This is a genomic window from Lysobacter enzymogenes (assembly GCF_017168095.1).
GTDB lineage: Bacteria > Pseudomonadota > Gammaproteobacteria > Xanthomonadales > Xanthomonadaceae > Lysobacter > Lysobacter enzymogenes_D.
Map to the genome: position 1 here is coordinate 1 of NZ_LXSD01000595.1, position 57,671 is coordinate 57,671.

The 57,671-nt window shown below is 69.4% G+C and carries 30 protein-coding genes (1 of these 30 running past the window's edge); 11 read left to right on the forward strand and 19 right to left on the reverse strand.

Annotation, left to right across the window (positions count from 1 at the left end; translation table 11 throughout):
• The first annotated feature begins 115 nt into the window (after window positions 1-115).
• From A7A76_RS25990 to A7A76_RS23150, 3 genes are all read left to right on the forward strand, one after another.
• Window positions 116-5,404 (forward strand): calcium-binding protein, encoded by a 5,289-nt coding sequence (locus A7A76_RS25990; protein WP_277425878.1) that lies wholly within the window; start codon window positions 116-118, stop codon window positions 5,402-5,404.
• Between the two features lie 189 nt (window positions 5,405-5,593).
• Window positions 5,594-19,681: a putative Ig domain-containing protein gene (locus tag A7A76_RS23145; RefSeq protein WP_206413517.1), complete on the forward strand. Its 14,088-nt coding sequence runs from the start codon at window positions 5,594-5,596 to the stop codon at window positions 19,679-19,681.
• 54 nt (window positions 19,682-19,735) lie between these two features.
• Window positions 19,736-20,200, forward strand: a complete 465-nt coding sequence (locus tag A7A76_RS23150; protein ID WP_206413518.1) for a hypothetical protein — start codon at window positions 19,736-19,738, stop codon at window positions 20,198-20,200.
• A gap of 24 nt (window positions 20,201-20,224) precedes the next feature.
• On the opposite strand, the gene A7A76_RS23155 is transcribed toward A7A76_RS23150, so the two are convergent.
• Window positions 20,225-20,779 carry a glycosyltransferase family A protein gene (locus A7A76_RS23155; RefSeq protein WP_206413519.1) on the reverse strand — a complete coding sequence of 185 codons (555 nt, stop codon included), beginning with the start codon at window positions 20,777-20,779 and terminating at the stop codon, window positions 20,225-20,227.
• Between the two features lie 77 nt (window positions 20,780-20,856).
• On the reverse strand, window positions 20,857-21,435 hold the full coding sequence (locus tag A7A76_RS23160; protein WP_206413520.1) for a glycosyltransferase family A protein: 579 nt from the start codon (window positions 21,433-21,435) through the stop codon (window positions 20,857-20,859).
• A 237-nt stretch (window positions 21,436-21,672) separates the two neighbouring features.
• On the opposite strand from A7A76_RS23160, the gene A7A76_RS23165 reads away from it, so the two are divergent.
• The 6 genes from A7A76_RS23165 (at window position 21,673) to glk (ending at window position 31,108) form a co-directional block, all read left to right on the forward strand.
• Complete coding sequence (locus tag A7A76_RS23165; RefSeq protein ID WP_206413521.1) at window positions 21,673-22,905, forward strand: S1 family peptidase; 1,233 nt, start codon at window positions 21,673-21,675, stop codon at window positions 22,903-22,905.
• Window positions 22,906-23,324: 419 nt separating this feature from the next.
• Entirely contained in the window at window positions 23,325-26,426 is a 3,102-nt protein-coding gene (locus A7A76_RS23170; protein ID WP_206413522.1) for a TonB-dependent receptor, read from the forward strand.
• A gap of 156 nt (window positions 26,427-26,582) precedes the next feature.
• Entirely contained in the window at window positions 26,583-27,335 is a 753-nt protein-coding gene (locus A7A76_RS23175; RefSeq protein ID WP_206413523.1) for a SapC family protein, read from the forward strand.
• Complete coding sequence (locus A7A76_RS23180; RefSeq protein ID WP_428995225.1) at window positions 27,319-28,332, forward strand: cupin-like domain-containing protein; 1,014 nt, start codon at window positions 27,319-27,321, stop codon at window positions 28,330-28,332. The genes A7A76_RS23175 and A7A76_RS23180 overlap by 17 nt, the downstream gene beginning before the upstream one ends.
• Window positions 28,333-28,340: 8 nt before the next feature.
• Window positions 28,341-30,125 (forward strand): cellulase family glycosylhydrolase, encoded by a 1,785-nt coding sequence (locus A7A76_RS23185; RefSeq protein WP_206413524.1) that lies wholly within the window; start codon window positions 28,341-28,343, stop codon window positions 30,123-30,125.
• Window positions 30,125-31,108 (forward strand): glucokinase, encoded by a 984-nt coding sequence (gene glk, locus A7A76_RS23190; RefSeq protein WP_206413525.1) that lies wholly within the window; start codon window positions 30,125-30,127, stop codon window positions 31,106-31,108. Before A7A76_RS23185 ends, glk begins: the two co-directional genes overlap by 1 nt.
• A 151-nt stretch (window positions 31,109-31,259) precedes the next feature.
• On the opposite strand, the gene A7A76_RS23195 is transcribed toward glk, so the two are convergent.
• The 6 genes from A7A76_RS23195 to A7A76_RS23220 form a co-directional block, all read right to left on the reverse strand.
• Window positions 31,260-31,580 (reverse strand): hypothetical protein, encoded by a 321-nt coding sequence (locus A7A76_RS23195; protein WP_206413526.1) that lies wholly within the window; start codon window positions 31,578-31,580, stop codon window positions 31,260-31,262.
• 282 nt (window positions 31,581-31,862) lie between these two features.
• On the reverse strand, window positions 31,863-32,972 hold the full coding sequence (nagA, locus tag A7A76_RS23200) for an N-acetylglucosamine-6-phosphate deacetylase (RefSeq protein WP_206413527.1): 1,110 nt from the start codon (window positions 32,970-32,972) through the stop codon (window positions 31,863-31,865).
• The gene (locus A7A76_RS23205; protein ID WP_206413528.1) at window positions 32,969-33,745 is read right to left on the reverse strand and encodes a DeoR family transcriptional regulator; all 777 of its coding nucleotides are present in this window, start codon (window positions 33,743-33,745) and stop codon (window positions 32,969-32,971) included. Before A7A76_RS23205 ends, nagA begins: the two co-directional genes overlap by 4 nt.
• Before the next feature lie 42 nt (window positions 33,746-33,787).
• The gene (locus A7A76_RS23210) at window positions 33,788-35,101 is read right to left on the reverse strand and encodes a D-tagatose-bisphosphate aldolase, class II, non-catalytic subunit (RefSeq protein WP_206413529.1); all 1,314 of its coding nucleotides are present in this window, start codon (window positions 35,099-35,101) and stop codon (window positions 33,788-33,790) included.
• A gap of 41 nt (window positions 35,102-35,142) precedes the next feature.
• On the reverse strand, window positions 35,143-36,075 hold the full coding sequence (locus A7A76_RS23215) for an ROK family protein (RefSeq protein WP_206413530.1): 933 nt from the start codon (window positions 36,073-36,075) through the stop codon (window positions 35,143-35,145).
• Between the two features lie 5 nt (window positions 36,076-36,080).
• A complete protein-coding gene (locus tag A7A76_RS23220; RefSeq protein ID WP_206413531.1) occupies window positions 36,081-37,235 on the reverse strand; it encodes an SIS domain-containing protein in 1,155 nt (384 codons plus the stop codon).
• 336 nt (window positions 37,236-37,571) lie between these two features.
• Here A7A76_RS23220 and A7A76_RS23225 point away from each other — a divergent pair, with 336 nt between their 5' ends.
• Together A7A76_RS23225 and A7A76_RS23230 are read left to right on the forward strand one after the other, a co-directional pair.
• On the forward strand, window positions 37,572-40,940 hold the full coding sequence (locus tag A7A76_RS23225) for a TIM-barrel domain-containing protein (protein ID WP_206413532.1): 3,369 nt from the start codon (window positions 37,572-37,574) through the stop codon (window positions 40,938-40,940).
• A 212-nt stretch (window positions 40,941-41,152) separates the two neighbouring features.
• Window positions 41,153-44,098 (forward strand): TonB-dependent receptor domain-containing protein, encoded by a 2,946-nt coding sequence (locus tag A7A76_RS23230; RefSeq protein WP_241201151.1) that lies wholly within the window; start codon window positions 41,153-41,155, stop codon window positions 44,096-44,098.
• Window positions 44,099-44,158: 60 nt separating this feature from the next.
• On the opposite strand, the gene A7A76_RS23235 is transcribed toward A7A76_RS23230, so the two are convergent.
• The 11 genes from A7A76_RS23235 to A7A76_RS23285 form a co-directional block, all read right to left on the reverse strand.
• A complete protein-coding gene (locus A7A76_RS23235) occupies window positions 44,159-45,772 on the reverse strand; it encodes a DUF6519 domain-containing protein (protein ID WP_206413534.1) in 1,614 nt (537 codons plus the stop codon).
• 17 nt (window positions 45,773-45,789) lie between these two features.
• Window positions 45,790-48,054, reverse strand: a complete 2,265-nt coding sequence (locus A7A76_RS23240) for a hypothetical protein (RefSeq protein WP_206413535.1) — start codon at window positions 48,052-48,054, stop codon at window positions 45,790-45,792.
• 8 nt (window positions 48,055-48,062) lie between these two features.
• On the reverse strand, window positions 48,063-51,518 hold the full coding sequence (locus A7A76_RS23245; protein WP_206413536.1) for a putative baseplate assembly protein: 3,456 nt from the start codon (window positions 51,516-51,518) through the stop codon (window positions 48,063-48,065).
• A complete protein-coding gene (locus A7A76_RS23250; protein ID WP_206413537.1) occupies window positions 51,515-54,043 on the reverse strand; it encodes a putative baseplate assembly protein in 2,529 nt (842 codons plus the stop codon). The genes A7A76_RS23245 and A7A76_RS23250 overlap by 4 nt, the downstream gene beginning before the upstream one ends.
• Before the next feature lie 15 nt (window positions 54,044-54,058).
• Entirely contained in the window at window positions 54,059-54,415 is a 357-nt protein-coding gene (locus A7A76_RS23255; RefSeq protein ID WP_206413538.1) for a GPW/gp25 family protein, read from the reverse strand.
• Between the two features lie 20 nt (window positions 54,416-54,435).
• Complete coding sequence (locus tag A7A76_RS23260) at window positions 54,436-54,801, reverse strand: hypothetical protein (RefSeq protein WP_206413539.1); 366 nt, start codon at window positions 54,799-54,801, stop codon at window positions 54,436-54,438.
• A gap of 10 nt (window positions 54,802-54,811) precedes the next feature.
• Window positions 54,812-55,354 (reverse strand): phage baseplate assembly protein V, encoded by a 543-nt coding sequence (locus A7A76_RS23265; RefSeq protein ID WP_206413540.1) that lies wholly within the window; start codon window positions 55,352-55,354, stop codon window positions 54,812-54,814.
• Between the two features lie 61 nt (window positions 55,355-55,415).
• A complete protein-coding gene (locus tag A7A76_RS23270) occupies window positions 55,416-56,546 on the reverse strand; it encodes a hypothetical protein (protein ID WP_206413541.1) in 1,131 nt (376 codons plus the stop codon).
• A gap of 3 nt (window positions 56,547-56,549) precedes the next feature.
• Window positions 56,550-56,873: a LysM domain-containing protein gene (locus tag A7A76_RS23275; protein WP_206413542.1), complete on the reverse strand. Its 324-nt coding sequence runs from the start codon at window positions 56,871-56,873 to the stop codon at window positions 56,550-56,552.
• Between the two features lie 36 nt (window positions 56,874-56,909).
• Window positions 56,910-57,572, reverse strand: coding sequence for a hypothetical protein (locus tag A7A76_RS23280; RefSeq protein WP_206413543.1), 663 nt, complete (start codon window positions 57,570-57,572; stop codon window positions 56,910-56,912).
• A gap of 7 nt (window positions 57,573-57,579) precedes the next feature.
• Window positions 57,580-57,671, reverse strand: part of the annotated coding region (locus A7A76_RS23285) for a hypothetical protein (RefSeq protein ID WP_206413544.1) (this coding region is incomplete at its 5' end). The annotated region continues 397 nt past the right edge of the window; 92 of its 489 annotated nt are in view.

Consider the following 57,671-nt stretch of genomic DNA (forward strand, 5'->3'; position numbering starts at 1 on the left):
CCCGGCCGCCGCGGCCAGCGCCCGCGTCCGCCACTTCGCGCTCCACCCGCCGACGCCGAGACCGCCGCGACCCCGCGCCGGCCGCCGCGGCCGACCACTACCCCAGGGGACGCACATGACGGCAGACACGAATCCCGCCCGCCCGGAGCTTCTGATCGGCGACGCCGACGCGAACGATCTGGCCGGCAGCGGACGCAACGAGATCATCGACGCCGGCGCCGGCGACGACGTCCTGAACGGCGGCGGCGGCGCCGATTTCGCCTACGGCGGCGACGGCAACGACGCGTTCGTGTTCGGCCGCGGCAGCGGCCACGACCGCGTGATCAGCCGCGACGCCGACGGCATCTACTACGACATCGTCCAGTTCGGTCCGGGCATCGCCCCCGACCAGGTCAGTTTCGCCCGGGTCGGCAACGACCTGGTCGTCACCCTGGCCGGCAGCCCGGACGACAGCCTTACCGTCGCCGCGTTCTTCCCGGACGACCCGGACGGCTGGCCGCAGGCGATCGACGAATTCTGGTTCGCCGACGGCTACTTCATCGACGTGGCGACCCTGCTGTCGATGCCCATCGCCGTGCGCGACGCCGACCGCACCGTACGCGGCGGCGCCGGCGACGATGCGCTGGCCGGCGGCAGCGGCGACGACACCCTCTACGGCAACGCCGGCGACGATACGCTCCTCGGCGGCGACGGCCACGACACCCTGGTCGGCGGTCGCGGCAACGACGTGCTGTCCGGCGGCGCCGGCAACGACAGCCTGATCGGCGGCGATGGCGACGACGTGTTCCGCTTCGGTCGCGGCTCGGGTTTCGACGCGGTCCAGAACATCCAGGACGGCAAGGCCGGCAACGACACCGTGGAGCTCGAGGCCGGCGTGACGCCGGGCGATATCGAACTGCTGCGCACCAACAACGGCGACCTGCTGATCCGCATCGCCGGCAGCGACGACATCCTGCTGGTCACCGACTTCTTCTGGTTCGAGCGCGGCGAAGGCGTCAAGCAGATCCGCTTCGCCGACGGCACGGTCTGGAACACCGCCGATATCTGGTCGCGCGCGCAGACCACCATCGACCGGCCGTCGCCCGAGCAGAACCCGTTGATGGACTGGACCTGGTACACGGGCCCACTGGGTCCGGGGTATGCCGGCAACGACAACCTCTCGGACGCGGCGTTCGACGATGTCGCGCCCAAGGGCGCGTTCGGCGGCTCCGGCGACGACACCCTGTTCGGTCGCGACAGCCTGCAGGACGGCGGTTCGGGCGACGACACCTACCAGATCGGCGGCGGCGTCAACTGGTATCGGTTCGGCCGCGAGTCGGGCCGCGACGAGCTGATCTGGAACGACCTGGTCGACGCGATGCGCGACCAGCACTCGGCGATCTTCATCGAGGAAAACCTGACGCCGCAGGACCTCATCGTCGAGCGCATGGGGCTCGGCGTGCAGTTGCGCGTGCTCGGCGCCGACGCGACCTTCCGCCTGATCGATGTGCTCAACGAAGACGGCACGCTGGCGATGGATTCGCGCAATTTCCCCATTCGCGAAATCCGCTTCGCCGACGGCACGGTCTGGGACCTGGCGCAATTGGCCGCGGGCTTGCACAGCGACGTCGCGGTCGCGCGCCAGGCCGACCCGCTGCGCGCCGACCTGTCCGGCGGCGGCGGCGCCGACGCGTTGACGGGCGACGCCAACGACAACCGGCTCTACGGCCTGGGCGGCGACGACATCCTGGCGGGCGGCGACGGCTACGATCGGCTCGACGGCGGCAGCGGCGACGACACGCTGCTGGGCGGCGCCGGCAACGACGAACTCCACGGCGGCGACGGCGCCGACCTGCTCGACGGCGGCAGCGGCGACGACCGCCTGAACGGCGGCGCCGGCGTCGACACCTACCGCTTCGGCGCCGGCAGCGGCCGCGATCTGATCGAAGAAGACACGCCGCGCCTGGGCTACGACGCCAACGTTTCGGAATTGACCGTGATCGATCTCGACGCCGGAATCGGCACCGGCGATCTGTCCTACCGCGGTGACGGCCTGTCGCTCGGCGCCGACCGGATCGATTTCTCCACCGGGCTGGACCTGCTCGAAATCCGCTTCGGCGACGGCACGATCTATAGCCGCCAGGAGTTGCGCGCGTTCGCCGCCGCAGCCCAGGCCGGCGCCACCGCAATGCTCGGAACCGCCGCGGGCGACGTCTTGCAGGGCACGGCGGGCGCGGACCTGATCGTCGGCGGCGCCGGCGACGACATCATCGAAGGCGGCGCCGGCGACGATCTGCTCGCCGGCTCCAACGGCAGCGACACCTACCGCTTCGGCCGCGGCGACGGCCACGACACAATCTACAACTTCGATCGCGTCGACGGCGTCGACGAGATCGATACGCTCGAGTTCGCCGCCGGTGTGGCCGCCGGCGATATCGAGATTTCCAGCGTCGGCCAGGATCTCGTGCTGCGGATCAAGGACACCGGCGATTCGATCCGCATCGCCGGTTTCCTCAATGCCGATGCGTCCGCGCGCGGCTACGACCAGACCATCGACCGGGTCCGTTTCGCCGACGGCACCGTGTGGACGCCCGAGCAACTGCGCTCGATGCTTTACGCGCCCAGCGACGCCGGCCAGCAGATGACCGGTTCCGACGGCGCCGACCTGCTCGACGGCGGCGGCGGCAACGACTACCTGTTCGGCGGCGGCGGCGACGACATCCTCATCGGCGGCGCGGGCGACGATTATCTGGACGGCGGCTCGGGCGCCAACACTTATCGCTTCGAAGCCGGCTTCGGCGTCGATGTCGTGCAAAGCTGGGGCATGGGCGCGGAGACCTTCGAGTTCGGCCCCGGCATCGGCCCGGACGATCTGCGCTTCAACTCCGGCGCTTACTCGTTCACGGTGAGCGTGGCCGGCACCGGCGACCGCGTCACCCTGTCCGGGCCGTACAACTTCGCCGATGCCCCGGCGCGCGCGTTCAAGTTCGCCGACGGCACCGTGTGGGACTCGCAGGAGATCCGTCGCCGCGCCATGCAAGGCACCGAAGCGTCGCAGACGATTTTCGGAACTCGTTTCGCCGACGTCATCGACGGCGCCGGCGGCGACGACGACATCTACGGGGGCGAGGGCGACGATCGCCTCGCGGGCGGCGCCGGCAACGACATCCTGCGCGCCGGCTCGGGTTCGGATTTCCTCGAAGGCGGCGCCGGCGACGACCGTTATCTGTTCGAATCCAACAACGGCGACGACGTGATCTGGAACCGCCGGCTCAGCGCCGACGGCGCCCAGTTCGACGTCGTCGAGCTGCCCGCCGACGTGTACTCGGTGTCGCGCAGCGGCTTGCGCGACCTGGTCCTGACCCATTCGCAGGGCACGCTCACCCTGCGCGATTACTTCGTCGAACACGCCGACGGCAGCGTCGATTACCGCATCGACGAACTGCGTTTCGGCGACGGCAGCGTGTGGAGCCGGGCCGACCTGGAAGCCCGCATCGACGCCGCGCAACGCGTCGCACGCTACGTGATCGGCGGCGACGGCGCCGACAGCATCGTCGGCAGCGCCGCCGCCGATCAACTGTTCGGCGGCGCGGGCGCGGACAGCGTGGACGGCGGCGCGGGCGACGACCTCCTCGTCGGCGGCGCGGGCGACGACACGCTGAGCGGCGGCGCGGGCGACGACGTCTACCGTTTCGACACCAGCCTCGGCGCGCAGGGCGTCGATACCATCGCCGAAGCCGAAGGCGGCGGCTACGATGCGATCGCGTTCGACGCCGGCACGGCGGTGGGAACGGTGAGCTACCGGCGCGAGGGCGATGCGCTCAAGCTGGTCGCCGCCAGCGGCGACAGCATCGTGGTGAGCGACCATTTCCTGGCCGACGACGGCGAGGGTGCGCGGATAGAGGAAATCCGCTACGCCGACGGCACCGTGCACGGCCGCCAGGACCTGCGCGCCGGCGTCCGCGCCAGCGCGCTCGGGTTGAGCGTCGGTTACGGCGGCACCGGCGCCGACGTATTGATCGGCGGCGCTTCCGCGGACGCGTTGAACGGCGGCAACGGCGACGACACGCTCACCGGCGGCGCGGGCAACGATATCCTCGTCGGCGGCGCCGGCAGCGACGTGTACCGCTACGCGCTCGGCGACGGGCGCGACACGATCTACAACTACCGCCGCGCCGAATCGGGCGACGTCGACGCGATCGAATTCGGCGCCGGCATCGGCGTCGCCGACGTCTCCGTCGGCGGCGACGCGCGCGACCTGGTCCTGAGCATCGGCGCCGGCACCGACGCGATCGTGCTGGCGGGCTTCCTCGACGCGGATCTCGACGCCGACGGCTACGACCACCGCGTCCAGCATGTGCGCTTCGCCGACGGGACGGTGTGGAGCGCGGCCGACCTGCTGGCGCGCTTGCACACCGGTGGCATCGGCGACGATACGCTGCACGGCTCGGCCGGCGCCGACACCCTCGACGGCGGCGCCGGCAACGACGTGTTGCTCGGCCAGCGCGGCGCCGACCTGCTGCGCGGCGGCGACGGCGACGACACGCTCGACGGCGGCGCCGGCAACGATCGCCTGGAAGGCGGCGCCGGCAACGACCTCTACCGTTTCGGCCCCGGCGGCGGCCACGACACGATCGCGCAGCAGCGCCGCAGCGGCGACGGCGGCGAGCTGGACGCGATCGCGCTCGCGGCCGGCATCGCGCCGGCGGACGTGAGCGTGTCGCGGCCGAATCCGGCCGATCTGGTGCTGACCGTGGCCGCGACCGGCGAAACCCTCACCATCGCCGGCTATTTCGCCCGCTACACCGACGACTACGACGCCAATCGCCGGGTCGACGAAGTGCGCTTCGCCGACGGCACCGTGTGGGGGCGTTCCGAGCTCGAGAGCCGGTTGCCGCCGGCCGCACTGGAGGGCGTCTACCTGATCGGCGGTGACCATGGCGGCTACCTCTACGGCAGCAGCGCCGACGATCGCCTCGAAGGCGGCGCCGGCAACGACAGGCTGAGCAGCGGCAGCGGCAGCGACACCTATGTCTTCGGCATCGGCTGGGGGCGCGACAACCTGGTCGATTGGGACGACGACGCCGCGTGGCTGGACCGGATCGAATTCGGCGCCGGCATCGACGCCGCGTCCGTGCAGGCGGCCCGCTTCAACGACGACCTGGTCCTGACCCGCGGCAGCGACAGCATCCGCGTCGAGGGCCACTTCAGCGCCGAGGACGGCGCCGTCATCGAGGAAGTGCGTTTCGCCGACGGCACGCTGTGGGATGCGGCCAAGCTGGCGCAGCTGACCGCGCCGCCGGAAAACCCCTGGGGCGAGCGCTCGGCGCAGGGTCTGGTCCAGGCGATGGCCGCCGAATCCGGCGGCGGCGCGGCGCTGGCCGGCGGCTTCCACGAGCCGTGGCGGATGCAGCAGCTGCTCTGAGCTCGGTCCCGGGCGGCGGCGGGGCCGCCGCCGGCGGCGGATCCCGCACGGAAAAAGGCGCGCCTTCACGGCGCGCTTTTTTTGTTTCGACGCGGCCTAAACCCGCGCACGCCGACGCGGATAGAACAGGAAAGGACCGGTTCGGGATGGGCCGGTCGCGTATCTGACAAGGGGCATGCGATGGCGGCGGTGATTTCCGGTAACGGTCTGGGCCTGTTCAACGGTTCGTTCTCGCAACTCGGCCAGGGCCTGGGCAGCGGACGCCTGGGGCAGGGACGGGACAGCCAGTACGTCAACATCGCCAACGGCAACCTGGTGCTGCGCAGCCAGGACGAGTCGCTGGTGTTCCGCGGCCTGTCGGTCGGCCAGGTGCGCACCTACAACAGCCAGGGCCAGCTCGCCCAGGTCGGTGCCGACGGCTGGCTCACCGGTTACGAGCGCCGGGTCGAGCTGCTGTCCGGGGGGCTGAACCAGGCCGGCAGCGTGATGCGCCTGCACACCGGCGACGGCGCCTGGCAGGACTTCGAGTACGTCGCGCCCAACAGCTATCGCTCGACCGCCGGCGACGGCGCCCACGACACCCTGACCTGGACCAGCGGCCCCAAGACCTGGACCTACGTCGAGGGCAGCACCCGCCGCGAAGAGCTCTACGCCGACCACGCCAACGCCGCCCTCAAGGGCCGCCTGACCCGCATCCGCGACCTGCGCAGCGACGCGGTCAACACCGCCGGCTGGGACGTGGTCTACGACGGCAGCGGCCGCATTTCCCAGATCCGCTCGCGCGACACCGCCGCCGGCGGCAACGCCGACGCGATCGTGTTCGGCTACGACGCCAACGGCCGCCTGAGCTCGCTGTCCACGCGCGAAAACGGCGTGCTGCGCGGCCAGGTCGGCTACGAATACGACGCGGCCGGGCGGCTGTCGGCGGTGCTGGTCGACCTGACCCCGCAAGACGGCGCCGGCGACCGCGACGCCTGGGACGCCGCCCAGGCCGCCAACAACGACGGCTACCTGTTCCGCACCGTCTACACCTACGCCGACGCCACCAGCCTGCGCATCGTCCGGGTCGAGCAGAGCGACGGCAGCGTGGTCAGCTACAGCTACGACGCCAGCGGGCGCGTGCGCACCGTGACCCAGGGCGACACCAACGCCGACGACAGCGACGGCATCGGCCAGACCCTGACCTTCAGCTACGACCCGGTCGCGCGCAGCACCGACGTCAGCGACTCCACCGGCCGCACCTGGACCTACCTCTACGACGCCGCCGGCCAGCTGATCGAAGCGCGCAACCCGGCCGTAGACGGCCTGCGCGACAGCACCGCCTACAGCTACGACGCCGCCGGCAATCTCACCGCCAGCGTGACCCGCCGCGGCGGCGATGTCCTGAGCCGCGCCGATTTCGCCTATGACGCCAACGGCAACCTGATCTCGCAATGGCAGAGCGTCGGCGCCGGCAGCGGCGCGGCGGCCACCCTGGTGCGCCGCACCTACACCGCCAGCAACCAGCTCGAATCCGAGACCGTCTACACCGATCTCGACCCGGACGGCGCGGCCGGTTCGGCGCTGCCGGGCCAGGGGCTGACCACGCGCTACGTCTACGACGCGCAGAACCGCGTGCGCTTCGTGATCGGCCCGAACGGCGAAGTCGGCGAAATCGAGTACGCGACCAGCGGCAACGGCGTCGGCCAGCCGGTGCGTTCGCGCCAGTACCTCGGCGACGCCTACGCCGGCGGCGCCTACACCCTGACCGCGCTGAGCGACTGGGCCGCGACCCGCAAGGGCGCCAGCCAGCTCAGCGAAACCAGCTACGACCTCAAGGGCCGGCTGGCGCAGAGCAAGCGCTACGCCGCGGTCGACGCCAGCGGCAACGGCCTCGACGACGACAGCGCCGCCATCGTCAACTACGTCTACGACGCCCAGGGCCTGCTGCGCCAGCAGACCACGCTGCGCAGCTCGACCGAGCAGGCCAACGACGGCCGCAACCTCGAACAGAGCGTCGCCTACGTCTACGACGGCCTCGGCCGCCTGCTGTCGGAAACGCTGAGCGAACGCCGCACCGACATCGCCGCCGAACGCACCCTGCGCACCACGACCTGGCGTTACGAGGATTCCGGCCACGCGATCAAGACCGTGCTGCAGGGCGGCCGCGCCGACAGCGCCGACACCAGCGACGACCTGCTGCGGATCGAAGTGCGCGACGGCGCCGGCCAGCTGATCTCGCTGACCGAAACCGCCGCGTCCGGCGCCAACGCGCCCAGCCGTACCAGCCGCAACTACTACGACAGCGCCGGCCGCCTGCGCGCCAGCGAGGACGCGAACGGCGCGCGCAGCTATTTCTTCTACGACAGCGAAGGCCAGCTCGCGGCCCAGGTCGACGCCACCGGCACGGTCAGCGAGTACACCCGAGACGCGCTCGGCCGGGTGGTGCTGACCCGGGTCTACGCGACCGGCGTCGACACCGCCGCCTGGCTGGTCGACGGCAAGGTGGTCAAGACCCTCGACCAGGTCCGCCCGGCCGCCAGCGCCGACGACCGCGAAGCCGCGGTCGGCTACGACGACCTCGGCCGCGTGCTCAGCGAAACCGATGCGCTCGGCGTGGTCACCCGCCACGTCTACGATGCGCTCGGCCGGCTGTTGCAGAGCAAGACCACCGCCAGCATCGACGGCGCCGAGCGCGTGCTGGCCACGCGCTATTTCTACGACGACAGCGGCCGCCAGATCGGCCGCCTCGACGCCGAAGGCTATCTCACCGAATACCTCTACGACCGCGCCGGCCGCCGCACCGGCGCCATCGGCTACGCCAACCCGACCGACCCCGCCCGGCGCGACGCCGGCAGCCTGGACCAGTTGCGTCCGCAGGCGCACGCCGGCGACCAGCGCAGCCGCGCGTTCTACGACGGCCTCGGCAACCTGATCGCCGAGCTCGACGCCGAAGGCGGACTGACCGAATACGTCTACGATGAGGCCCGCAACCAGCGCGCGGTGCGCGCCTACGCGCTCAAGCTCGCCGGCCTCGGCGGCGGCGAAACCCTGGCCGCGCTGCTGGCGCAGGCCAAGACCGGTACTGTGCGCGAACTGCGCCGCAGCTTCGACGCGGCCGGCCGGGTCGAAGTGGAACGCAACGCCGATGGCCTGGTCACGCGCTACACCTACGACGCGCAGGGCCGGGTGCTGACCACCGCGCTGCAGCCCGACACCGTGGAAGTGCGCGAACAGCACCGCCGCTACGACGTGTTCGGCAACCTGGTGGCCGAACTCAACGAACGCCTCAGCGGCTGGTTCAGCGACGAGTACGGCGACGATCCGCATCAGCTGACGCCGGCGCAGATCGAGGAGAAGTTCGCCCAGCTCGCCCTGCACCACGAGTACGACGCGCTCGGCCGGCGCATCCAGACCACCGACCAGGCCGGCAACAAGACCTGGTTCTTCTACGACGCGTCCGGCCAGCTCAGCCACACCGTGCGCGGCATCGAGGACGCCAACGGCGTGCGCAACGCGCTCGGCGAAGTCGTGCAGACCCGCTACACCGCGTTCGGCCAGGTGCGCGACAGCACCGCCTACACCCAGCGCATCGTGCTCGACCCGGCGGCCGGCCGCGAGGGCGTGGCCGACGCGCTGAGCACCTTGCTCTACACCGCCTCCAGCGACAGCCGGGTGGCCTACCTTTACGACAAGCGCGGCCAGCAGCTGCGCACGACCGATGCCGAAGGCTACACGCTGGATTCGGTCTACGACGCCTTCGGCCGGCTGCGCCGGCAGACCCGCCAGATCGACGCCAGCCGCAGCCACCAGGTCGATTTCCAGTACGACCTGCGCGGATTGCAGCTCTCGGCGCAAGAGCGCTCGGTCGGCGCCGCCGCCGACGACGCGACCCGCCAGGTCGCACGCAGCTACGACGCATTCGGCCGGGTGACCCAGTCGGTCGACGCGCGCGGGCAGGTAACGAACTTCGCCTACGACCGCATGGGCCGGCAGATCCTGCTGACCCAGGCCGTCGGCGCCGGCCAGCGTCAGGAGTCGATGAGCTACGACGCGCTCGGCCGGGTGCTGACCAAGACCGATGCCTTCGGCAACGTCACCACCTACAGCTACGACGACGCCAGCCGCAGCATGAAGGTGGTCAGCGCGGAGGGCGTGGAGAGCACGACTACGCGCAATGTGTTTGGCGAGACCTTCTCGGTTGCCGACTGGCGCCGCGGCAACTGGAACGAAGGCGGGTGGCACGAAGGCGACTGGCGCGGCGACCAGGTGCGCTACGTCTACGATGACGAAGGGCGAGTGATTGAAGTGTGGAAGCCAGTGACGTTCCGTCGCGGCCAGTACTTCCCCTCGCTGATGGCCATGAGCGATGCCAGTAGCGACAACCATTGGGAATGGGAGAATGAAGGCTACGAGCGCGTCGAAGAATTCTCCTACGACGAACGCGGTCTGCTGATCTCGTCCTACGGCGAAAAGGCCGAGTTCTTCACTTACGACGCGGCCGGACGGCTGCAGTCGTCCGAATACGGTACCGGCCCCGGGGAGACCGGCCGCGCCACGCTGACCCACGAATACGACGGCCAGGGCCGCCGCATTGCTACCACAAACGCGCACGGTTCGCGCGACACGATGCGCTACGACCGCAACGGGCGCCTGCTCGAAACGGTCAAGGACGCCGATGGCCTCGCTATCCGCACCCAATACGCCTGGGACGCCGCCGGCCAGCAGCTTTCGGTCACCGAGGCGGCCGGCAGCGCCAGCGCCCGCACCACGGTCTACGCCTACGACGGCCTTGGCCGCCGCATCGCCGAGACGGTCGCGGCCGGCAGCCTGAACCTGACCACGCACTACGTCTACGACGCCGGCGACAACGTGATCGCCCGGATCGATCCCGAGCAGCGCACGACCCGCTTCGTCTACGACGCCGCCGGGCGCCAGATCTTCGCCATCGACAGCGCCGGTGGCGTAGTCGAAACCGTCTACGACATCGCCGGCCGACCGCTGGCGACACGGCGCTACGCCAACGCGATCGCGTTGAACGGCTTGCCGCAGGCGGCGAACGAAGCGCAGGTGCGCGCGCGCCTCACCGCTGACGACGCGCGCGACCAGCAGCGTTTCGATGTCTACGATCGCGACGGCCGGATCAAGTACAGCGTCGACGGCGCCGGCGCGGTGACGTACTCGCATTACAACCGCGCGGGTCAGGTCGATCAGGTTCGCCGCTATTCAGTGGCGATCGCACTGACCGCCAATCTGCGCTCCCAGCTGGCGGCCGGCGATCCCGTCGCCGAGCAGCAGCTTGCGGCCTGGGCGACCCAGGCCGCGTTGCAGCGTTACGACGTGCAATCGTTCTTCTACAACCAGCGCGGCGCTCTGGAACTGAGCATCGATGGGGAGATGGCGGTCACCGAGACCACCTACGATGGGGCCGGAAGGTTGATCGACAAGCGCGTGTTCGGGTCACGCGCCGACTACTGGCGCGGCGGCGGCCTGAATGGAAACATCCACGAACTGATCTACAGCGGCGAGTTCGAACTCAGCGCCAGCGAGCTCCTGGGCCAACTCTACTACGCGATCGAGTCGGCCCCGGCCAAGGCCGAATCCTACGCGTACGACGGCGCCGGACGGGTCGACCGCATCTATCGATACGACACCACCGAGGGCGGCAATTACTGGCAATTCGTCCTGACCACCAGCATCGTCTATGACGACGCGGGACGTATGGTCAGCCAGACGGTGCACGCCCTGCCGCAGGGCGGCACGGATTCAGGCGGCCGCTATTCCATGGGCGGCCAGCACGACTACATCTGGACCAGCGAAGACGACCGCACCACGCGTTACGTCTACGATGCCGCCGGCCGTCAACGCTTCGTCGCCGACGGCACCGGCGCGGTGACCGAATATCGCTACAACGCCGCCTCCGAGGTCGTGCAGACCCTGGTCTATGGGCAGCGTCCCAGCGATGACTTCTGGACTCAGTTCGAGGGCGAGATACAGCGCGCGCCGAGCGAACAGCAGATGATCGACGCGCTCGCCGGAATCTCCGACGTGCGCGTCAGCGCGCAGAGCTACGACGACGCCGGTCGGGTCAAGACCCGCACCGACGCCAACCAGAAGGTCGAAACCTACGAATACGACGGCACCGGGCTGGTGTTGAGCTATACCAATCGCGACGGCTATACCTGGAGCTACGGCTACGACGCCGCCGGCCGCCGCAACCGCGAGACCAGTCCGCCGGTGACGGTGGCGAGCGCCGACGCCGCCGGCAACGTCGCCGTGGCCACCCGCAGTGTCGTCGCCCGCACCGTCTACGACGCGCTCGGCAACGTGCTCAGCCGCAGTGAGGACGCCGATTCGGCGCGACCGCGCACCACCGAATACGTCTACGACAACCGCGGCAACCAGATCAAGACGATCTTCCCTGATGCCGGGCGTCTGGACGCGAACGGCAATTTCGTCGCCACCGGCATTCGCCCGACCGTGGAGATCGGCTACGACTTGCTCGGCCGCGCGGTCGTGCAGAAGGACGTACGCGGCAACTACAGCCACAAGATCTACGATCTGGCCGGCCGCGTGGTCTACGAGATCGACCAGGAACGCAACGTCACCGGCTACAAGTACAACGCCCACGGCGAGCAGATCGAAATGCGCCGCTACGCGGCCGTTGTCGACATCGTGCCCGGCCAGCCGCTAGAGCGCGAGACCTTCGAGCAACTGCTGTTGCCGTCGGAGTACGACCGCATTCTGACGACCCAGTACGACAATCGCGGCAACAAGACGCAGGTGTCGGAGAACGGCGACTTGCGCCGCACCGATTTCGGCTACAACGCCTTCGGTGAACTAGTGTCTGAGCGTGTGTTTCTGTCGCAGGACCGGCCTGGAGAGGGCGACAGAGATCCTCGCGACTACGCCTGGGGCATAGGTACGAACGGATTCACCAACCACTTCTACGACAAGGCCGGTCGCCGCGTCGCCACGATCGACGCGATGCGCCATGTGACCACCTGGTCCTATAGCGCCGCCGGTGAAGTGCTGACCCAGACCGAATACGCGCGCCAGGCCGAGATCGAGTACGACTGGAACGGCCTGCGCTGGACCCTGCCGCCCGCCGGCGACATCGAATCGGGCTTCGACCGCACCGTCCGCTACGGTTACGACGCGCTCGGCCGCAAGACCAGCGAGACCGTGCAGCGGCATTACCAGTACCTCGACATCGTCGAGGGCCAGCGGGTGTTCGTCGACGCCGTGCGCGACGTGGTCACCACCACCGCCTACGACAACGAAGGCCACGCCCTCGTCGTCACCGCCGACGGCCAGGCGACCGCGACCGCGTACGACGCGCTCGGCCGCGTGCGCGAGGTGACCGAGGCCGGCCGCGACGTGCTGCGCGCCGACGCGCGCGAGCGCCTGCGCAACAACGCCGCCGTCGACCTGGCGTCGGCCGAGCTGTACGAACGCGTCTCGCCGTACAGCACCATGGCCTACGACGCCTTCGGCAACCTGGTGCAACTGCGGCGCTACGCCGGCGGCCTGCGCGAAGGCCAGCCGCCGCAGGCCTCGGCCGACGACGTGGTCCACACCACGCGCTACGACTGGCAGGGCCGCGATGTCTGGGAGCGCGACAGCACCGGCGTGGTCTACACCAAGCTGTACGACGCCGCCGACAACCTGCTGAGCACGCGCTTCACCCTCAACGGCAACGGCGGCCAGTCCTCGGTCGTCGTGACCCAGGCCAGCTACGACCGGGTCGGCCGCCAGGTCACCACGCGCACCCAGCGCGAGCTCTACCTCAATGGCGCCCCGCTGTCGCAGAGCGTCACAGACACCTCTTCGCAGGTGCGCTACAACGCGTTCGGCGAAATCGTCGGCAAGGACACCGACCTCGATCCGCGTCTGGCCGACAGCGAGTTCAAGGCGCGCTACGAGTACGACAACACCGGCAACCTGCTGCGCAGCAACGAGGGCGGCGTCTGGCGCCAGTACAGCTACGACAACGGCGGCCGCCAGACCGCGTCGTGGTATTCGTTGCGCACCGGCTCGGGCCCCAACGGCGCGGTCGTCGACGTCAAGACCGAGAACAAGTACGACCGCCTCGGCCGCGTGACCGAGCAAACCCTACCCGGCGAGGAAGCCGGCGCCACTGGCCCGAAGATCCACCAGCGCTACGACCGCTGGGGCAACGTGATCCAGGCCACCGACGCCAACGGCAACGTCACCGATTACCGTTTCAACGAGTTCAACCAGGTCGTGCTGGAGACCAAGGCCGAGGTCAAGGTCGTCAACGCCGACGGCACCGAAGCCATGGAGCGCCCGGTCAACGCCTGGTACTACGACGCGCTCGGCCGCCTGGTCGGCCAGCGCGACGCCAACGGCAACGTCCGCAACAACACCTACGACGCCATCGGCCAGGTCGCGCTCAGCCAGGACGGCACCGGCGCCGCCAGCCGCAGCGCCTACGACGTGTTCGGCCAGCTCGTGCTGAGCCAGAACGCGATCGGCTACATCACCTTCCGCGACTACGACCGCGCCGGGCGCGTCACCGCCCACGGCGACTTCGGCTACGGCGGCAACGGCCGCCTCAGCCATTACCGCGAGCAATACGCGCTCAACGAACGCGGCGACCGCCTGAGCGTGACCAACGCGGCCGGCAAGGTCACGACTTACGACTACGACAGCCGCGGCAAGGTGCTGCGCAGCCGCACCGCCGCCGGTGTGGTCATGAGCTATGGCTACGACCTGCAGGGCAACAAGATCCGCGAAACCAACGCGCTGTCGGATCCGTCCCTGGTCGGCAAGAGCGATCCGCGCCGCACCCGCGTCGACAAGGAGAACGAGACCGTCTACCTCGACGAGCAGACCTGGGACTACGACTTCTTCGGCCGCCTGATCGACCACAACGACCTCGGCGGCGTCGATTACGACTACATCTACGATCCCGAAACCGGCCAGCTGGTTGCGCAGCGCGTGTCCGCCGCGGCGCCGAGCGAGCCCAATCCGGGCGCCGGCCAGGCGCCGGAAGCGCCGCAGCCGATCGTCCCGGACACGGTCGAGGCCTACAAGGTCTGGGACCAGACCTTACCGCCGGGCACCTTCGTCGATCCGCAGAACGAAGCCGTGCGCTTCGTCGGCGCCTACCGCATCGGTCCGTTCGGCCGCGAGCCGCTGCCGACGTGGCTGGCGTTCGACGCCAGCACCGGCCGCTTCCTCGGCGTGCCGCCGGGCACCGAGAACTTCGACATCGAAGTCGTCGCGGTTGACGCCAGCGGCCACGAGGGCTCGACCTGGTTCCACACCTCGTTCACCGCGCCGCAAACCAATGTCGCGCCGCCGGTGCAGAACAACCTGATTTCCAATCAGGTGGTCGAGAACGGCAGCTGGAGCTTCGACACCTCGTCGGTGTTCGCCCCGGCGCCGACGGTCGAAGGCGCGCTCACCTACACCGCGATGCTGCCGGGCAATCTCGCCAGCGGCGCGACGCTGAGCTTCGATCCCGCCACCCAGACCTTCAGCGGCAGCTTCCCGACCCTGGCCACGGCCCAGGTCTACACCGTCGTGCTGGTCGCGACCGACAGCGAAGGCGCGAGCATCAGCCAGTCCTTCACCGTGACCGTGCCGGGCAGCGCCGCGCAAGGCGCTGCCGCCGGCGCGAACGCGATGCTGGCCGACACCGGGCTCGAGAACCCGTGGATTCCCGGCGTGCCGATGCCGGTCTACGCGACCGGCAACCGGCAGATGACCTACTACGCCAACGGCCGCCTCAAGGAACTGCGCGAAGACACCAACACCGGCCAGAACTGGACCAAGTACGGCTACGACGCCAACGGCAACCGCACCTCGGAGGAAACCTACACCTACGACGCCGACGGCAAGCCGCTGCACATCCGCACCACCACCACCTACGACGCGCACAACCGCATCGTCCGCGTCACCCAGGACGACATCGGCGAAACCTGGCGCAACGGCGATCCGCCGCCGAACGCCGGCTTCGAGGACGGCGACGTGGGCTGGAACCGCGAGCCGGGCTGGGAGATCAAGTCCGAATCGCAGGGCGGCGACGCCTACGGCGGCAGCTGGTCGGCGGAATACAACGGCAGCGGCGCGCCGCGCAGCATCATCAGCAACGTCAAGGCGCGGGTGCAGCCGGGGCAGGTGGTCAGCGCCAGCGTGATGGTCCAGCAGGGCGCATCCGACGCCGGCGACGCCGCCGCGCGCGTGTTCATCCTCTGGCTCGACGCCAACGGCAATCCGCTGCCGGGCGGCGAGGGCCGCACCTTCGTCGGCGGCAACATCGTCAGCTCCGGTTCGGGCGGGCAATGGCATCCGTCCAGCGTGACCGCGACGGTGCCGCCGGGCGCGGTCTACATGTCCATCGCGGCCAGCGCCAGGAAGAGCACCAACAAGCCGCTGTGGGTCGACAACTTCTCCTGGAGCTACCAGCCGGTCGACAGCAGCGGCGAGGAGAACCCGGTCAAGCGCCGCCTGATGGACGTGCGCTATTCCTACGACGCGGTCGGCAACCGCCGCCTGGTCGAGGCCGGCACCGCCTACAACCCGGCCGGCAACCCGCCGGTCAACGCCGGCTTCGAAAGCGGCGACGACACCGGCTGGGACCTGGAACCGGGCTGGAGCGTGGCTGAGGAAGGCAACGGCGGCGACGCCAACACCGGCTCCTGGTCGGGCCGCTTCGACCTCACCGGCGGCGGCACCATCATCAGCAAGACCCGCGCGCCGGTGTCGGCCGGACAGATCGTCAACGCCAGCGTGATGGTGCAGCAGGGCGCCTCGAGCGCGGGCCAGGCCGGCGCCAAGGTGATGATCATCTGGTTCGACCAGGCCGGCAATCGCATCGGCGATGTCTCCGGCAACATGGTCGATTCCGGTTCCGGCGGCCGTTGGCACCCGTCCAAGCTGCTGGCGACCGTGCCGCACGGCGCGGCGACCATGGCCATCGCCGCGTATGCCTACCGCAGCGGCGGCGGCGATCCGCTCTGGGTCGATGACTTCGCCTGGAGCTACAAGAGCGCCGACGACGACAACCTGGTCATGAGCGAGCGCTACTGGTTCGACTACGACGCGGAAAACCGCGTCACCGTCGCCAACGGCGCGATGAAGGACGGCCACATCGTCGTCGCCGACGACGATGTCAGCTACGCCCTGAGCTACGACGCCGCCGGCCGCGCCACCCAGCGCCGCTTCATGAAGGACGGCACGCTGATGGAGCAGGTCACCGACTACGACCTGCGCGACCAGCGCACCACAGTGTGGGAAGCCGGCGCCTTCGGCGGCGCCGCGCCGACCGTGCAGGCTGAGAGCTTCAGCTACGACGAGGTCGGCCGCCAGACCAAGCACCGCAGCTACGACGGCAGCGGCATGAAGACGCTGCAGTCGACCCGCTACGACGACGACGGCCGGGTGGTGTGGCAGGCCAACTTCGGCCGCTCCGCCGACGGCACCGGCTACGGCGAATTCGAGGAAGGCGAGGGCCTGTCGCTGCTGAGCAAGGTCGACTACACCCAGACCGGCGGCTACGACGACGCCGGCCGCCTGCAGGGCTACGTCTACGGCAACTTCCGCCACGAAGCCGGCGGCCCGACCTCCGGCCCGGGCAGCTTCACCCACACCTACAGCTACAGCTACGAAGGCCGCGACAGCTACCTCGAACGCGGCGTCTACGGTTACAGCAACAACAGCAACTTCAAGGCCAGCAGCACCTCCAGCAGCTACGACGCCTGGGGCCGCCGCATCGCGATCGCCGAACAGACCCCGAACCAGGACGTCGACGACCGCGTGCGCTACTTCGCCTACGACGGCGAAGGCAACATCCTGCGCCGGCGCGAAGGCCGCCTGGTCAACGGCGTGTTCCACCAGGGCACCGAAGAGATCGGCCAGACCCAGATCTACGCCTACGTCAGCGGCCAGCAGGTCGCCTCGGGCAAGTACAACGGCGAACTCGACATCATCGGCCGCCTGACCGCCTACGACGCCAGCGAAACCGGCAGCTTCCGCGTCACCGTACTGGCCGGCGACACCCTGCGCAGCATCGCCCAGCGCGTCTACGGCAACGCCAACCTGTGGTACCTGCTGGCCGAAGCCAACGCCGTCAGCGACGACGGCCTGGTCGAAGGCACGACCATCGTCGTGCCGAACGCGACGGTCTCGGCGAACGACTCGTCGACGTTCAAGCCGTTCAATCCGAACGATGCGATCGGCAACACCGCGCCGACGCTGCCGTATATCCAGCCGCCGCCGAAGAAGCATTGCGGCGGGTTGGCGATGGTGTTGATGATCGTGGTGGCGGTGGTGGTGACGGTGTATACCGCCGGCGCGGCCGCAGGCCTGCTCGGCGTCACCGGCACGACCGCGGCGGGTACGGCGGCGAGTGCGGGCGCGTTGGGCGCCAGCGCGCTGGCCGGCTCGGCCGTCGGTACCGTGGCCAGCTTGGGCACGGTGGCGGGTTCGTTCGCCGCGGCGGCGGGTGTCGGAACTACGTTGGCGGTATCGGCCGCGGCGGGTGCGTTCGTCGGCAGCGTGGCGTCGCAAGTGGTCGGCAAGGCGCTGGGCGTGGTCGACAGCTTCAGTCTGCGCGGGGCGGTCGCGAGCGGTCTGACCGCAGGTATCACCGCTGGCATCGGCTCGACCGGTTGGGTACAAGGTATCGCCGAAGGAGCCAAGTACGGGCATGTCGCGCGTGGCGCGGTCAGCTCAGCGCTCGGAACGGCGACAGGCGTCGTAGCCAACAAGATCGCGGACGTGGACACCAGCTTCAGTTGGCGCGCGATCGCGGCCAGCGCGGTATCCGGCGCGGCGACTGCGGGGTTGAGCGGCGCGTTGGGCTTTACTCCCAAGGACACGACAGCTGTCGGTCAAAGTGGTGGTTTTGGCAGCGATCTGGCCAATGGATTGATCGGCGGTGTGGTCAGCCTGCATACGCGCCGCACTTTCGGCTTCAACGATCCGGTGAACTACGGATCAATCGCGGCGGATGCTTTTGGCAACGCGCTAGGTAATCAATTTGTCGTGAAACTCGATCAGATCGCGGTGGCCCGGAAGATCAAGCAGGAGCAATCGTATCGAGAACTGTCTCAAATCAACCCTTTCAGTCTCGGCAAAATTCTGGAGAGATATCGCGACCTTGAGCCGAGCGAGCCGGTCGAGGCGGACGGAGAAATCACCGGCGCCGCCGCGAAGGATGAGCGTAGGCCGGCCGTGGATCAAGATGGGTCCGTCCTCAATGTACTAGCGAGAGCTAATCTGCCGGGCGATATCGAACGCTGGCGCACCAACGAACTGCATGCCAATCCGGGACGCTATGCGGGGCCCCTTTCGATCAAGGAGCAGGCGTATCTGGAGTATTTCAAGCTGCTTATCCTGGATCCCGAAAAGCTGGACTCGGACTACCAGCGCAGGGCGGAAAAATTATTTGGCGACGACCCTGAGCGCGATAGCAAGTACGTGAATGTAAAATCCAGAGACATAATCCTCCAGCACGCCGTATGGAGTAGTCCGCAGGGCCAGGAAATGCTGATGGCAGGCTATCGCTTATTGCGCGATACCAATCCCCTTCACTTTTCACTGGAGCGTGGATGGCAAATTGGGTCCGGCAAGGAGATGTTTACCGATAAGGAAGTTTCTAGGCTGGGGGCTGGCGTAGAGTTCGCTTTGGCAGTTGGAACCCCCCTGGGCATCCGCTACGTTGCGAACAAAATTCAGGGGCGGACCGGGCAACAGCTGCTACGAATCAACGGCAATGCCGATCGTCCGATGACGATGCCGCCAGGGGGCTGGCCCAAGAATCCGGGGGGCGTAGCTCGCACTGAAAAAGAAGCCATGGCTCTGCTGGAATCTCTTGGTATCTTGGACGATGCAAGAGTCATGGACGTCGACGACATGATTATCCGGATCGTTCCGGATGCGGTCATGAGGAAAAATCCCGACGGCACGCCGATGGCCGCCCATTACTATTCAGGGGAAAACCATACTGGTGTTTTCATCCCCTACAGCAAGATTTGGACGGTTTCGGATGGCGGGAGCATCATGACCAACAAGGTGGTTGTCCAAGTCGCCGAGTCGACAATGCAGAGTGACATGGCTATTATCCACACGTTCTCGCATGAACTTTACGAGCTCGGCCGCTTACAGGCGCTGTACAAGGAAAGCAATTGGATGGTGGAAAGCGGCAAGTTGTGGCGCAGCATTGACGGGCGTTACAAGGGCGAGAATTTCCACACCCAGGCGCATGATTTTGGTGATTTCTGGGTCAGAAAATACATCGAAAAACTTTCTTCCAAGGGTCAATGAGTCATGTCCGAATCGGGATGGAAAGAGGTTTTCTTGGGGCAGGAAGTGCGAAGTATGGACGAATATGATCGACTTCTCGCTTCGCTGCCGGCGGACCAAGATTATTCGTTGATATTTGCGGGCATGAGCGCACCTGTCTTTTTTCATTACAGGCGAGTTCTCACGGATCCCGCGTACACAGATGAGAGCGAAAGTCTCCGGGCGATGTTCACGAAAAACGGCTGGATAAGCTTCTCGGCTGAAGGGGAGCGGCCGTTCAACTCTCTTCGGAAAATTTGCCGGCGTATCGATAGTGGCGCATTAAGTGATAATGAAGAATTTTTAGACGGGGAGTTAGTCGATATCGCATTTGCGGCGGCAGACACTCGTAACGTTCACGAGATTTATCAAATCTTGCCTAGGCGCGCCAAAGACATATTTGCCACGATGCTTCTTTCGTCAATCGACGGTTCGACCGATGGGGCTAGCGACGCGATAAAGGATATTGCTAAATCGCTCAAAGATAGCTTAGGGGGATGATTTGAGCGGCTCGATACCATTCACCTATTCATCAGGAAATTCTATTTCTATAGGCTGGTCAAGGTGTAGGCCGAATTGCTTGCGTAGACGAAACGCTTCGCTCGGATACTTCCGCCAATGCAAACCCACGACCGGCAACTGCAACACCTCCGGCCGAGACGAAGTCTTGATCCCGGTCGACACCGCCGGATCGTCCTCCATCTCGAAATACCGCGTCTCCAACCACTTGCGCCGATACACCTTCAGCCCGTGCTTGTTGCGGGTCATATAGGTCCGCCGCTTGAAGTAGTCGTGGACGATCTCGAGCGACACCACGCCCGGGCAGCGCGGGTGGCGTTCGAGAAAATCCAGGCAGAGCTCGAAGGTGTTGGGTTCGACCCAGTCGTCCGGGTCCAGTGAGCTGACGAACTCCGCGTCGCCGAGCTTGTAGGCGCGCACGCGCGCCTGGCCGATGTGGCCGGGGATGCCGTCGACGATGCGCAGGGTGCAGATGTCGGTCGGGATCGAGGCGATCGCCTGCGCTTTCCAGTCGGGACGCTCGGTGCCCAGCACCAGCATGTGTACGTCGATCTTGCTCACGGCCTTTCCCTGGATGCCGGTTCTTGCAGGTCAGCATCGCAGGCGGAAGGCTTATTTTCCATGCCTGAAAGGCAGATCTAACATGTTATTTCGTCTGGCAGCCAATCGTCGGACAGATCGACCTCGTCCGGCATCCGCGCATGCAGTCCCAGGCGTTTGCGGATGCGGAAGGCCTCGCTGGGATATTTGCGCCAGTATCGGCCGATCAGCGGCAGTTCGACGATCTCGGGCTTCATGGCGATGCGGATGTCGGTCGATTGCGCCGGGTCCGAAGCCATTTCTTCGTAATGGCGGGCGATCCAATCCCGGCGGTACAGTTTCAGGCCGTGCTTGCCGCGCGCTGGATAACAGCGGCGCGCGAAATAGTCGATCACGATTTCCCAGGTGGCGACGCCCGCGCATCGCGGCCGATGCCGCAAGAACTCCAGGCATTGCTCCACGGCGCCGGGCGCGAACCAGTCGTCAGGGTCGATGAAGCCGACCAAGGGCGCATTCCCTAATTGATAGGCGCGCACACGAGCCTGGCCGATGTGGCCGGGAACGCCGTCGACCACATGCAGCTTGCACAGGTCGGTCGGTACGGAGCGAACGGCCTGCTCCAACCAATCCGCTCGTTCGTTGCCGAGCACGAGCATGTGAATGTCGATCTGGCTCATCGAATGCAGTCTATCCGTGCGGAGAGATCGCCCATCGTCCCTGCCTGCCTCCCAACGCACCATCGGACCGGTCCGAATCTTCGATGCGCCCCCCGCAGCGCGGGCGTAACACTGCGATGCGTCGGCCAGTCGAAATGCGATGCGGCTCTCGTCCCGTGACGTGGGTCCGACGTCGATGCTTCGCTGTGGGCGACGATGTCGTCTCACAGGAACATCCCACAGCAAGGAGGTTGAACGATGCCGCAGTCTCTCGTTCGCGCGTCGCTGTTTTCCATCGCATGCCTGATCGCTCTGGCCGCACCCGCCGCGAATGCGGCCGAAGCCGACGCGCGCGCCGCTCCGACGCTCGCTGATCCGGTTCTGACGAACGCCCTGTCGCGCGACCTGGATATTTCGCCGGCCCAGTTGCCGCGGCTGCTGCGCGTGCAACGCCACGCTGGCGCCGAGGAGGCGCGCATCCGCCGCGAATTCGGCGAGGATTTCGCCGGCAGTTGGATCGAGCGCGCGCCGGATGGCGTGTCCCGGCTGGTCGTGGCGACTTCGGGGCGCCAGCGCGCCAGCGTTTCCTGTTCGGAGTTGTGCGGCAGCGTCGAAGTGCGCCAGGTCCGGTATCGCTGGAGTCGGCTGCAGGCTTCGAAGCAACGCCTGGACGAGGCGCTGAAATCGCGACGTATCGGTATCCACAAGCCGCTGCGCGGTATCCACACCTGGCATGTCGATCCGGTCAGCAACCGCGTCGTCGTCCGCATCGCCCGCGACGCCGGGCCGGAACTGGCCGATTTCATCGCCGCGAGCGGCGCCGACATCGATGCGATGCGTTTGGAATACATGGATGGCGTGCCCCAGCCGACCAACTGGATCTACGGCGGGATCTCGTACATCACCGCCTCCGGCGGCGGCTGCACCTCGGGCTTCGCCGCCTACAAGGCTGCGGCTCCCGGCGTGGTGACCGCCGGCCATTGCGGAACCGCGCCGGATCGGATCGACGTGGATTGGTCGGGCATCGGCAGGACCTACTTCGGCGTGTTCGAGAACTCCAGGTTCCCCGGTGCGGACCGGGGCTGGATCCGCTCGTCGGCCTCGTATGCCGTTTCGGCGCAGATCTACGACTGGAACGGCGGCTACATCGCCGTCAAAGGTTCGGCCGAGGCGCCGATCGGGGCGACGGTCTGCCGTGCCGGGCCGAAGACGGCATATCGCTGCGGGCAGATCACGGCCAAGCAAGTCACGGTGAATTATCCGATCGGCGCGCTCTACAACATGAGCGAGGGCAACAACTGTTCCGGCCTGGGCGATTCCGGCGGGCCGTGGATCGACCCGCTCGGGCAGGCGCAGGGCATCCAGTCCGGCAACAGCGGCGTATCCAGCGCCGGCCACAATTGCGACATGCCGGCGTCGCAGCGCAGATCCTGGTTCGATCCGATCAACCCGATCCTGAGCGAGTTCGGCCTGGTCCTGGCCGTGGGCTGATACGCGCCGATCATGCCGTAAGCGCAGCGGCCGCGGCGCGGCCGTTCCGCGCCGCTGCGTGTCGTGTCCACGGTTCTTCTTGTTCGACCGTCGCCGCGCGTGCGCCTGTCGCGCGTTGCCTATCGCACAGCCGCCACCGCATGCGCTCGGCAGCCGCGATGCGGCGGCGCATCAAAACGGCGCGCGCCGCAGAAGGCGCCGATCCGTATACGCCAATCCCGAGCCGCGATCCACGCGGCCCATGCTGCGCCGCCGCAAGGAATACGGCCGAGAAACCGCTTTCTCCTTGATGCCGGTAGCACTTTTGTCCAGATAATTGACAGCGCTGTCATGCGCGCGTCAAATCGCCCCGCAGCAACCAAGGGGGCGGGACGGGATCGGCCCGCCCGTGCATCGTGGAATCCTGGGGAGGAGTTTCGATGAAGCAAACGCGCGGCGCCGCCAAGCGCACTGTGTTGACGTCCGCATTGCTGTTGGCCCTGGGCCAGCCGGCGTATGCGCAAAGCACCGCACCGGCGGCCGAGGCCGGCGCCAACGCCCAGGCCGATGCGCCGGCGCAGGCGGGACAGCAGAGCCGGCCCGGCGCCGGCGACGACGCCAGGACGCTCGACGCCGTCGTCGTCACCGGCATCAAGGGCAGCCTGACCTCGTCGATGAACCTCAAGCGCGACGCCGAGGGCATCGTCGACGGCATCGTCGCCGAGGACATCGGCAAGTTCCCCGACACCAACCTGGCCGAGGCGCTGCAGCGCATCAGCGGCGTGTCGATCGACCGCAACGCCGGCGAAGGCTCGCGCGTGACCGTGCGCGGCGTCGGCCCCGACTTCAATCTGGTACTGCTCAACGGCCGGCAGATGCCGACCGCCACCGGCAGCCGCGCGTTCGAATTCAGCGATCTGGCCGCCGAATCGATTTCGGCGGTCGAGGTGTACAAGAGCAGCCGCGCCAGCACGCCCACCGGCGGCATCGGCGCCACCATCAACATCAAGACCGCGCGGCCGCTGGACAATCCCGGCGTGCACGCCAACGTCGGCGTCAAGGGCATCTGGGACACCTCCGACGACGATCTGCCGGGCGATCTCAAGGGCGATTCGGTCACCCCCGATGCCTCGGGCATCTTCAGCGCGACCTCGGCCGACGGCCGCTTCGGCATCGGCCTGAGCGCGAACTACCTCAAGCGCGAATCCGGCTCGGCCTCGGCCTTCGTGGCCTCCGGCAACGGCTGGCGGCCCTTCATCGACACGCCGCTGGCCAGCGGCGAAGGCGGCGGCTCGGCGCTGCCGCTGCCGGGCCAGCCGGGCTCGGAGAACATCACCAACCGGCCCGGCCCGACCGACGTCTACTCGATGCCGCAGAGCCTGGGCTACAGCGTCAACTCGGTGAAGCGCGAGCGCATCAACGGCCAGCTGACCCTGCAGTGGGCGCCGACCGACAACCTCACCACCACGCTCGACTACACCTATTCGCAGAACAAGATCGAGCAGATGCGCCACGACATGTCGGTGTGGCTGAACTTCACCCCGGGCCTGAGCTCGTGGACGAAGGGCTCGGGCTCCTCGCCGCTGATCTACGACGAGCGCTACAACGGCCTGTCCGACTTCGCCAACGGCGCCGGCAAGAGCGCGGTCAAGCGCGAGAACAAGTCGATCGGCCTCAACGTCGACTGGAAGCTCAGCGACGACTTCAACCTGAACTTCGACTACCACCGTTCCACCGCCGATTCCTCGCCCGACAGCCCCTACGGCTCGAACAACACCCTGGCCAGCGCCGGCTTCTTCCGCGCCGGCAACATCCTCGATTTCAGCCGCGATTTCCCGGTGCTGACCCTGCTGCTGCCCAACGGCATGAACGCGATCGACCCGGCGCAGATGCTGGTGACCGGCTCGGTGTTCCGCAACGAGCGCGAGCGCGCCGAAATCGAGCAGTTCCAGGCCAGCGGCGAGTACAAGTTCGGCGACTACAACAAGCTGAGCTTCGGCGTCGCCTCGACCGACTACAAGAACCGCTCGGCCTTCACCCACGTCCAGCTCGACACCTGGGGCGGTGCGACCAGCCCGAACGACTACCCCGACTCGGTCTGGCAGCTCGCCCACATGGGCGACTACTTCCGCGGCGTCGGCGGCGCCAACGATCCGCGTTTCACCGATGCGTTCTTCATCTTCGACTTCGACCGCGTGCGCCAGCTCGCCGAAGACGCCTGGGTCGCCAGCGGCAAGGGCGTGCGCGACGATTACCGCGCCTCGTTCGACTACACCGGCGCGGCGGTGCCCGGCAGCGCCGCCAACCGCACCGTCGGCGACAGCCGGGTGCGCGAGGAATCGCGCAGCTTCTACCTGCAGTGGAGCAGCACCTTCGACTGGAAGCTGCCGGTCAACGTCGCCGCCGGCGTGCGCTACGAGCGCACCAAGGTCAAGGCGTCGGCGCTGCAGCCGGCGCCGGTGGGCATCGACTGGGTCGCGGCCAACGAATTCATCATCCGCTATTCCGGCTCGCAGTTCCGCGAGCTCGACGGCGACTACAAGTATTGGCTGCCCAGCCTCGACGTCTCGGTGGACTTGAACGACAGCATGAAGCTGCGCGCCAGCTACGGCGAGTCGATCGGCCGGCCGAACTGGGGCAGCCTCAACCCGGCGCTGAGCGTCGGCGGCCAGGCGCGCTTCGACGGCGGCGGCGGCAGCGCCGGCAATCCGAACCTCAAGCCGCTGGAATCGCGCAACTTCGATCTGTCCTACGAGTGGTACTACGGCGAATCCAGCTATCTGTCGGCCGGCTACTTCCGCAAGAAGATCAACAACTTCATCGCCGACCAGGTGAGCAAGCAGACGCCGTATCCGGACCTGCACACGCCGTCGGGCGGCAACTACTGGAACGCGGCCATCTCCGCCGGCGGCTGCGCCAGCACCGACCGGCCGTGCATCCGCAACTACATCCTCAACACCTACAACGGCCAGCCCGGCGTGGTGAAGACCGGTGTGGATTCCAACGGCATGGCCACCGGCACGGTCAGCGGCCTCAGCGGCGATCCGGTGCTGGCGTTCAACATCACCCAGCCGGTCAACAACCGCTCCGATACCCTCGACGGCTGGGAGTTCAACATCCAGCACGTGTTCGGCCAGTCCGGCTTCGGCCTGTCGGCGAACTACACCATCGTCGACTCGGGCCTGACCTACAAGAACGGCAGCCTGGGCACCCAGTTCGCGATGACCGGCCTGAGCGACTCGGCCAACCTGGTCGCGTTCTACGAAAAGGGCCCGTGGCAGGCGCGCGCGGCGTACAACTGGCGCGATCAGTTCCTGACCAACCTGGGCGACGGCAAGGGCGCCAACCCGATCTATGTCGAGGCCTACGGCCAGCTCGACATGAACGTCAGCTACGCGGTGTCCGACAATCTGGTGTTCACGCTGGAAGGCATCAACGTGACCGACGAGACCATGCGTACGCGCGGCCGCAACAGCCGGCAGCTGTACTCGTTCGACCAGTACGGGCCGCGCTACATGTTCGGGGTGCGCTACAAGTTCTGATCGCGGCGCTCGCGCGGGGCCGCGCCGGCGCATCGCCGGCGGCGGCTGCGCGGAATCGACCGGGCCGGTCCGGCGACGCGCCGGACGGGCCGCTTCCGACCGGCCATCCGGCCGCGCGATATCCTCGCGCGGCCGGCCACGACCCTGGACATCGCGATGTCGCAAGCCGTTCTGCTCAACAACGTCGACCACCACGACTTGCGCGTGATCGTCGCGCGCGGCGCACGCTACGGCGACGACGAAATGCTGGCGCCGACCTTCTTCGGCGAATTCCGCGCGTTGCAGGCGCACTATCCCATCGTGTTCCAGCAGACCGCCGACGGCGGCTTCCGCTCGCTGGCGCTGCTGGGGCTGCGGCCGCGCGAGAACCTGTTTCTGCAAGACGATGCGCTCGAGCGCGATGCGCTCGCCGGCGCCGGCGAGCGCTGGGACGCGCACTACCTGCCGATGGCGATCGAGCGCCTGCCGTTCCTGATCGGCATCGCCGAAGACGAACCGATGCTGCACATCGACCTGGCGCATCCGCGCGTGGTGCGCGGCGAGGGCCGCGGCGGCGAGCCGTTGTTCCTCGAACACGGCGGCAGCAGCGAATTCCTGCAGCGCGCCGCCTCGCTGCTGCGCGCGCTGCACGACGGGCTGCGCGAGGAAGCCGGATTCATCGCCGCGCTGCGGCGCCTGCACCTGCTCGAGCCGTTCGCGCTCGACATCCGCCTGGACCAACACACCCAGCACCGTTTGTCCGGGTTCCACACCATCGACGAACGCGCGCTGCGCGCGCTCGGCGCGGCGGACCTGCATGCGCTGGCGCAAGCCGGCTACCTGGAAGCGATCTACATGGCGCTGGCGTCGCAGTCGCGACTGCGCGACCTGATCGAACGCCTGAGCCGCCGCCATGCTGCCGGCCGCTGAACCCATCGAGGAACTGCACGGCGTCGATGCGGCGGCGTTGCCCGAGCACGTGCTGACTTCGACTCGGCCCTATGTGCTGCGCGGCCTGGTCGCGCACTGGCCGCTGGCCCGCGCCGGGGCCGCGTCGATGCGCGAGGCGGCCGCCTATCTCGCCGGCTTCGCCAGCGATGCGCCGGCGACGGTCAGCGTCGCGCCGCCGGAAGCCGGCGGCCACATCGGCTATCGACCGGACCTGCTCGGCTTCGGCTTTGCCCAGCACAAGGCTTCGTTGCCGGCGGTGCTCGACGCGCTGCTGCGCTACGCCGACGATGCCGCGGCGCCGACCCTTTACCTCGGCTCGACCACGATCGACACCTGGCTGCCGGGCCTGCGCGAGCGCAACGACCTCGGCTTCGGCGCGCTGCAGCCGCTGGCCAGCATCTGGATCGGCAACCGCACCCGCATCCCCGCGCACCAGGACGTGCCCGACAACATCGCCTGCGTGGTCGCCGGCCGCCGCCGCGCGACGCTGTTTCCGCCGGAGCAGTTGCAGAACCTGTACATCGGCCCGCTCGACCGCACGCCGGCGGGTCAGGCGATCAGCCTGGTCGATTTCGACGCGCCGGACCTGCAGCGCTTTCCGCGCTTCGCCGAGGCGATGCGCCACGCCGTCAGCGCCGAACTCGGCCCGGGCGATGCGCTGCTGATCCCGAGCATGTGGTGGCACCGCATGCAGGCGCTGGATGCGTTCAACGTGCTGGTCAACTACTGGTGGCGGCAGTCGCCGCGCTGGATGGACACGCCGATGAACGCGCTGCTGCACGCGATCATGAGCGTGCGCGACCTGCCGCCGGCGCAGCGCGAGATCTGGCGCGAGGCGTTCCGCCACTACGTGTTCGACGCCGATGCGCAGACCGCCGCGCATATTCCCGAGGCCGTACGCGGCGTCCTTGCGCCGCTGGACGAGGCGCGCTCGCGCGAACTGCGCGCGCGGCTGCTGCAAGGTCTGAACCGTTGAGGAGCGTCATGCACGATACCAACGAATCCGCGGCTGGCCGGCCCGCGACACGCCGGCTCCGCTGCGGCGTACGCGCGGCCGCCGGTTTCGCCGCACTGGCGGCGGCGCTGTTGCTGGCGCCGCTGCCGGGCCGCGCCGAAGGCTTCCTGCGCGCGCAGGGCCCGCGCATCGTCGACGAGCGAGGCCGGCCGGTGATCCTGCGCGGCGTCGGCCTCGGCGGCTGGATGCTGCAGGAAGGCTATATGCTCGGCGTCAGCGGCCCTGGCATGCAGCACGCGATCCGCGCGCGCATCGCCGATCTGATCGGCGAGCAGGACACGCAAGCGTTCTACCGCGCCTGGCTCGACAACTACGTGACCAAGGACGATATCGACGCGCTCGCGGCCTGGGGCTTCAACTCGGTGCGCCTGCCGATGCACTACGAGCTCTACACCCTGCCGACGGCGCGCGAGCCGGTGCCGGGGCGGCAGACCTGGCGCGAGGACGGTTTCCGCCGCACCGACGAACTGATCGCCTGGGCCAAGGCCAACGGCATGTACGTGATCCTCGACCTGCACGCGGCGCCGGGCGGGCAGGGCAACGATCTCAACATCTCCGACCGCGACCCGGCGCAAGCGTCGCTGTGGGACGACGCGGCCCACCGCGACAAGACCGTGGCGCTGTGGCGGGAACTGGCCCGGCGCTACCGCGACGAGCCCGCGGTCGCCGGCTACGACCTCATCAACGAGCCCAACTGGGGCTTCGCCGACGCCGCCGACAAGCACGGCTGCAAGGAAACCGGCAACGCGCCGCTGCGCGAGCTGCTGGTGCGCATCAGCGCGGCGATCCGCGAAGTCGACCGGCGCCACCTGCTGATCGTCGAAGGCAACTGCTGGGGCAACAACTACCGCGGCGTGCTCGACGCCGGTTTGTGGGACGACAACCTGGTGTTGAGCTTCCACAAGTACTGGAACGGCACCGGCCGCGACAGCATCGCCGAGCACCTGGCCCTGCGCGAACGCTGGAACGTGCCGCTGTGGCTGGGCGAAACCGGCGAGAACTCCAACGACTGGTTCGCCCGTACCGTGGCGACGGTGGAAGGCGAGGGCATCGGCTGGGCCAACTGGCCGGTCAAGAAGCTGCGCTACAACAATCCGCTGCAGGTGATCGCCAATCCCGGTTACGAAAAGGTGCTGGCGTACTGGGAAGGCAAGGGCCCGCGGCCGCAACCCGCGCAGGCGCGCGAGGCGCTGCTGACCCTGGCCCGGCGCGACATCCGGTTCGAAAACAACCGCCAGCATCCCGACGTCGCCGATGCCTGGCTGCGCGCGCCGCACGACGACCGCAGCCTCCCATTCAAGCCGCACCGCATCGGCCGCGACGGCGGCGAACTGGCGGCGGCGGACTTCGACATGGGCCGCAACGGCGTGGCCTATTTCGACCACAGCGCGGCCAACGAGAGCGGCAAGCCCAACGCCGACTGGAACCCGTCGCAGCTGTACCGCAACGACGGCGTCGATCTGCTGCGCGATGGCGACGGCGAACGCGTGCGCGTGGCGATGCAGCCGGGCGAATGGCTCAAGTACACGATCCAGGCCGAGGCCGCCGGCGACTATGCGCTGAGCTGGCGCGGCAGCGGCGCGGGCGCGTTGCGGGTCCGGCTCAACGGCGATGCATTGGCGCCGTTCGAGGCGGATCGAGCGCAGCGGGCGACATTGCAGCGCGGACGCAACACGCTGGTGCTCGAAGCGGTATCGGGCGCGCCGGAGCCGGCGGCGCTGCGGTTCGCGCCGGCCGCCGCGCGGGTGCGCTGATGCGCGTGCTGGTCAGCGACATCGGCGGCACCAACGCGCGCTTCGCCATCGCCGAACTGGCGCGCGGCGAGCGGCTGCTGCACGAGAGCGTGCGCGAGTACGCGGCCGCCGACTTCGCCAGCGCGGCCGAGGCCGCGCGGCATTTCCTCGACGAACTGGGCGAGCGCGCCGACGCCGCGGTGTTCGCCGTGGCCGGGCGGGTGCGCTTCGAGGAAGCGCGCATCACCAACCATCCCTGGCAGATCCGCGCGCCGGAGATCGGCTCGGCGCTGGGCACGCCGCGGATCGCGCTGATCAACGACTTCGCTGCGCAGGCGATGGCGATCTCGCGGTTGCGCGCGGACGACGTGGTCGCGGTCGGCGCGGTCGGCTGGCCCGGTTTCGACATGGGCGCGGCGCAGACTTATGCGGTGATCGGCCCGGGCACCGGCCTGGGCGTGGGTGGGCTGCTGGTGCGCAACGGCCGCTGTTTCGCGCTGGAGACCGAGGGCGGCCACGCCGGTTTCGCGCCGTCGCGGCCGCGCGATCTGCAGGTGCTGGAATGCCTGATGCGGCGCTACGGGCGGGTGTCGTGCGAGCGCCTGGTGTCGGGTCCGGGATTGGCGAATCTTTACGCCGCGGTGTGCGAGCTCGACGGCGTCGCCGCGCAGCCGTGGTCGCCGGCGCAGATCAACGCCCAGGCCGCGGCCGGCGACGCGCGCTGCCGGCATGCGGTGGAACTGTTCTGCGCCGCGTTCGGCTCGATGGCCGGCGACCTGGTGCTGACCCTGGGCGCGTGGGACGGCGTATTCCTCGCCGGCGGCGTGGTGCCGAAACTGCTCGACGCGCTGCGGACCGACAGCTTCCGCGCCGCGTTCGAAGCCAAGGGCCGGTTCGCGCCGGCGATGGCCGAAGTGCCGTCGCTGGCGGTGGTGCACGCGTGCTCGGGTTTGCTCGGCGCGGCGGCGCATGCGGCGGAGACTTACGACAGCGCGTCGGCCTAGCGCGCACGTGCGGCGATGCGATCGATGCCGATCGCATCCCGTGCGCGCCGCCGTCGCGGCCCGCACGGGACACGGACGCCGCGACGGATGCCGTGCACGGCATCGCCGCGGCGTTGCGGTCATCCGCTCAACGCGGACGCCGCGAATGGGTTCAGCCGCCGATCGGCACGAAGTGGCAGTACTCCACCACGACCGTGTTGCCGCTGGAATACCACGACTGCAGCTGCGAATCGCAGTATTCCTGGGTCGAGGCGACGATGTCGGCGTACTTCCAGGTCAGGTAGCGGCCGTCGGGTGCGGTGCCCGGCGCGAGGTACTTCACCCGCGCCTGCCAGGTGCCGGCGGTTTGCGGCGGTTGCGGCTGGGTGCCGATGCCGCCGGGCGGCGCGGCGACGGCGGCGCCGGCCAGGGCTAGGCCGAGCAGAACGGCGCAGAGTCGGGCGGGCAACAAGGTCGTCAATGACTGCTTCATGGATGCTCCTTGGTTCGTGTGGCGATCGAACGGGCAGCGCGGTCGCTGCTCCGGCGGGCGCAACCGGCGAAGCGCCGGTGCGCCGCGCAACCAAGGTGAACGCAGTCGGGGCGGGCAGGGAGCGGGAAGGCGCCGGCTTTCGGATGGACGCGCGCGCGCGGCGTACCAGCGGAGCGTGGACGGCCGGACGCGGGCGCCGGATGTTGCGCTTGCGATACACGCTGGCGATGGAACCTGCGCGCGGAGAACATCTCGCGGCGCCCCGGCGTGGGCGCGGACGGCTCAGCCCGGCTCGATGCGGCGCCCGCCCACATAGACCTCGGCCACGCGCAACTGCGCGTCCAGCACCACCAGGTCGGCGCGCGCGCCCGGTGCGAGCCGGCCGCGATCGCTCAATCCGAGGTAGTCGGCCGGGAACGTGGAGACGCGCTGCGCGGCGTCGGCCAGGTCCAGCCCCACTTCGACCAGATTGCGCAGCGCCTGATCCATGGTCAGCGCGCTGCCGGCCAGCGAACCGCTGGCCAGGCGCACGCAGCCCAGGCACTTGTGCACGCGCTGCGAGCCCAGCGCGTATTCGCCGTCGGGCATGCCGGTGGCGGCGGTGGCGTCGGTGACCGCGTACAGGCGCGGGATCGCGCGCAGGGCCAGGCGGATCGCGCCGGGATGCACGTGCTGCAGGTCGGGAATCAGCTCGGCGTATTCGGCGTGGGCCAATGCGGCCGCGGCGATGCCGGGCTTGTAGTGGTCGACGCCGGTCATGCCGTTGAACAGATGGGTGAAGCCGGACGCGCCGGCGCGCAACGCGGCCAGGCCTTGTTCGTAAGTGCCGGCGCTGTGGCCGAGCTGGACGCGGATGCCGAGCGCGCACAGCGCCGGGATCAGCTCGGTGTGGCGGCCGATCTCCGGCGCCAGGGTCAGCACCCGGATCGGCGCCAGCGCGTGCAGGCGCTGCACCGATTCGAGCGTGGCTTCCACCGTCAGCGGCGGTTGCGCGCCGAGCCGGTGCGGGCTGATGAAGGGGCCTTCCAGGTGCACGCCGAGGATCTGCGCCGCATCCGCGTCGGGCGCGGCGATGACCGCGGCGAGGCCGCGCAGCGCCGCGGCGATGTCGTCCTCGGCCGCGGTCATGGTGGTGCCGAGCAAGGCGGTGGTGCCGTAGCGGACGTGGGCGCGCGCGATCGTGCGCGCGACATCGGAGCCCTGCATCAGGTCGACGCCGGCGGCGCCGTGCACGTGCAGGTCGATGAAGCCGGGCAGGACGATGCGCTCGTCGGCGTCGCCGCGCGCGCCGTCGTCTTCGATGCGTTCGATCCGCGCGCCGAAATCGATGCGGCCGCGGCGCCAGCCGGCGGGGGTGAGGATGCGGCCCTGCAGGGCGCTGGATTCGGTCACGGCAACGGCTCGGCGATGATGACTTCGATGCCCAGCCGCAGCAGCCCCTCGCGGTAGCGCTCGTCGATGCCGGGGTCGGTGATGATGGCGTGGATCTGGTCGAGCCGGGCGATGCGGTGCAGGCTGACCCGGCCGAACTTGGAGGCGTCGGTCAGCACCACGATCCGGCGCGCGCGCTCGACCATGCGGTGGTTGAGGCGGGCTTCGGCCTCGTCGTGGGTGGTCAGGCCGAACTGCAGGTCCAGGCCGTCCACGCCGAGGAACAAGGTGTCGAAGCTGTAGGCGTTGAGGCTGGCCTCGGCTTGGCTGCCCTGCAGCGACAGCGACTGCTTGCGCAGCAGGCCGCCGCTGAGCAGCACTTCCACGCCGGGCGCGTTGGCCAGTTCCCAGGCGATGTTGAGGCCGTTGGTCATCACCGTGACGTCGCGATGGCCGCGCAGGTGGCGGGCCAGGGTCATGGTGGTGGAGCCCGAGTCGATGATGATGTTCTCGCCGGCCTGCACCAGCTGCGCGGCACGCGCGCCGATGCGCTCCTTCAGCGGCAGGTTCAGCGCATCCTTCTCATGGATGTCCTGCTCCTGCGGCGGCGTGCGCACCAGGGTCGCGCCGCCGTGGGTGCGGGTGGCCAGGCCTTGCGATTCGATGTGGCTGAGGTCGGCGCGGATGGTCACCGCCGACACCTCGAAGCGTTCGACCAGCTCGGCCACCTGCACCGAGCCGCGTTCGATCAGGCACTGCAGGATCTGCTGCCGGCGGGATCGGGTATTGCGCATGGCCATCGGCGGGTCCGCGGTGAAAGCCCAAGATTATCCGTATTAGCCGTTCGCCGCCGCTGCCGGGCGCGCGCCGGCGGCGTTGGCGGCGCAGGCGCGGGCGTATTCGTCCAGGCACAGGCCGATGCGGTGGCGCACCAGGGCTTCCGGCGACTGGGCCAGCGCGCCGGCGCGCACCGCGCGGTACTGCTCGGGCAGGTACTGGCTGAGCAGGAACAGCGGCGCCGGATGCGCGCGCAGGTTGTCGAACAGGCGCTGCACCGCGGCCACCAGCGCCGGCTCGCCCCAGTAATAGCGGCAGCGGTCGCTGAGCGCGTAGGCGCGCAGCAGGCGCAGCTCGTTGTCGTCGCCGTGGTAGTGCTGCTGCCAATGCTTGGGTTGCTCGAGCATGCAGCGTTCCAGCACTTGCGGCAGGTCCGAGCGCTGGCTTGGCGGCAGCAGTTCGGCCTCGATCGCCGCGAGCGCGAACAGCGCTTCGCGATAGGCGAAGGTCGCCGCCGGGCCGACCTTGAGGATGGCGAAGTGATCGCGCACCAGCGCGTGCAGGCCGTCTTCGCGCTGGTAATCGGTGGAATGCGCTTCGAACACGATGCGCGGCTGGCGTTCGAGGAAATCGGCCAGGGCGCGCGCGGCGGCCGGGTCGTAGTCGTGCACGCTGCTGTGGTCGAAATCGACGCCCGGCTGCACCACCATCGCGATCACCCGTTCCCAGGCCGCGGCCAGGTCCGGCGCGGCGAAGGCCTCGCGGTGAATCGCCAGGGTCTGTTCGGCCGCCTGCGGCGTGGTCACCTGCAGCCCGCCGGCCAGCGAGGCTTCGCCGCCGGGCACCGGCACCTCGGTGCCGATCACGTACACCGGCGCCGGCAGGCCGTGCGCGGCGGCGGTGCGTTCGGCGATGCGCGCCAGCTCGGCCGAGCGCGCGGCGACGGTCGCGTCGGGCAGCGGGGTCGGGTCGTCGGCGCAGGACATGCTGCAGTCGAGATGGATCTTGTGGAAACCGGCGGCGACGTAGGCCTCGATCAGCACCCGCGCATGCGCCATCGCTTCCTCGGCCGGCCGCTTCTGCCACGCGTTGGGGCCGAGGTGGTCGCCGCCGAGCACCAGCCGCTCGCTCGGGAAGCCTTCTTCGCGCGCCAGCCGCAGCACGTAGTCGCGGTACTGCGGCGGGGTCATGCCGGTGTAGCCGCCGAACTGGTCGACCTGGTTCGAGGTCGCCTCGATCAGCAGCAAGGTGTCGTGGCGGCGCGCCACGTCCATCGCCGCGCGCAGCACCAGTTCGTTGCTGCAGCACACGCTGTACAGGCCGACGCTGCGGCCTTGGCGGTGGGAAGCGATCAGCGATTGCACGGGCGACATGGGCGGAACTCCAGCGAAGGCGGATTAAAAACCGGAACGATTCAAGACAGCGCGAGCAGGGCGGCGCCGCGCGCGCCGCCGGCATCGCCGAAGCGCGGCGGCACGATCGGCGGCACCTGCACGCCGGCGAACAGATGCGCGCAGATCGCCGCGGGCAAGGCGTCGTACAACGGCGCGTGCTGCGACAAGCCGCCGCCGAGCACGATCACATGCGGGTCCAAGGCGAGGATCAACGCCGCCAGACTGTGGCCGAGCAGATCCAGGTGGATCGCCCGCACCTGCTGCGCGCGCGCCTCGCCGGCATCGGCGTTCGCGAGCACCGCGCCGGCCTCGGCGGCCTCGCCGCCGAAATGGCGGTACAGCGCGACCAGCCCGCTGCCGGAGACGTAACGCTCGACGCAGCCGCGCAGGCCGCAGGCGCAGTCCAGCACCGGCAGGCCGTGGCGTTGCAGCAGATGCGCCGGCACGCTCCAGTGGCCCCATTCGCCGGCGATGCCGTTGAAGCCGGCGATCAGCCGGCCGCCCAGGCAATAGCCGCCGCCCGCGCCGGTGCCGAGGATCGCGCCGAACATGCTCGGATAGCCGTGCGCGGCGCCGCCGTGCGCTTCCGACAGGGCGAAGCATTGCAGGTCGTTGCCGAAGAACAGCGGCCGGCGCAGCCGCGCCTGCAGGTCCGCGGCCACGCTGCGCCCGGTCAATGCAGGCACGTTGGCGCTGAGCTGGCGGCCGCTGCGGCGGTCGCGCACGCCGGGCAGGGCGATGCCGACCGCGGCGCCCGCCTGCGCGAGTTGCGCATCGGCATCGGCGAGCAGGCTCTCCAGCGCGGCGAGGAAACCCTCGTAATCGCCCTGCGGCGTGGCGATGCGGCGGCGGTGCAGCACCTCGCGCGTCGCCGCATCGCAGACGGCCAGTTCGATCTTGGTGCCGCCGATGTCGATGCCGTAACCGACGGCGGCGCGCGCAGGTTCAGCCATGACGATCAGCCCTGATGGATGGTGACGCCCTTGACCACGCGGTTGACGGTGCCGTCGGGGAACGGATTGTCCGGAGTCAGGCCGAGCGCGGCGGAGCGCTGCAAGGCGTAGATCTGGGCGAAGCTCAGCCACACCGGCGCCAGCCAGGCATCGTCGAGCGGCGGCACCCGCAGCGTATGCTCGTCGTCGCCGCCGATGTCCGAATGCGGGCCGATCGCCAGCACCTGCCCGGCCACGCCGTCGCGGCGCAGTTCGTCGAGCAGGTCTTGTTCGTAGCGGCGCGCCAATGCGTGGGCGCTACGGATCACCACCACCAGGGTGTCGCCGTCGAGGGTCGACTTGGGGCCGTGACGGAAGCCGAGCGGGGTGTTGGCCAGCGCCAGCACCTGTCCGGCGGTGAGTTCGAGCACCTTCAGCGCGGCCTCGCGCGCCAGCGCTTCCAGCGGGCCGCTGGCCAGATAGATGACGCGGTCGAACGGGCGCTGCGCCAGCGCGCCGGCGGCCGCGCCCCACTGGGCGAGGCCTTCGCGCGCGAGCGCGGCGGCCTGGCGCAGATGCTCCAGGCGCTGCGGCCACGGCGCGGCGTCGAACACGCACAGCGCCGCCAGCAGCATGCAGCTCAGGCTGCTGGTCATGGCGAAGGCGCGGTCGCAGCTCGCCGCCGGCATCAGCACGGTGCAGGTGTCCTCGCGCCCGGCCCCGCGGCGCGCGAGTTCGCCGTCGGGATTGCAGGTGATGTCGAGGAAGCGCGCATCGTCGACCTGCGCGCGCAGCAGTTCGACCGCGGCCACGCTCTCCGGGCTGGAGCCGCTGCGCGCGAACGACACCAGCAGGGTCGGGCGGTCGCGCTGCAGGTACAGCGCCGGATGGGTCAGCAGGCTGGTGGTGTGCACGGCGCGCACCTCGGCCGGCCACTGCGCGTTGATGCGGTCGGCGACCATGTCGGCGATGAAGCCCGAGCTGCCGGCGCCGGTGAACAGCACGCGCTGGTTCGGATCGTTGAGGCGGTCGCCGAGGAAGGCCTGCACGCGTTCGCGCGCCTGCGCGAGGTCGTGCGCCAGGTGTTCCCACAACGCCGGCTGCTGGGCGATCTCGGCGGCGGTGTCGGCTCCGCCCAGGCGCTGCCAGGCGTACGAATCGGAAAGCGGAGTGGCGTCCATGAAAGATTCCTGTTGAGCGACGGCACGATCTGCGTTTTCTTTCGGAAAGTCAATTATCGAAAGTAAAACAAAAGAAATTGCCCGAGCAGGCTTCGGGTACGGGCGGGCCGCGATAAAGCGAAAGCTGGAGCGAAGATGGCTTTCGTTAAGTGCTTAACGGGGATTCTGCGGCGGTTTGGAAAGTATTGCATTGCACAAACTTTCGTTTTGTCGAAGAAATTCTTCCTTTTTCCTTTCAATTTATTGACAGGTTTCGAAACCCTGGCCTAGAGTCGGCCGCACTCGCTGTTCGTTGTTCGGTTTTCGAAAGCCCGCCGCGCGGGCCTTGGGGGCAAGGTGGAATTCCGTGTGCGTCGTCCGCGACTGTCGATCGCGATCCTCTCGGGGGCGATCTTCGCCGCGCTGTGCGCGTCGTCGTTGCCGGCCGCGGCCGAGCCGGTCGGCAACCTGCGCGCGGTCCGCGCCGGCGCCGGCGCGACGCCGAGCTGGGAGCTGAGCAGCGACAACGGCAGCGCGCTGCGCATCGAGGTGTTGGCCGACGACATCGTGCGGGTCCAGGCCGGCCGCGGCGGCAAGCTCGGCGGCGCCGGCGACAAGGCCGCGCCGATCGTGCTGCCGCAGAAGGCGGCCAAGGTCGAAGCGGTGCTGGAAGAAGACGCCACCGAGCTGCGCGTACGCACCGCCGCGCTGGTGCTGCACGTGCAGCGCCAGCCGCTGAAGCTGCGGCTGGAGCGCATCGATGGCGAACGCCGCACCGAGCTGTGGCAGGAACTGCAGCCGCTCGATCTGGACCCGGCGCAGAGCGTGCAGGTGCTGTCCTCGCAAGCCGACGAAGCCTTCTACGGCGGCGGACAGCAGAACGGCCGCTACCAGTTCAAGGGCCGCGAAGTCGAAGTCTCGTACTCCGGCGGCTGGGAAGAGGGCGACCGCCCGAGCCCGGCGCCGATGCTGCTGAGCTCGCGCGGCTGGGGCATGTTGCGCAACACCTGGAGCGACGGCAGCTACGACCTGCGCCAGAACGACCAGGCCACCTTGCTGCACCGCGAGGACCGCTTCGACGCGTATTACTTCGTCGGCGAACTGCCGCGCCTGCTCGAACGCTACACCCGCCTGACCGGGCGGCCGGTGATGCTGCCGCGCTGGGCGCTGTCCTACGGCGACGCCGATTGCTACAACGACGGCGACAACGTCAAGAAACCCGGCACCGTGCCGGAAGGCTGGCACGACGGCCCGACCGGCACCACGCCCGACGTGGTCGAGAGCGTGGCGCGGCAATACCGCGAACACGACATGCCCGGCGGCTGGATCCTGCCCAACGACGGCTACGGCTGCGGCTACAAGCAACTGCCCGAGACGGTGAAGGGGCTGGCCAAGTACGGCTTCCGCACCGGCCTGTGGACCGAGAACGGCGTCGACAAGATCGCCTGGGAAGTCGGCACCGCCGGCAGCCGGGTGCAGAAGCTCGACGTGGCCTGGACCGGCAAGGGCTATCAGTTCGCGATGGACGCGAATCAATCCGCGTTCGACGGCATCCTCAACAACTCCGACTCGCGCCCGTTCCTGTGGACGGTGATGGGCTGGGCCGGCATTCAGCGTTATGCGGTGGCCTGGACCGGCGACCAGAGCGCGAGCTGGGACTACATCCGCTGGCACGTGCCGACCCTGGTCGGCTCCGGCCTGTCGGGCATGGCCTACGCCACCGGCGACGTCGATGCGATCTTCGGCGGCAGCGCCGAAACCTACACCCGCGACCTGCAGTGGAAGGCGTTCACGCCGGTGCTGATGGGCATGTCGGGCTGGTCGTCGAACGCGCGCAAGCATCCGTGGTGGTTCGACGAGCCTTACCGCAGCATCAACCGCGATTATCTGAAGCTGAAGATGCGGCTGACGCCGTACATGTACGGCCTGGTGCGCGAGGCCGCGCAGACCGGCGCGCCGCCGGTGCGCGGGCTGATGTGGGACCACCCGGGCGACCCGCACGCGCGCGACGAGGCCTACAAATACCAGTTCCTGCTCGGCCGCGACCTGCTGGTGGCGCCGGTGTACCGCAGCCAGGCCGCGAGCCGCGGCTGGCGCCGCGGCATCCACCTGCCGGCCGGGCGCTGGATCGATTACTGGGACGGCCGCAGCGTGCAGGCCGGCGCGGCCGGGCGCGAGCTCGACCGCCCGGTCGAACTGGCGACCTTGCCGGTGTTCGTGCGCGCCGGCGCGATCGTGCCGATGCATCCGGCGATGCTCTACGACGGCGAGAAGCCGCTCGACGAAATCACGTTCGATCTCTACCCGCAGGGCCAATCGCACTACAGCCTGTACGAGGACGACGGCAACACCCGCCGCTACGAACAAGGCGAGTCGAGCACGCAGCAGGTGCGCATGAGCGCGCCGGCCGCGGGCAGCGGCCCGACCACGGTGTCGATCGATGCGGTGCAGGGCCAGTACCAGGGCCAGCTGCCGCAGCGCCGCTACGCGCTGCGCGTGCTCAGCCGGCAGGCGCCGCGCGCGGTGTCGCTGGACGGCCGCGCGCTGCCGAAGCTGGCCGACGCCGCCGCGCTGCAGGCGGCGCCGGAAGGCTGGTACTTCGATCCGGCCGAACGCAAGGGCACGGTCCACGTGCGCAGCGCGGCCGCCGACATCCGCACGCCGCTGCAGTTCGCGCTCGATATCCCGGTTGCCGCGGCCGCCGCCGACGATGCCTATCCGGCCGCGCCGGCGCTGGGCCGCGCCTTGCCGGCCGACAGCCTGCTGGTGGTCAACCGCCCGGCCGAAGAGCCCGGCCATGCGCTGGAAAACGCGTTCGACGAGGATCCCAACACCTGGTTCCGCAGCGTGCGCAATCAAGCCGTGCGCACCGGCGCGCACGAATGGACGGTCGGCTTCGGCGAACGCAAGCTGATCGACGGCATCGAACTGGCGCCGCGCAACGACAAGAACTGGAAGCACGGCCAGATCCGCGATTACGAGGTCTACCTCGGCGACAGCAACGGCGAGTGGGGCGAACCGGTCGCGCGCGGCCGCCTGCAGCTCAAGCAGCAGACGCAGCGCATCGACTTCCCGGCGCGTGCCGGCCGGCTGCTGCGCTTCCGCGTGCTGAGCGTGCAGAACCCCGATGGCGACGGCGCTTCGGCGAGCGATCCGATGGTCGCCGCCGCGCAGGGCGGCGCCGCGCGCGCGCTCGACGCCTTGCAGCCGCGCGACGTCGGCCCGATCGCCTTGTCCAGCTTCCACATTCTCGAACACCAGGAACCGGAGCGGCCGGCACAGCAACGCTATCTCTCCGAGCTGCCGTTGCCGGCCGCGCTGGCCGCACAAGCGCGCGCCGACCGCGCGTTCCGCGGCGAGCAGCCGCTGCGCATGAACGGCCTGCTGTTCCGCCGCGGCCTCGGCGTCGGCGCCAGCAGCCGCATCGACCTGCGCCTGCAAGGGCAGTGGCGCCTGCTGCGCGCGGACCTGGGCATCGACGACGCCTGCCGCGCCGCCGGCGGCCTGCAGTTCCAGGTCTGGGGCGACGGCCGTCTTCTCTACGACAGCGGACTGGTCAAGGCGCCCGGCGTGGTCAAGCCGGAACTCGACCTCCGCGGCCTGTCGACGCTGAGCCTGCGCACGCTCGGCGCGCAGGGCAGCCAACCCGCCCAGGTCTGCGCCAACTGGGCCAACGCCGCGCTGATCGGCCAGGAGGGCGATACCGCCAGCATCCTCGCGCCATGACGCTCCCCGCCACGTAACGACGCTCCTCCCCCCGCCCACTTCCGACTGCGGCCGACCGGCCGCGGCCCGGGATCGCTGTTGCCCTTCGTCCGCCATCCGCGCCGCAGATCCTGCCAGGAGAGTTCCGAATGTCGCCCGCAAGCCGCCGCCCGCGCTGTCAACCCGCCCACCGCCACACCCGCGCTACTCAAGCGCGTTATTCCGTCGCTCCGCTGTCGCTGGCGCTCGCCGCCGCGTTGCTGGGCCACGCCTCCTTCGCCGCCGCGCAGGACGCGCCGGACGACAAGGCCAAGGACAAGGACAAGACCACCGAGCTGTCGCGGATCCAGGTCACCGGCTCCAACATCCGCCGCCTCGACGTGGAAACCGCTTCGCCGGTGCAGGTGATCAGCAAGCAGGACATCGAGAACATGGGCGCGCGCACCTTGCTGCAGGTGCTCGACAACCTGCCGGCGGCGCGCCCGGCGCAACAGGATTCGCGCTCGCTGTTCACCGGTTCCGACGGCGCCTCGCAGGCCAACCTGCGCGGCCTCGGCGCGCAGGCCACGCTGGTGCTGCTCAACGGCCGGCGCCTGTCGTACTACGGCGCGCCGGCCGGCTTCCAGACCCAGTTCGTCAACATCGACTCGATCCCCGCCGCGGCGATCGAGCGCATGGAAGTGCTGACCGACGGCGCCTCGGCGGTGTACGGCACCGACGCGATGGCCGGCGTGATCAACGTCATCACCAAGCGCAACTACCAGGGCGTCGAAGTCACCGCGACCACCGACACCTCCTCGCGCATCGATTCCTACGGCGAACACCAGGCCAGCATCACCGCCGGCTTCGGCGATCTCGACCGCGACCGCTACAACGTCTACGGCTCGTTCAACTTCTATCGCCGCGACGCGATCCCGCTGAGCGACTTCTACGACAAGCGCCCGAACCAGTACTACATCAACAACCCCAATTATCTGAAGAACCTGCGCCTGGGCACCGGCAGCAAGCCGGGCGAGTTCAACCCCGGCACCTACTTCGCCTTCGATCCGGTCACCGGCGCGCGCCGGCAGGAAGCCGCGCCGGGCTGCAACAACGTGCTCACCGGCGAGGCCGCCGGCCCGCGCTGCATCTGGCAGACCTGGATGAACAACGAGATCGACGCCGGCGCGCAGACCGAACGCATGACCGGCTACGTCAACGCCCATTTCCTGATCGGCGAGAGCACCGAAGCCTTCGCCGAGCTGACCTACACCGACATCGACCTGCGCGCCAACGGCGGCACGCCGCGCTCGTTCAGCACCACCACCGGCAACCCGACCAGTTGGTTCTCGCGCGACACCGGCGCCACGGTCAACCAGTTCCTGTATCCGTTCCTCGGCCCGAACAACGAGTACAACCACGCCAGCCCCGAGCTCAAGGCGATGATGGGCGGCGTGGTCGGCCTGCAATACCTGCTGCAGGACGCCGGCAAGAACTACTTCGGCCAGCGCAACACCGACCAGAGCTATCGCGCCGTCGGCGGCCTGCGCGGCAACTTCGGCGACTGGAACTGGGAAACCGCGTTCGCCACCGCCGGCAGCCACTCGGTCACCTACCAGACCATCAACGTCAACCTCGACGGTTTCCGCAAGGCGTTCGGCCCGTTCACCGTCGATCCGGGCACCGGCCGGGTCATCATCTCCGACCATCCGGCGTACAAGTTCGGTGAGATCAGCGAGGCCAACGCGGCGCTGCTGCGCGAGGCCTATCCGACCTTCGACATCCAGTCCTGGACCCGCCTGCACACCCTCGACGGCAAGATCGAAGGCCCGCTGGCGCAGCTGCCGGCCGGCGAGATGCGCGCCGCGTTCGGCTTCAACATCAGCCGCGAGACCTTCTACACCCCGGGCAACGAGGACGCCGCGCGCGGCCTGATCACCCAGCAGGGCGGCTCGTGGTTCGACGGCAAGCGCAACACCTACGCGCTGTTCGCCGAAACCGTCGCGCCGATCACCGAAAAGCTCGAGCTCGACGCCGCGCTGCGCGTGGACAAGTACCCCAACTTCAGCGCCAACGTCGCGCCGAAGATCGGCCTGAAGTACCAGGTGCTGCCGAACCTGCTGTTGCGCGGCACCTACTCGGAAGGCTTCCGCGCACCGAGCCTGGCCGAGGCCGGCACCGGCGGCGTGTTCGCCCAGCTCGGCGGTTTCCGCGACGAGCAGCGCTGCAGCGAGACCAACGCCATCGCCAACCTGCTGCGCCAGTCGCGCCGCGCCGGCGATGTCGACCTGGGCAATTCGCTGCTCAACGCCGATTGCAGCCGCACCGTCGCGCGCATGACCCAGCCCAACCAGGATCTGAAGCCGGAGAAGGCCAAGATCGCCACGCTGGGCTTCGTGTTCGAGCCGCTGGACTGGCTGTCGGTGTCGGCCGATTACTGGTTCGTCTACCGCCGCAACGAAATCGCCGCGCCGGACTTCAGCAAGATCCAGGACATCTCCGAACTGGTGCGCTCGCCGATCACCGACTCCGACCGCGCCGCGGTGGCGGCGCTGGCGGCGATGTGCGCCGACCCGGCCAGCGGCGTGGCCTGCCCGGGCACGCTGCCGGGCTACACCGTCGGCAACGTCGCCAGCGTGGTCGGCCAGTACAAGAACCGCGGCCGCACCCTGATCGACGGCTTCGACATCGACGCGCGCAGCCGCTTCTCGCTGGGCGAGTGGGGCAGCCTCAACGTCGGACTGGCCGCGACCATCGCCGGCCGCAACCGCTCCTACCTCGACGACGAAAGCGGCTGGTTCTACGGCGACACCGTCGGCTACTACAACAACCCGCGCCTGCGCGCCACGATCAACGCCGACTGGAACTACCAGAAGTTCACCACCAGCGTCTTCGTCAACTACGTCGGCGGCACCAAGTGGGCGCTCCAGCGCGTCGACGAGCAGGACAACAACGAGCAGACCTGCACCGCCGGCTACCTGCCGGTGCCCAAGCCGCAGTGCGACGGCGCGCCGTCGTGGTGGACCGCCAACCTCAGCCTGAACTGGCGTCCGACCGACAAGCTCAACGTCGGGGTGACGGTCAAGAACCTGTTCGACCGTCTGCCGTTCTACGATCCGAACAGCTTCCTCGGCGATTCGCCGGATTACGCCAGCATCTTCGGGCGCAGCTACAGCTTCACCGTCGGCTACAAGTTCTGAGCGGGCCCGACGCGCCGGCTGCGGCCGGCGCGTTCGCGCATCGCAACGAGCGCGGCGCGCTCAGGCGTCCTTGCGCCTGGGCGCGCTCTTGGCCGTCTTGGTGACTGCGGTCTTGCCCGTCTCGGCCTTGGCCGTCGCGGCCGGCGCCGGTGCGGCGACGGCCGTGTCGCTCGTTTGCGGCTTGGCCGGCGCGCGCACCGCGTCCTCGCGCACCCGGCCCTGCAGCAGGCCGCAGGTGCTGGTCGGATGCACCAGGCAGCGGCACGGCGTTTCCGCGCTCGGGTTGCCGTCGGAATTCGGGCTGACGAAACCCAGCGGCGCGTATTGCGCATCGGCGCCGCGCGGCGGCTGGTAGACCGGCTGGCCGGCGGCGTCGAGCGGCCAGTCGATGCGGCCGGTGGTGCGCGCCGGGATCAGCCAGTAGTCGCCGCTGCGGTAATCGGCGTCGGCGGCGAAGCGCACCTGCACGCCGTCTTCCAGGTCGATCCATTCGTAGTCGCCGTTGTTGTCGGTCACCGGCACCGCGCCGTCGCGCAGGCGGATGTCGCCGTTGGCGCTCTGGTCCCAGCGCCGCACCTTGGTGCCGGGGCCGGCGAGGCGGTCCTGCTCGGCGGTGAGGATCAGCACGTTGCCCTCGACGCTGGCGATGCGGCACAACGAGCCGGGCTGGCCGAGCAGGTCGTCGTCCTCGTCGCTGAGTTCGATCCACTGCGCGTTGCGGAAGTCGCGCGGGTTGGCCACTTCCAGCCGGCTGCCGCCGCCGCCGATCCACTGGGTGAGCACGCTGCCGTTGTCGCGCGACCATTTGAAGGTGGCGACGGCGCCGTCTTCGTTGCCGCGGTGGATCTCGACGCGATAGAGCTGGTTCTCGGCGCCGCGATATTCCGCATCGGGGCTGACGATGCACGGGTCGTCGAGGCGCTCGGGCGGTTGCAGCCGCGCGGCCAGGCTCGGCGCGTCGCGCTCGAACAGCGCCAGCGGCGCGGCGCAGGCGCCGCGGTAGTCCTCGTTCAACTGGGCGATGCGCTCGTGCAGATCGTCCAGGCGCTGTTGCAGGCGCGCCTGTTCGGCGGCGTCCTGGGTCGTACCGAGGCGCTGCTTGGTCGCCTCGTAACGGTCCTTCAGCGCGCTTTCGATTTCTTCGAGCGCCAGCGCGCGCACCTGCCACACCACTTGGGTGCGGCTGCAGGTGTCCGGCCCACCCAGCGCGACCTCGCGCAGCGAGGGCCATTCCACGCTGGTGACATGGCGCTCCCACACTTTCAGGTAGACCCAGAAGCGGACGTCGTCGTCGCGGCTGGAGGATTCCAGCCAGCGCCGCAGCGGATCGCCGGAGCCGGTCTCCTTGCCCTGCGGCTGCGGGCGGAAGTGCGGCTGGTCGATGTAGTCGCAGCCTTCGCTCTCGCACAGGATGCCCTGCACGTAGTAGCGGCCGGCGCCGATGGCCAGGCTCAGCGCGCCGTTGTCGCCTTGCAGCTGCAGGTCGAAGCCGGCGTTGTCGACCGGCGCGGCGTAGGGGCCAAACAGGTCGCGCGCGAGCGTGCGCAGGTAATGCAGCAGGATCGCGCCCTGCTCGTTGGGATCCGCGTCCAGGCTGACCCGGCCCTGTTGCAGCAGCACCTGGCTGAAATGGTTGCGGGGGTCGAAGCTCACCCGCGAGAAGTCGCCTTTCATGTCTGTGTCCTTTCAGGTCAGTCGGCAAGGAGAAGTCCGACCGTCATGCCGGCCGGGGTGTGCTGGTCCAGGCGCGCGCGCAGGTTGGCTTGGCGCTGGGGTTCGTAGAGGTCGTGGTAGACGCCGGGCTCGGACTGGTCGTCGGCGCCGCGCAGCAGCTCCGGCGCGCATTCGGCGGCCAGCCGCGCATAGCCGGGGCGGCCGTAGCGCCGCGATTGGTAGCGCGGGCGCAGGCGCAGCCGTTCGGCCGCGATCAGTTCCTGTTCCACCACCGCCGGCAGTTTTTTCGCCCGCACCGCGGCGATGGCCTCGTCGGGCTGGCAACGGTAGCGGCGCGGCGTGCGGCAACGGCAGGGCACGTAGCAAAAGCGCAGGCAGCCGAGCTGGCGGCGGGCGACGTTGAGGCAGTCGTTGAACAGGCTGTTCTCGGCCAGTTCGACCGCATGCACCTCGACCGTGCCGAACACGGTGCAGCGGCGCATGCTCAGGCAGACGTGGGCGACCGCGGCGGCGGGCGCGCCGATGGCCTGCTCGCGCGGACCGGCGGCGTCGACGATGCTGTCTTGGATCGACAACGCGATCGGATCGGTGCCGACCTCGTCCTGCTGCACCTGGATCGAACCCAGGATGCTGTGGCTGACCTCGACCCGGGCGCGCACGCCGTGCAGCTCCAGGCTCGGCTCGGTCGGGCGCTCGGGGTCGCAGCCGCAGTCGATGGCCCAGCCGGGCACCAGCGTGCAATGGCGGATCGACACTTCCGCGCCGCAGTCGGGCTGGGCTTGCGCGAGTTCGGCGTAGGTGCCCGGTTCGCGCGGCGCGCACACGTGCAGCGGCCGGCCGGTCAGCAGGATGCCGTCGAGGTGGAAGCGGCTGCCGGCGTCGAGTTCGACCGTCAACGCGTCGGGCAGGTCGGTCTGCCAGTCGATCAGGCGGATCACCGGGCGCACGCCGTCGGCCGCGCGCAGGGTCAGCGATTGGCCGGGACGCAGGCGGATGTGCAGCGGCTCGACCCACACGCCGCTGTGCAGCAGTTCGATCACCGCGTGCTGCGGCGCCTGCTCGTTCCACTGGCGCAGCGCGTCGCCGATGCGCGGCACCACCGGCGGCAGTTCGCCGTCGTCGCCGGCCGCGGCGGCGGCGTCGCTGTCGCCGACGCGGTACAGCGCGAACGCCTGCGCCGGGTCGCGCAGGCCGCGCAGATATTCGCCGCCGCCCAGGTCGGCGGCGAAGCCGTAGCGATAGCTCACCCGCACGCCTTTCTTCGGCACCTGCGAGGGCGGGAACATCAGCCGGCCTAGCACCGGATCGATCGCGACCTTGCCGCGCGGCGTGCGGTAGCGCCAGCCGCTGAGGTCGGCGACCACCACCGCGCTGGCCGGCACCGGTTCGCCGTCGCCGCCGCCGCCGGCCCATTGCTCGGCCCACACCGCCAGGCTGGCGTCGCTGCCGTATTCCTCGGCCAGCCCGTCGCGCAGCGCGCGCCGGCTCAGCGGCAAGGGCAGGTTGGTCTCGTCGGCGAGATGGCTGGGGTCGGTCTCCGGCCGCGGCTTGCGGTACAGCGGCGCGTCCTGGCCGAGCACGCTGAAGGTGTAGCAGTGCGGGCCGGCGTCTTCGACGCAGTACGCCGGCGTGCGCGTGACCGGATAGCTGCGCATGCGCCAGGCGAACACGCCGACGCTGGGGATGTCGTAGCGGCCCACGCGCCGGTGCGAGGCGATGCGGCGCACGTCGACGCTGTGGGCGAGCGCATCGAACGGGCCGTCGCAGCGTTCCAGCGCTGCGCCGCCGCGCAGGCTGGCGGTGCCCAGGCGGTCGGTATGCAGGTGATTGATGTCCTGCGCGCGGTCGAGCAGCTTGAAGAACTCGACCGCGCGGGTCGGCCAGCCGGCGACGTCGTAGGCCAGGTCTTCCAGCAGCGCGACCGTGCCCTTGCGCCGGCGCTGCGCGATCAGGTGCGCGACCTCGCGCCGCGGCACCAGCGCGCGGTTGAGCGCCTGTCCGGCCGCGCCGAGTTCGCGCGACAAAGCGCCGGCGGCCAGCACCGGGCGATAGCCGAGCAGATCGGCCAGGTACGGCACCGCCCAGTCGTCGGCGGTTTCCACGAACCAGTTGTCGTAGAGCCGGGCGATGTCGTCCTCGACCAGGTTCATCTGCTCGGCGATGGTGCGCAGCAGCGCCTGCAGCGGATAGCCCTGCTCGGCGTCGCGGATGCGGTGGATCGCCGGCAGCAGCCGGTACAAGCGGTCGATGCGCGGCGGGGCGTGCAGCGAAGGAATGTCCATGGCGTCGCTCACTGGACCGGGTTGAGGATCAAGGTGTCGGGCACGGCCGCGGCGAAGAACGCGAGCTGGCCCGGGCGGATGCGGTCGCCCTCGGCCTGGGCGCGCTGCGCGTCCACGCGCGCCGGCGGCTGCAAGGGTTCGTAGCCGTCTTCGCCGTTGGCGGTGTTCTCGTCGGAATCGCCGTCGAGGATCCGGCGCACGGTGTCGGTGATTTCGTCCTGGGTGATCAGGCGGCGCTGTTGGGTGCGCCAGTCCAGCGCGGTTTCGGGGATCGCGCCGAAGCTGTCGACGTCGACCCAGTCGATGCCGCGCACCGACTGCATCGCTGCGACCAGTTCGCACAGCAGCGCCGGCTGGGCGATGGCGCGGGCGTGGAAGCCGAAGCGGTCGAGCAGGCGCTCGCGCACGGCTTGCGACACCGGTTCCCATTGATAGCCGGGCAGCAGCTTGAGCTTGGCCTGCAGCACCAGCGCCAAGCGCTCGCGCATCGCCACCTGCACGGTCAGCGCGGGGTCGCCGAGCTCGCGCAGCGCGGCCAGCAGGTTGCGGTAGAGGTCGGAGTCCTCGTCGATGGGCATGTCGTCGACGCCGGCGACGGTGAGGTGGACCAGCTCGCGGGTGCCGTCGCCCAGGCGCACCGCATCGGCCTTGGCGATGCCGGCGAACATGCGGGTGAAGTCGGCGTAGTCCGACAGCGACACCAGCCGGTCCAGCGCCATCAGCGAGCGCGGCGCGTTTTCGCGGATCAGTTCCAGGCTCTCGCGGTCGGCGCCGCCGGAGGCGCGCAGCGGGTTGATCACGTCCTTGATCCCGAGCGGACGGCTGACCAGCAGCGAGATCTGCCCGGCGCGCACGTTGCCGCCGGCGCCGATGCCGTTGCGGTAGTGCGCGCGCAGGTTCTCGAAGCCGCTGGGCGGGCGCAGCCCGTGCTCGCCGTCGCCGAAGATCACCTGGGTGACGCCGTCGTCGCCGGTGAGGGTGACGAAGGCGCGCGCGTCCGCGCCCAGCGCGGCGAGGTTGGCGGCTTCCTGCCATTGCACGCCGTCGACCAGCACCTTGAGCGTGCTCGCCGCGCCGGCCGCGGTCGGCGCGGGGCGCCAGGTCAGCGGCGGCTGGCGCAGGGCGAAGCGCTGCATCGGCTGGCGCGCGTCGCTGCTGCCGAGCACTTCGCTGCGGCTCTCGCCGTGGCTGGCCGGGACCACGTTGGCGTGGATGCGCAGGCCGTCGCGGTAGTAGGTGTTGGCCAGCGAGGTCGCCAGGTGCAGGGTGGTGTGCGGGCGGTCGCCGGGCAGGTTCGGGTCGTAGCCGTGTTCCAGGCCGGCGACCATCATCAGCTCGCTGGCGCGCACGCCGCGCACGCCCTCGATGTCGCTGCGCTCGCCTTCGACCACGACCCAGCGGCCCGATTGCAGCTGCTGGTGCAGCGGCCCCAGTTCCAAGGTCGCGCCGGACACGTCGATGAGGATCGGCTCGGCCGAGGGCTGCAGCTGCTTGCGCTGCGGATGCAGCCAGGTGCGGCGCAGCTCGGCGATGTCGGCGGTGCCTTCCTTGCCGGCCTCGACCTTGCGCCAGCCGGTGGCGACGCCGTCGACGCCGAACTCCAGCGCCGTGCTTTCGCCGGAGATGCCGTACGCGTTGCGCGGGCCGGTGCGCGCGCTGGCGACGGTGAGGATGCGGTAATCCGGCAGGCCGCTGTCGCCGGGCCGCGCGACCAGGACCAGATCGCCCGGCGCCAGCAGCGGCAGCGACTTGCCGAGGAACGCGTTGCTGTCGGTTTCGTCGCCCGCGTACAGCCAGTCGCCCCAGTTCTGCACCGCCGGCACCTTGTTGTTGACGATCTCCGGCATCGGCCGCCCGCTGGCGGCGCCGAACAGCGTTTCGCCGGCGCCGAGCGAATACAGCGCGGTGAGGTGCTGGTAGGGAATCCGGGTGTCCACCTGCGCGCCGCGCCAGGCTTGGTAATAGGTGTCCTTCAGGCGCGGAGCGAACTCGGTGATCAGCTGCGGCTGCAGGTCGGCGCCGTAGTCGAAGGCGCTGCGCAGGTCGCGGCGCAGCCGCTGCGGGCTGGCGGCCTGGACCACCGGCTTGCGCAGCAGGCCGTCGACGAAGCGATCGGGCGAGGTGGTGGCGGCCGATGCGGACGGCTGCAGCTTGCGGATCGAGTCGCCGAAGTCCTGGATCAGCTGGATCGACTCTTCTTCCTCCACGCCGCCGCCGAGCAGGCCGTCCCAGTCCTGCAACGGCGCGACCTGCACGCCTTGCTCGATCTGGCCCAGCAGGGTTTCGGCGTTTTCCACCGCGCGCGCATCGCCTTCGGCTTGGCCGATGCGCCACTTCAGCCGCACGATCAGCAGCTCGAGCAGCGCCAGCGCCTGGCTCAGCACCGCGGCCAGCGGCAGTTGCACGCGCTTGATCGCGTCGTCGAATTCCTCCAGCGGCGTCAGCGCCGCGCCGGACACGCCCTCGGCGATGCGCTGATGCCATTGCGCCAGCGGCCAGTGCGGCGCGCCCAGGCGCACCGCCGATTGCAGCGCGCGCGCCCGCGCCAGCGCGGTCGAGCTGCCGTTGCCCTGGCTCTGCAATTGTTCGAGCTTGCCGATCAGCGTCGCCAGCGGCGGCAGCGCCTGCGCCAGCAGCGGTTGCAGCGGCTGCAGCGAGATCGCGCTGCGCTTGGCGACGAAGTCGGCCTCCACCGCGGCGACGCGGCGGATCTGATACACCGCGCCGGCGCCGGCGCCGAACTGGAACAGCAGCAGCTCGCCGCTCTGCACGCCGCTGTCGGCGCCGTCGACATAGACGGTGTCGAGCGACAGCACGCTGCCGCTGTCGATCGCCTGCGGGCGTTCGCGCCGGATCTGCAGATCGTTCCATTCGCGCCGCGCCTGCAGCGGCGCGTCGGTCTCGAACGATTGCGGGGTCTCGTCGGGGCCGGGCAGGCTCTGCGCGCGCGTGCCGACCGGCAGCTCGACCGGCTCGGCCTGGTTGTCGTCGACGGTGTAGGACAGGAACACGCTGGCCGACACGCCCGGGCGCGGCGCGTAGCCGACCAGGCGCGCCATCTCCACCAGCGAGCGGCGCTCGGTCGCGGTGCGCACATAGCCTTCGTTGGCGATGCGCTCCTGGTAGAAGGTCAGCACGTCGGCGACCGTGGCCCAGGCGTCGAGCAGGGCGATGGCCGGGTCGGCCGGATCGCGCGTGGTCAGCGCCTGCAGCGGCCGCAGCGTGCGCGGCGGCTGGCCGTCGTCGCCGGCGGTTTCGACTTCCATGCTCGGCAGGCGCGCGGTCATGCTGGCCATGAAGCGGCCGTGGGTGCCGACGCGATAGTTCAGCGCGGGCAGGCCGGGCCGGTTGGCGATATCGACCGGGGTGGCCGCGGCGACGCCGTCGCAGCAACCGCAGGCGCCGTTGCCGCAGGCGCCGCCGCAACCGCAGGCGCCGCCGCAACCGCAGGAGAAGGAATTCATCGGCCACCTCCGACGCTGATGGCGAGCTTGCCGTGTTCGGGATAGTTGGGATCGCGGTCCAGCCGCGGAATCTCGTGCGCGCCCAGGCGCAGCACGCCGTCTTCGAGTTCGCGGTTGGGCGCGGCGAACAGGCGCTGCAGGCGGGCCACCCGCGCGCATTCCACGCCGGCCACCGCCATCGCCTCGGCGACCAGCGCGCTGACCCGCAGGTTCTGGCCGAAGCCGAGCCGGTCGGGATGGAAATAGCCCGGCTGGCCGTCGCGGCGGCGGCCGGCGCTGAAGCGGTCGAGCAGCGCCGCCTCGACTTCGCCGCGTTCGTAGCCGGGCAGGGCGCAGACCTCCAGCGCCAGGTCCAGCGCGACGTAGACCGCGGTCTCCACGTGCAGGTCGTGGCCCATGCGCCGGACCCGTTCCAGCGCGGCCTGGGTCTGCGCGATCAGCGCGGCGTCGGCCGGCACTTCGCCGTAAGGATCGAGCGCGACATCGGCCTCGTACCAACTGCCGGTCCACACCAGCTCGGCGTTGGCGCGCTGCACGCGCGCATCGCGCTCGGCGATGCGCGCGTAATCGTCGGCGGTGATCGCGCGCAGCAACTGGCTGCGGAACGCGCCGGGCGCGAGCAGGCGCGCCTGCGCCAGCGACTCGGGCTCGCTGCCGCCGGCGGCGGCGAGCGGGTTGTCGATGCTCAGGCGCAGGCCGTTCCATTCGCCGTCGCCGAGCGCGATGCGGTTGATGCTGTGCGCGCCGACGTTGCCGGCGCGGCCGTTGCCGATGCGGTAGCGCGCGGCGAAGTCCAGGCCCGGGTCGGGGCGGCGGCCGAGTTCGCCGTTGCCCAGGCGCAGGCGGGCGCGGCCGTCGTTGTCGATTTCGGCGACCACGTGGCGGTCGTCTGGGCGGCTGGCGAGCAGGTCGAACACCGGCGTCCACGCGTGGCCGCCGCTGTCGTCCAGGCGCAGCGCCGGACGCGCGGCGCGCGGATCCTGGGCGAGGCTGGCGCTGGCCGCGCGGTCCGGCGGCGGCGCCGCTTCGGCGTGGGTCAGCGGCGCGTCGGGCAGGCGCCAGTCGAAGCGGCCGGGCGTGCGCTGCACGTCGCCGGGCTGGTGTTCGCACAGGCATTCGGCCGCGCTCTCGCCCTGCGGCGCCGTGCCCAGGTCGAGCGGCCCGACGCTGCGGCCGTGATCGACCAGCACCACGTTGGCGAAGGCCATCGACAGATCGCGCAGGCGCGCGCACGCCGGCGCCGGGCCCAGCGCCGACAGGCACAGCGGGAACGGCAGCGCGTCGTCGGCATGCCAATGCACGCGCAGCAGCGGCGTCGGCCGGGTCGGGCCGGTGGTGTCTTCATTGGATTCGCCGACGACCACGGAGAACAACGGATCCTCGTCGCGCTCCACCCGCAGCAGCCGCACCGGCCATACCCGCGCCGGATCGGCGTCGACCTCCAGGCCGCTGCGCGCGCCGCGCACTTCGCGCAGCAGCAGCACGTCGCCCGGATGCAGATCGAGCGCGCGCGCATCGCCTTCGCCGTCGAGCCAGGCGTCGCGCAGCACGGCGTGGGTGGCGCCGCGCGGCAGGCAGCAGTCCTCGCGGCCCCAGTCGTAGAACGCGATGCGGTTGTGGGCGACGCGCACCGCCAGCGCGTCGCGGCCCGCCGGCAGGATCGGTTCGAACCGCTCGCAGGCCAGCGCCGGATGCTCGTTCAACAGCGCCGGCCCGAGCACCGTCGGCAGCCCCAGGGCCGGATCCACGCCGCTGAGGAAGGCCATCGCCGCGGTCGGCAACGATATGTCCTGATCGGTTTCGATCGCGACCCAGGCGCGCGCGTTGCAGCCTTCGTGCAGCAAGTAATCGACCAGGCGCGCGTGCCGGCGCACCGAGATGCGCTGGCGCGCGGTGCCCAGGTAAGCCTCGGTCGCCACCGCGTCCTGGAAATAGCTCAGGTAATCGCCGGCGTAGGCCAGCAGTTCGGTCAGGGTCACGCCGATGTCGGGCACGTGGCTCAGCGGCCAGTCCGGCGCGATCAGCGCCAGGCGGTCCTGGATCAGCCGGCGGAAACTGGCGTAGTCCTTGGCCAGGTACGAGATCGGCGGCTCCGGCGGCGGCGCGTCGATGCAGGCCGGCGCCTGCTTGCAGTCCAGGTCCGACGGGCAGCCGACCTTGAACGAGAACTCGGCGCTGGCGTACATCGGGTCGAGCCCGGCGATGTCGAGCAGGCGCAGGCGATAGCGCGAGTGGTCGCCGTAGCGGTCCAGGCGCAGCACCAGCCAGTCGTCGAGATCGGGCTCGCCGCTGAGGTGCGGGTCGGCATCGAGGATGCGGATGTCGCGGATGCGCGCGCCGCCTTCGATGCGCAGGTGGCGCTCCAGGCCTTCGCCGTCGCGCGCCAGTTCCGGCGGCAGCTTGCCGAGGAAGCACGCGCGCAAGGTCAGTTGATCGGCGGAGACTTCGACGAAGTCCAGGCCGACCCGGCCCTGAAAGGCGCGGACCGCGTCGCGTCGCGGATCGTTGCGGCAGGAAAGATTCATGACGGTGTCCTGGCGTCAGATGGGACGCACGAAGCTGGCGCTGGCCGGTTCGCCGGTGCGCAGCAAGGCGTAGCTGAGGTTGACGGTGAGGGTGGCGTCGTCGGCGTCCACGCGCAGTTCGCGCACTTCGATCAGGTCCGACAGCCAGCGCTGCAGCGCCGCGTGCAGGGTGAACTGCACGGTCGCCGCCAGTTCCGGGCTGTTGCCGGCGAATACCAGCTGCATCAGGCCGCTGCCGAAATCCGGGCGGTTGACGCGTTCGCCGGGCTGGGTGAAGACCAACTGCTCGATCAGGTCGCGCACGTAGCCGGCGTGGTCGGTCTGCGCGCTGCGGCCGCGGCCGTCGATGCGGAAGGGGAAGTCGAGATGCATGGCGGGCTCCTTGGCTCGGCTCAGGTCGCCAACACGCGGGTCTGCACGGCGCCGACGATCGGCGCGCCCTGCGGGATCTGTTCGACGCTCTGGCAGATGCCCGGGCCGGTGCCGGGGCCGGGCGGCGGCGTCACCATCGCCGGCAGGCCCATGATCGTCACCCGCGCCGACGGCATCGCCCATTTGATCGTCACGCACGGCTGCGGCTTGCCGTTGGGCAGGGTGAACGGACAGCCCATCACCGCGATGGTCGGCGCGCCGGGCGGTATCGTCGCCACCGGTTGCGCCGAGACCAGCACGCGCGTCTGCACCGGCGCGATCCTGGCCTGGCCGGCGGCGTGCTGGCAGGTCATCGCGGCGTTGGCGTGGAGCAGGAATCCAGGCATCGCGGCGTCCTCAGGTGATGGCCATGGCGGTCTTGTTGAAGGTGATCGTCGGCCCGACCAGCCAGATCGACGCGCCCTTGCCGTTGTCGATGTAGATGCCGCTGTCGTTGACCACCAACATCGCGCCGGTCGTGCTCTGCAGCACGATGCCGCCGGTGATCGGCGTCGGCGGCAGGTCGCTGATGACCAACTGGTTCTGCAGCATGGTCGAGACGATGATGCTGGGATCGACCGGATTGCTGAGCTTGGACATCGCCGGCGGATCGGCCTGGGTGTCGAAGCGGCAGCCGATCCACACCGGTTTGTCGGGATCGCCCTGTTCGAACATCACCCACACGCCGGCGCCCGGCGGCGGCACCATGTACACGCCCATGCCGGGGCCGGTGGGCCCGGACAGCGGCGTGCAGGGTTCGACCCAGGTGCTCGGCACGAACGCCAGCACATCGGGAATGTTCAGCATCAGCCGGCCGCGGAATTCCGGGTCGGGCATCGGCAGCACGGTGCCGCGATACAGGCCGGGATAGGTTTGGGTGCCGCGGGATCCGTCGCTCATGTCGGCGTCCTCATGTCGGTCTCATGCGTGTTCATGCGTGCTCGTGCGCGCTCGTACGTGTTCATGTGGGCACGCGCGGCGTCAGCGAAATCAAACCGTCGCGGCTGAGCTGGAAGCTCTGCTTGAACTCGCCGCGCTTGATCTTGTGGGTGACGCTGTCGACGTAATACAGCCCGTCGTAGGCCAGGCCCGCGCCGCGCACGCCGACCATCGCCTTGGAGCGCAGCACGTGGCCGTAGCGCAGCACGTCGAGCGAGCCGGACACGGTGATGGCGTTGGCCGCGCCCTTGAGCATGCGGCCGAGCATCTTCTTGACCGTGAACGCGGCCGAGTCGTCGCCGCCGGCGTCGCGCGAATACACCATCTTCAGCGGCGGCGTCGGCCGCGCGCCCAGCGGCGGCTGGAAGATGTTGACCGACGGGATCGGGATCGGAATCGGAATGCGCCCGGTGACCGGATCGCCGATGGTCACCAGCATGGTTTCCTTGGCCAGCCCGTCGAGCGCGAAGCTCAGCGACTCGACGTTGGTGTGCGCGTCCATGTTGATGTTCAGCGCCGGCTGCGGCACCGGCACGCGGATGTTCGGGCCCATGTAGGCGATGCTCTGCCCGGGCAGCGGGCCCGGCTCGACGTAGAACACGAAGCCGTTGTTGCCGGCGATCTTCTTCAGGAAATCCAGGTCCGTGCCGGTCTGCGACTTGATCTTCTTGGTCAGGATCGGCAGTTCCGGAATGAAGCCGGGAATCACCAGCGGCACCACGCCGAAGGCCATGTACGGCGCCAGCACCGCGTAGGCCTGCAAGGTGTCGGTCATGTTCGGGAACGGGCGCTTGATCTCGATCAGGTCCATCAGCGCGCTGAGGTCCTCGCCGGTGACGGTCAGCGTGGACTGCCCCGGCTCGCTGCTCGGCGCCAGTTCCTGGCGAGTCACCACGCCGTCCATCAGCACGTGCGGGAAACCGCCGAGTGTCACGGCGAGGATCACCCGGGTGGTGATCGGATCCAGGTAACCGGCCGGCAGCAGCGTATCGAGCAGGGTCGAGCCCTTGTCGGCGGCGAACACCAGCTGGAAGCCGGCCTTGTCCTTGGCGCTGGTGATGGTCGCGCTCTGCAGCGCGTCCAGCACCGCGCGCGGCGCCGGTATCGGCACCGCGGGGCCGATCATCAGGGTCAGATGGATGCCCTTGAGCATGCCTCACTCCCGTCCCGGGCCGGGCATGCCCAGCGGCAGGGTGATGCGCAGGCTGCGGCCGATTTCGGCGGTGAGTTCGTCCGGATGCATCGCCGCGTTGGCGTCGCACAGCCGCCAGAACGCCTCTGGATCGCCTAGTTCGGAAGCGGCGATGTGGTCGGGCCGCTCGCCCTCGACCACGCGGTGCTCGTGCAGCAGCACGAACCCGTCCAGCGCCGGCAGCAGGCGCCGGCGCAGGTACGGCACGACGGTGCCGTCGGCCTCGGTGCGCGCGGCGGTTTCGACGTCGTAGTAGCGGCTGGTCGGCGGGAAATCGTAATTGGCCATGATCGTGCGCTCGCGCAGTCTGCAGCGGTGGGTTCTTCAGGGAACGACGGGAACGCCGGCGATGCCGAGCGCCTGGAAATCGCCGGCCGCGGCCAGCCCGGCCAACTTCTCCTTGGCCAGCAGATAGCTCATGAACAAACCGCCGCCCTTGCCGTCGAAGCCGAGGTCGTCGACGCTGAGCACGCGCAGGCCGAGGCTGAGCTTGGCGCGGATCGGATTGAGCGCGGTGTCGAAGGCTTCCTCGACGATGCCCAGTTCGGTCAGGCGCACCGGCACGATCCGGTTCGGCCCGAACACGAACAAACACAGCGGCGCGGCCGCCGGCGCGATCTCGAGCATGCCGGCGCCGGCGGCGGCGTTGGCCGCGTACAGCTCGCCGCTGGCCGGATGCGCCAACGCTTCGATCGAGGCCAGCTGCGGATGCAGGCCGAGGCTGCCGGCGGTGCCCTGGCCGCTGTCGAGCCCGTCGGTGGCGTCGATCTCGGCGTCGAGCTTGATCGTCTCCACCGCCGGGCCCTTGAGCCGCAGCGCTTCGCTGTGGCCGCCGCTGTCGGCGCCGGTGGCCTTGACCTGCAGGCTGCGGGTCATGGTTTCGGGGTTGTACTGCAGGGCGATGATGCGCAGCACGTTGCCGCTGTCCGGGTCCAGCAGGACCAGGCCGCCGCGCAGGATCTTGGGAGAACGCGGGTATCCACTCATGTCGGCGTCACTTCTTGTTGCCCTTGCGGAACCAGTCCAGATCGAAGATCGGGATCATCGGCGTGCGGAATTCGTCGGGATACGCGTTCTTCCATTCGC

What these genes read in the sequence shown, in the direction of transcription:
- A7A76_RS23205 (WP_206413528.1), bottom strand. Translation starts at nt 33,745, where the DNA reads ATGCGCAATACCCGATCCCGCCGGCAGCAGATCCTGCAGTGCCTGATC.
- A7A76_RS23165 (WP_206413521.1), top strand. Translation starts at nt 21,673, where the DNA reads ATGCCGCAGTCTCTCGTTCGCGCGTCGCTGTTTTCCATCGCATGCCTG.
- A7A76_RS23245 (WP_206413536.1), bottom strand. Translation starts at nt 51,518, where the DNA reads ATGAATTCCTTCTCCTGCGGTTGCGGCGGCGCCTGCGGTTGCGGCGGC.
- A7A76_RS23150 (WP_206413518.1), top strand. Translation starts at nt 19,736, where the DNA reads ATGGACGAATATGATCGACTTCTCGCTTCGCTGCCGGCGGACCAAGAT.
- A7A76_RS23255 (WP_206413538.1), bottom strand. Translation starts at nt 54,415, where the DNA reads ATGCATCTCGACTTCCCCTTCCGCATCGACGGCCGCGGCCGCAGCGCG.
- A7A76_RS23180 (WP_428995225.1), top strand. Translation starts at nt 27,319, where the DNA reads ATGCTGCCGGCCGCTGAACCCATCGAGGAACTGCACGGCGTCGATGCG.
- A7A76_RS23215 (WP_206413530.1), bottom strand. Translation starts at nt 36,075, where the DNA reads ATGGCTGAACCTGCGCGCGCCGCCGTCGGTTACGGCATCGACATCGGC.
- A7A76_RS23170 (WP_206413522.1), top strand. Translation starts at nt 23,325, where the DNA reads ATGAAGCAAACGCGCGGCGCCGCCAAGCGCACTGTGTTGACGTCCGCA.
- A7A76_RS23260 (WP_206413539.1), bottom strand. Translation starts at nt 54,801, where the DNA reads ATGCCTGGATTCCTGCTCCACGCCAACGCCGCGATGACCTGCCAGCAC.
- A7A76_RS23280 (WP_206413543.1), bottom strand. Translation starts at nt 57,572, where the DNA reads ATGAGTGGATACCCGCGTTCTCCCAAGATCCTGCGCGGCGGCCTGGTC.
- A7A76_RS25990 (WP_277425878.1), top strand. Translation starts at nt 116, where the DNA reads ATGACGGCAGACACGAATCCCGCCCGCCCGGAGCTTCTGATCGGCGAC.
- A7A76_RS23250 (WP_206413537.1), bottom strand. Translation starts at nt 54,043, where the DNA reads ATGAATCTTTCCTGCCGCAACGATCCGCGACGCGACGCGGTCCGCGCC.
- A7A76_RS23195 (WP_206413526.1), bottom strand. Translation starts at nt 31,580, where the DNA reads ATGAAGCAGTCATTGACGACCTTGTTGCCCGCCCGACTCTGCGCCGTT.
- A7A76_RS23185 (WP_206413524.1), top strand. Translation starts at nt 28,341, where the DNA reads ATGCACGATACCAACGAATCCGCGGCTGGCCGGCCCGCGACACGCCGG.
- glk (WP_206413525.1), top strand. Translation starts at nt 30,125, where the DNA reads ATGCGCGTGCTGGTCAGCGACATCGGCGGCACCAACGCGCGCTTCGCC.
- A7A76_RS23235 (WP_206413534.1), bottom strand. Translation starts at nt 45,772, where the DNA reads ATGAAAGGCGACTTCTCGCGGGTGAGCTTCGACCCCCGCAACCATTTC.
- A7A76_RS23270 (WP_206413541.1), bottom strand. Translation starts at nt 56,546, where the DNA reads ATGCTCAAGGGCATCCATCTGACCCTGATGATCGGCCCCGCGGTGCCG.
- A7A76_RS23160 (WP_206413520.1), bottom strand. Translation starts at nt 21,435, where the DNA reads ATGAGCCAGATCGACATTCACATGCTCGTGCTCGGCAACGAACGAGCG.
- A7A76_RS23175 (WP_206413523.1), top strand. Translation starts at nt 26,583, where the DNA reads ATGTCGCAAGCCGTTCTGCTCAACAACGTCGACCACCACGACTTGCGC.
- A7A76_RS23275 (WP_206413542.1), bottom strand. Translation starts at nt 56,873, where the DNA reads ATGGCCAATTACGATTTCCCGCCGACCAGCCGCTACTACGACGTCGAA.
- A7A76_RS23265 (WP_206413540.1), bottom strand. Translation starts at nt 55,354, where the DNA reads ATGAGCGACGGATCCCGCGGCACCCAAACCTATCCCGGCCTGTATCGC.
- A7A76_RS23220 (WP_206413531.1), bottom strand. Translation starts at nt 37,235, where the DNA reads ATGGACGCCACTCCGCTTTCCGATTCGTACGCCTGGCAGCGCCTGGGC.
- A7A76_RS23210 (WP_206413529.1), bottom strand. Translation starts at nt 35,101, where the DNA reads ATGTCGCCCGTGCAATCGCTGATCGCTTCCCACCGCCAAGGCCGCAGC.
- A7A76_RS23240 (WP_206413535.1), bottom strand. Translation starts at nt 48,054, where the DNA reads ATGGACATTCCTTCGCTGCACGCCCCGCCGCGCATCGACCGCTTGTAC.